The 57,671-nt window shown below is 61.8% G+C and carries 44 protein-coding genes and 3 tRNA genes (1 of these 47 cut by a window edge); 20 read left to right on the top strand and 27 right to left on the bottom strand.

All coding sequences use genetic code 11. From position 1 onward, the window contains the following. From ACZYGA_RS12450 to ACZYGA_RS12435, 4 genes are all read left to right on the top strand, one after another. Positions 1–615 carry the final stretch of a beta-ketoacyl synthase gene (locus ACZYGA_RS12450; RefSeq protein ID WP_176494288.1) on the top strand. The gene continues 1,260 nt to the left of window position 1, outside the view, so 615 of the gene's 1,875 nt are visible here — the last part of the coding sequence; its start codon lies beyond the left edge, outside the window; its stop codon occupies positions 613–615. A gap of 209 nt (positions 616–824) precedes the next feature. Next, complete coding sequence (gene coaD / locus ACZYGA_RS12445; RefSeq protein WP_077378212.1) at positions 825–1,334, top strand: pantetheine-phosphate adenylyltransferase; 510 nt, start codon at positions 825–827, stop codon at positions 1,332–1,334. A gap of 10 nt (positions 1,335–1,344) precedes the next feature. Continuing rightward, positions 1,345–1,602: a YfhL family 4Fe-4S dicluster ferredoxin gene (locus ACZYGA_RS12440; RefSeq protein WP_077378030.1), complete on the top strand. Its 258-nt coding sequence runs from the start codon at positions 1,345–1,347 to the stop codon at positions 1,600–1,602. A gap of 470 nt (positions 1,603–2,072) precedes the next feature. Continuing rightward, positions 2,073–5,003, top strand: coding sequence for a sensor domain-containing diguanylate cyclase (locus tag ACZYGA_RS12435; RefSeq protein ID WP_404626358.1), 2,931 nt, complete (start codon positions 2,073–2,075; stop codon positions 5,001–5,003). A 143-nt stretch (positions 5,004–5,146) separates the two neighbouring features. Here the strand turns inward: ACZYGA_RS12435 and ACZYGA_RS12430 are convergent, their stop codons facing one another. Beyond that, the gene (locus ACZYGA_RS12430; protein ID WP_404626356.1) at positions 5,147–5,479 is read right to left on the bottom strand and encodes a hypothetical protein; all 333 of its coding nucleotides are present in this window, start codon (positions 5,477–5,479) and stop codon (positions 5,147–5,149) included. Positions 5,480–5,749: 270 nt separating this feature from the next. On the opposite strand from ACZYGA_RS12430, the gene ACZYGA_RS12425 reads away from it, so the two are divergent. From ACZYGA_RS12425 to ACZYGA_RS12405, 5 genes are all read left to right on the top strand, one after another. Then, on the top strand, positions 5,750–6,343 hold the full coding sequence (locus ACZYGA_RS12425) for an outer membrane beta-barrel protein (protein ID WP_136939581.1): 594 nt from the start codon (positions 5,750–5,752) through the stop codon (positions 6,341–6,343). Positions 6,344–6,499: 156 nt separating this feature from the next. Further along, positions 6,500–7,846, top strand: coding sequence for an MATE family efflux transporter (locus tag ACZYGA_RS12420; protein ID WP_084207852.1), 1,347 nt, complete (start codon positions 6,500–6,502; stop codon positions 7,844–7,846). Positions 7,847–8,015: 169 nt separating this feature from the next. Continuing rightward, positions 8,016–9,326 carry a short-chain fatty acid transporter gene (locus ACZYGA_RS12415; protein ID WP_404626350.1) on the top strand — a complete coding sequence of 437 codons (1,311 nt, stop codon included), beginning with the start codon at positions 8,016–8,018 and terminating at the stop codon, positions 9,324–9,326. A gap of 262 nt (positions 9,327–9,588) precedes the next feature. Beyond that, positions 9,589–10,113, top strand: a complete 525-nt coding sequence (locus tag ACZYGA_RS12410; RefSeq protein ID WP_077378016.1) for an acyl-CoA thioesterase — start codon at positions 9,589–9,591, stop codon at positions 10,111–10,113. A 93-nt stretch (positions 10,114–10,206) separates the two neighbouring features. Next, a complete protein-coding gene (locus ACZYGA_RS12405; protein WP_284729204.1) occupies positions 10,207–11,343 on the top strand; it encodes a bifunctional transcriptional activator/DNA repair enzyme AdaA in 1,137 nt (378 codons plus the stop codon). A gap of 20 nt (positions 11,344–11,363) precedes the next feature. Here the strand turns inward: ACZYGA_RS12405 and ACZYGA_RS12400 are convergent, their stop codons facing one another. Further along, entirely contained in the window at positions 11,364–12,815 is a 1,452-nt protein-coding gene (locus tag ACZYGA_RS12400) for an aminotransferase-like domain-containing protein (protein ID WP_404626347.1), read from the bottom strand. Positions 12,816–12,972: 157 nt separating this feature from the next. Between ACZYGA_RS12400 and ACZYGA_RS12395 the strand changes: the two genes are divergently transcribed. The 6 genes from ACZYGA_RS12395 (at position 12,973) to ACZYGA_RS12370 (ending at position 17,019) form a co-directional block, all read left to right on the top strand. Further along, a complete protein-coding gene (locus ACZYGA_RS12395; RefSeq protein WP_077378007.1) occupies positions 12,973–13,575 on the top strand; it encodes a LysE family translocator in 603 nt (200 codons plus the stop codon). 131 nt (positions 13,576–13,706) lie between these two features. Further along, entirely contained in the window at positions 13,707–14,312 is a 606-nt protein-coding gene (locus ACZYGA_RS12390; RefSeq protein WP_077378004.1) for a glutathione S-transferase family protein, read from the top strand. Between the two features lie 60 nt (positions 14,313–14,372). Next, entirely contained in the window at positions 14,373–14,816 is a 444-nt protein-coding gene (locus ACZYGA_RS12385; protein ID WP_205632723.1) for a GNAT family N-acetyltransferase, read from the top strand. A 48-nt stretch (positions 14,817–14,864) separates the two neighbouring features. Further along, the gene (locus tag ACZYGA_RS12380) at positions 14,865–15,269 is read left to right on the top strand and encodes a DoxX family protein (RefSeq protein ID WP_077378001.1); all 405 of its coding nucleotides are present in this window, start codon (positions 14,865–14,867) and stop codon (positions 15,267–15,269) included. Then, on the top strand, positions 15,269–15,853 hold the full coding sequence (locus tag ACZYGA_RS12375; RefSeq protein ID WP_084207848.1) for a DNA-3-methyladenine glycosylase I: 585 nt from the start codon (positions 15,269–15,271) through the stop codon (positions 15,851–15,853). The genes ACZYGA_RS12380 and ACZYGA_RS12375 overlap by 1 nt, the downstream gene beginning before the upstream one ends. Before the next feature lie 50 nt (positions 15,854–15,903). Beyond that, positions 15,904–17,019, top strand: a complete 1,116-nt coding sequence (locus ACZYGA_RS12370) for a metal-dependent hydrolase (protein ID WP_084207847.1) — start codon at positions 15,904–15,906, stop codon at positions 17,017–17,019. Between the two features lie 85 nt (positions 17,020–17,104). On the opposite strand, the gene ACZYGA_RS12365 is transcribed toward ACZYGA_RS12370, so the two are convergent. From ACZYGA_RS12365 to ACZYGA_RS12355, 3 genes are all read right to left on the bottom strand, one after another. Further along, a complete protein-coding gene (locus tag ACZYGA_RS12365; protein WP_404626342.1) occupies positions 17,105–18,424 on the bottom strand; it encodes a sodium ion-translocating decarboxylase subunit beta in 1,320 nt (439 codons plus the stop codon). Between the two features lie 70 nt (positions 18,425–18,494). Beyond that, complete coding sequence (oadA, locus tag ACZYGA_RS12360) at positions 18,495–20,324, bottom strand: sodium-extruding oxaloacetate decarboxylase subunit alpha (protein WP_084207846.1); 1,830 nt, start codon at positions 20,322–20,324, stop codon at positions 18,495–18,497. 204 nt (positions 20,325–20,528) lie between these two features. Beyond that, positions 20,529–20,795: an OadG family protein gene (locus ACZYGA_RS12355; protein WP_084207845.1), complete on the bottom strand. Its 267-nt coding sequence runs from the start codon at positions 20,793–20,795 to the stop codon at positions 20,529–20,531. 254 nt (positions 20,796–21,049) lie between these two features. Here ACZYGA_RS12355 and ACZYGA_RS12350 point away from each other — a divergent pair, with 254 nt between their 5' ends. Beyond that, the gene (locus ACZYGA_RS12350) at positions 21,050–22,072 is read left to right on the top strand and encodes a tRNA dihydrouridine synthase (RefSeq protein ID WP_084209583.1); all 1,023 of its coding nucleotides are present in this window, start codon (positions 21,050–21,052) and stop codon (positions 22,070–22,072) included. Positions 22,073–22,279: 207 nt separating this feature from the next. Here ACZYGA_RS12350 and ACZYGA_RS12345 read toward each other — a convergent pair. From ACZYGA_RS12345 to ACZYGA_RS12305, 9 genes are all read right to left on the bottom strand, one after another. Next, positions 22,280–22,356 (bottom strand) — tRNA-Arg (locus ACZYGA_RS12345). A 93-nt stretch (positions 22,357–22,449) separates the two neighbouring features. Next, a tRNA-Arg gene (locus tag ACZYGA_RS12340) sits at positions 22,450–22,526 on the bottom strand. Between the two features lie 22 nt (positions 22,527–22,548). After that, a tRNA-Ser gene (locus ACZYGA_RS12335) sits at positions 22,549–22,641 on the bottom strand. A gap of 490 nt (positions 22,642–23,131) precedes the next feature. Continuing rightward, positions 23,132–23,323: a carbon storage regulator CsrA gene (csrA, locus tag ACZYGA_RS12330; RefSeq protein ID WP_043332937.1), complete on the bottom strand. Its 192-nt coding sequence runs from the start codon at positions 23,321–23,323 to the stop codon at positions 23,132–23,134. A 362-nt stretch (positions 23,324–23,685) separates the two neighbouring features. Continuing rightward, on the bottom strand, positions 23,686–24,933 hold the full coding sequence (locus ACZYGA_RS12325) for an aspartate kinase (protein WP_077377982.1): 1,248 nt from the start codon (positions 24,931–24,933) through the stop codon (positions 23,686–23,688). 109 nt (positions 24,934–25,042) lie between these two features. Beyond that, a complete protein-coding gene (gene alaS, locus ACZYGA_RS12320) occupies positions 25,043–27,646 on the bottom strand; it encodes an alanine--tRNA ligase (RefSeq protein WP_404626337.1) in 2,604 nt (867 codons plus the stop codon). Positions 27,647–27,894: 248 nt separating this feature from the next. Continuing rightward, the gene (locus ACZYGA_RS12315) at positions 27,895–28,533 is read right to left on the bottom strand and encodes a regulatory protein RecX (RefSeq protein WP_240499641.1); all 639 of its coding nucleotides are present in this window, start codon (positions 28,531–28,533) and stop codon (positions 27,895–27,897) included. A gap of 147 nt (positions 28,534–28,680) precedes the next feature. Continuing rightward, positions 28,681–29,742, bottom strand: a complete 1,062-nt coding sequence (gene recA, locus ACZYGA_RS12310) for a recombinase RecA (RefSeq protein WP_077377977.1) — start codon at positions 29,740–29,742, stop codon at positions 28,681–28,683. A gap of 231 nt (positions 29,743–29,973) precedes the next feature. Next, positions 29,974–30,495: a CinA family protein gene (locus tag ACZYGA_RS12305; RefSeq protein WP_084207843.1), complete on the bottom strand. Its 522-nt coding sequence runs from the start codon at positions 30,493–30,495 to the stop codon at positions 29,974–29,976. A gap of 168 nt (positions 30,496–30,663) precedes the next feature. Between ACZYGA_RS12305 and mutS the strand changes: the two genes are divergently transcribed. Both mutS and fdxA read left to right on the top strand, forming a co-directional pair. Beyond that, the gene (mutS, locus tag ACZYGA_RS12300; RefSeq protein ID WP_479399267.1) at positions 30,664–33,243 is read left to right on the top strand and encodes a DNA mismatch repair protein MutS; all 2,580 of its coding nucleotides are present in this window, start codon (positions 30,664–30,666) and stop codon (positions 33,241–33,243) included. 252 nt (positions 33,244–33,495) lie between these two features. Continuing rightward, positions 33,496–33,819, top strand: coding sequence for a ferredoxin FdxA (gene fdxA, locus ACZYGA_RS12295; RefSeq protein ID WP_077377971.1), 324 nt, complete (start codon positions 33,496–33,498; stop codon positions 33,817–33,819). A 1,213-nt stretch (positions 33,820–35,032) separates the two neighbouring features. Here fdxA and eno read toward each other — a convergent pair. The 12 genes from eno to pilM form a co-directional block, all read right to left on the bottom strand. After that, positions 35,033–36,322: a phosphopyruvate hydratase gene (gene eno, locus ACZYGA_RS12290; RefSeq protein ID WP_077377968.1), complete on the bottom strand. Its 1,290-nt coding sequence runs from the start codon at positions 36,320–36,322 to the stop codon at positions 35,033–35,035. 102 nt (positions 36,323–36,424) lie between these two features. Continuing rightward, positions 36,425–37,276, bottom strand: coding sequence for a 3-deoxy-8-phosphooctulonate synthase (gene kdsA / locus ACZYGA_RS12285; RefSeq protein WP_077377966.1), 852 nt, complete (start codon positions 37,274–37,276; stop codon positions 36,425–36,427). 135 nt (positions 37,277–37,411) lie between these two features. Beyond that, entirely contained in the window at positions 37,412–39,052 is a 1,641-nt protein-coding gene (locus ACZYGA_RS12280; protein ID WP_077377963.1) for a CTP synthase, read from the bottom strand. Between the two features lie 193 nt (positions 39,053–39,245). Beyond that, complete coding sequence (locus ACZYGA_RS12275) at positions 39,246–40,661, bottom strand: FAD-dependent oxidoreductase (RefSeq protein ID WP_084207840.1); 1,416 nt, start codon at positions 40,659–40,661, stop codon at positions 39,246–39,248. 77 nt (positions 40,662–40,738) lie between these two features. Continuing rightward, positions 40,739–45,190, bottom strand: coding sequence for a glutamate synthase large subunit (gene gltB, locus ACZYGA_RS12270; protein WP_084207839.1), 4,452 nt, complete (start codon positions 45,188–45,190; stop codon positions 40,739–40,741). A 569-nt stretch (positions 45,191–45,759) separates the two neighbouring features. Continuing rightward, positions 45,760–46,866, bottom strand: a complete 1,107-nt coding sequence (gene aroB / locus ACZYGA_RS12265) for a 3-dehydroquinate synthase (protein ID WP_084207838.1) — start codon at positions 46,864–46,866, stop codon at positions 45,760–45,762. Positions 46,867–46,937: 71 nt separating this feature from the next. Then, entirely contained in the window at positions 46,938–47,480 is a 543-nt protein-coding gene (aroK, locus tag ACZYGA_RS12260; RefSeq protein ID WP_077377951.1) for a shikimate kinase AroK, read from the bottom strand. Beyond that, complete coding sequence (locus ACZYGA_RS12255; protein ID WP_077377948.1) at positions 47,480–49,525, bottom strand: type IV pilus secretin PilQ; 2,046 nt, start codon at positions 49,523–49,525, stop codon at positions 47,480–47,482. The genes aroK and ACZYGA_RS12255 overlap by 1 nt, the downstream gene beginning before the upstream one ends. Positions 49,526–49,665: 140 nt before the next feature. Next, positions 49,666–50,220 carry a pilus assembly protein PilP gene (locus ACZYGA_RS12250; RefSeq protein ID WP_170212622.1) on the bottom strand — a complete coding sequence of 185 codons (555 nt, stop codon included), beginning with the start codon at positions 50,218–50,220 and terminating at the stop codon, positions 49,666–49,668. Further along, positions 50,220–50,852, bottom strand: a complete 633-nt coding sequence (locus ACZYGA_RS12245) for a type IV pilus inner membrane component PilO (RefSeq protein ID WP_077377942.1) — start codon at positions 50,850–50,852, stop codon at positions 50,220–50,222. The genes ACZYGA_RS12250 and ACZYGA_RS12245 overlap by 1 nt, the downstream gene beginning before the upstream one ends. Continuing rightward, a complete protein-coding gene (locus ACZYGA_RS12240) occupies positions 50,849–51,439 on the bottom strand; it encodes a PilN domain-containing protein (RefSeq protein ID WP_404626327.1) in 591 nt (196 codons plus the stop codon). The genes ACZYGA_RS12245 and ACZYGA_RS12240 overlap by 4 nt, the downstream gene beginning before the upstream one ends. After that, the gene (pilM, locus tag ACZYGA_RS12235; RefSeq protein ID WP_103751454.1) at positions 51,436–52,500 is read right to left on the bottom strand and encodes a type IV pilus assembly protein PilM; all 1,065 of its coding nucleotides are present in this window, start codon (positions 52,498–52,500) and stop codon (positions 51,436–51,438) included. The genes ACZYGA_RS12240 and pilM overlap by 4 nt, the downstream gene beginning before the upstream one ends. 247 nt (positions 52,501–52,747) lie before the next feature. Between pilM and ACZYGA_RS12230 the strand changes: the two genes are divergently transcribed. Further along, positions 52,748–55,264: a penicillin-binding protein 1A gene (locus tag ACZYGA_RS12230; RefSeq protein ID WP_077377936.1), complete on the top strand. Its 2,517-nt coding sequence runs from the start codon at positions 52,748–52,750 to the stop codon at positions 55,262–55,264. Positions 55,265–55,398: 134 nt separating this feature from the next. Next, positions 55,399–56,163, top strand: coding sequence for a DUF481 domain-containing protein (locus ACZYGA_RS12225; RefSeq protein WP_103751453.1), 765 nt, complete (start codon positions 55,399–55,401; stop codon positions 56,161–56,163). Between the two features lie 101 nt (positions 56,164–56,264). Here ACZYGA_RS12225 and ACZYGA_RS12220 read toward each other — a convergent pair whose 3' ends face one another. Further along, positions 56,265–57,533 carry a malic enzyme-like NAD(P)-binding protein gene (locus tag ACZYGA_RS12220; protein WP_077377933.1) on the bottom strand — a complete coding sequence of 423 codons (1,269 nt, stop codon included), beginning with the start codon at positions 57,531–57,533 and terminating at the stop codon, positions 56,265–56,267. Between the last annotated feature and the right edge of the window lie 138 nt (positions 57,534–57,671).

The raw sequence follows: 57,671 nt of genomic DNA, 5'->3' as shown, positions 1-57,671 counted from the left end.
CAGCGCAGTTTCGTGCATGCACACGCCACCTCCACACCGAAGAACCGCACGACCGAATCCCATGTGCTCAACGAGGTGGCGCGGGCCAACGGTATCGAAGCATGGCCTGTCGTGGCGGTGAAGACCTTCGTCGGCCACAGCCAGGGCAGCGCGGCGGGTGATCAGACGGTCTCGGCACTCGGCAGCATGACCACCGGCATTCTGCCGGGCATTCCGACGCTGGATGCCATCGCCGAAGACGTGCATCACAGCCACCTCGACATCCGACGCGAAGCTCGCGAATTCTCGGCCGATGTCGCCTTCATCAATGCCAAGGGATTCGGTGGCAACAACGCCAGCGGCGTGGTGCTGTCGGCCGATGTCACGCTGAAGCTGCTGACAGCGCGACATGGTGACGACGCCCTGGCGGCCTGGCGTGAGCGCAGCGGCCTCTGTGAGCAACGTCGGGCGGACTATCTGGACAAGGCGCAGCGCGGTGAATTCACGCCGACCTACCGCTTCGGCGAGGGTGTGCTGGAAGGGCCGGAGCTTGAGATCACTGATCGCGAGATCCGCATTCCGGGATACGCGAAAGCCGTCTCTCTCAAGGTCGACAACCCCTTCGGGTCACTCTAGCGACACCTCGTGAGTGACTGCCATGAAGAGCGCTCCCCCAGCCTGCTGGCCACAGCAAGGCTGGGGGTTCTACACTCGGACTGGCCACCAGCTTTCGCTCGTTGCCCGCAGGCGTCTTGCACCAAGACCAGAGCGCAGGCTTCTCATCCTTCGTCGTCCATTGCAGCAAGGCCGTCCGCGATGGCCCGCTGACAGAGCACGAGTTCGTCATGCCCAAGAACATTGCCGTCTACCCTGGCACCTTCGATCCGATCACCAATGGCCATACCGACCTGATCGAGCGTGGTGCTCGCCTGTTCGACAAGGTCATCGTCGCGGTCGCCTACAGCCCGAGCAAGCAACCCGCCCTTCCACTGGAACTGCGCATCGAGCTTGCCCGACAGATTCTCTCGCATCTCGACAATGTCGAGGTCATCGGTTTCAGTTGTCTGCTGACGGAGCTGCTGGAACAGCAGAATGCGCGTATCATTCTGCGCGGCCTGCGCGCGGTATCCGACTTCGAGTACGAGCTGCAGCTGGCCAACATGAACCGGGCACAGGCGCCGCACGTCGACAGCCTGTTCCTGACCCCGGAACTGCAGAACTCCTATATTTCATCGACCATCGTGCGCGAAATCTCGCGACACGGGGGTGATGTGTCGCGTCTGGTGCACCCGATAGTGGCCGAGGCTCTTGCCAGCCACTTCAATCCGCCCGGCGCCGACACCGCCACAAGCTGAGGACACCACCATGGCCCTGATCATCACTGATGAGTGCATCAACTGCGACGTCTGCGAGCCGGAATGTCCCAATGGCGCCATCTCGCCGGGTGAAGAGATCTATGTCATCGACCCGGACCTGTGCACCGAGTGCGTCGGCCACTTCGATGAGCCGCAATGCCAGCAGGTCTGCCCGGTTGACTGCATCCCGCTCGACCCGGCCAACAAGGAAAGCCAGGAAGAGTTGATGGAGAAGTACCAGATCATCACGGCTGCGCTGGGCAACTGATCTGCACCTGCCCGCCACCACGAGCGCCTGCCCCGGTCAGGCGCTCGTGGTGGACTGACACTCCTGCAACGCCTGTAGAAGCCATGCCCTGATTCCCTCCTTGGCAGCATTCCTCTCCCTCCTGTCCTGTCGCCTCTCCTTTCTCCTCCCGCTTGCTCGTCTCTCTTCTATTGTTTTCTCCCTTCACTCTTCTCTCTTCACTGGCTTTTCAACCTCTTCCATCCTGCGTGCTTCGCGATGTGCGATGACCGCACGAGTCTCAATGCCAGCGGTCAGCCGCTGACACCGTGCAGGACGGCTCGCCTTGCGCGACTTCCCGGGAGGCAGGCGCCTCGCACTTTCATCAGCGATAAAGAATATGATGGTGGATAGCGCGACTATCGGTTAATTTCTGTTAGTACACAGTAACAGAAGTATTCTATCCTGTAGGGATACAGTCACCGATCGCCCTTCACGCGCACGGAATGCACATGTCATCACGCCAACTGCCGTCAGCCCTGAAAATGCCAGCCTTCAAAGCCCATACTCCACTTCCCGCCTCGGGATTGGTCGGTCTGGCCGGAATGCTGGTCTTGATGGTGCTGCTGATCCTGCTGCCACGCCCCGATATCTTCACGTCAGTCGCGCAATACCTCATCCCTCATTCACTGCTTGAGATCGGTGCGGTACTGGTCGCCTCGATGGCGGCCATCTCCATCTTCCAGGGCCATCGCAGCACGGTCCCCGTCAGCTTCGTGGTGATGGGCTGTGCCTTTCTGCTCTCGGCCTTCTTCGACCTGATTCATATCTTCAGCTATGACGGCATGCCGAACTTCGTCAGTGAGGCGTCGGTACAGAAAGCCATCCACTTCTGGCTGGCGGGGCGGACGGCCTTCGTCGTGGCGCTGCTGGCACCCTGCCTGATCACCTCACGCCCGATGACGCGCCGCCGGCTGCCACTGGCGTTCGTCTTGACGCTTGTCATTGGCCTGCTGGTCAGCTGGGTAGGGCTCTATCATCTTGACTACCTCCCCGCGACCTTCATCCCCGGAAGCGGCCTGACGGCGTGGAAGATCGGTTACGAATGGGTACTGGCGATCGGATCCCTGATCGCCGCGATCCTGCTGCTCAGCTCCCGACGTCTGCCCGAGGGCACCAACATCAGCTGGCTGGCCGTCGCCGCGCTTGCCACTGGCCTCTCGGAGCTCTGCTTCACCCTGTATGCCACTGCCCACGACGTCTTCAATCTCCTGGGGCACCTGTACAAGGTGGCCGCCTACGGCATGCTCTACCACGCCATCTATTCCTCACGCCTGGTCTACCCCTACCAGCGACTCAAGGACATGAGCAGTGCGCTGGCAGAAGCGGAACAGCGCTGGCAGTTCGCGCTGGAAGGTTCAGGCGCCGGTGTCTGGGACTGGAAGCAGGACAGCGATCAGGTCTTCTACTCTCCGCAGTGGAAAGCGACGCTGGGCTATGAAGAAGAGGACATCGGCAGCAGCTTCGACGAATGGAAATCGCGCATACACCCTGACGACATGCAGCGGACGCTGGAAGACCTCAAGCAACACTTCGAGGGGCACAGCGTCGAGTACCGCAACGAGCATCGCATGCTGACCCGCAGCGGCGAATGGAAGTGGATTCTGGATCAGGGAAGAGTCGTCGAACGCTCACCGGACGGTCGACCATTGCGCATGATCGGCACTCACAGCGATATCGACTGGATCAAGGAACAGCAGCAACGCCTGATCACCAGTCGGGCACGGCTGCGCTCCATCTACCATTCGGCCCCCGTGGGCATCATCGTGGCAGATCGCAGCGGCACCATCGTCGATGCCAACTCCGCCATGCACAACCTGTTGGGCAGAGGTGAAGCCGAGCTCTTCCAGCAGTCCCTCTGGGGGCTGTTCTCCCTCGAGGAAGTCAGTCGCCTGAAGCGTGCCTGGGGGCAGCTCCAGCGCGAGGGCGGCAACTTCCAGGACGAATACCACATGCAGACCGCGCGCGGGCATCTGTTCTGGGCGGAAGTCACCCTTACTCCGCTTGAAGGCGAGGATCGCACCCTGGTACTGGTCAACAACATCGAGGACCGTCGCCGCGCCATCGAATTGCTGGAGGAGAACGCGACGCTCTATCAGGAAGTCTTCAGTACCGGCAACGCCATCAAGCTGCTGATCGATCCGGAACTGGCTGAAATCATCGATGCCAACCCGGTCGCCGCCGATTTCTACGGCTACAGCATCGGTGAGATGTGTGGCATGCCCCTGGGACGCATCAACGTGCTGGCAAGCCAGACGCTCTCGAAGCGCATTCGTTCGGTGGTCAACCGTACTGACAACCACTTTGAGGCCAGCCATCAGCTGGCCAACGGCGAACTGCGTGACGTCGAGATCTTCACAGGCCCGGTTGACCTCAATGGCCGCACCCTGCTGTTTTCGATCGTGCACGACATCACGGATCGCAAACGCGCGCAACGAGACCTCCAGATCGCCAATCTCAAGCTGTCGCGCCTTTCGGAGAGCCGCACCCAGATCCATCATCTTTCGGAACGCTTGCTGACCTGCTCACGACTGGACGAGATCGTCACCCAGCTCAATGTGCGCCTGCCCAGCCTGTTCGCCGGCTGCGAGGGCACGCTGCAACTGGCAGATCCGGCGGATCACCAGCAGAAGACACATATCCAGTGGGGGACGGCTCCGACGGAAGTCTGCGTACTCAATCACTCACTGAGCGTCGGGGATACGGTGATCGGCAACTTCACGCTGCAGATCCCCTCTGACAGCGAGAGTCAGGAGCACCTCCGCCCGCTGGCAGAGGACGTCTGTCAATTGATCATGCTGGCGCTGGCTGACCTGCAACTGAAACAGGGGCTGGCCCATGAGGCACGTCGGGACACCCTCACTCGACTCTACAATCGCCGGCATCTGGATGAAGTGCTGCCACAGAAACTGGCAGAAGCCAGCATCGGCAACCCCCTTTCACTGGTAGTTCTGGATCTGGACAACTTCAAACAGGTCAATGATACCTACGGTCATGAGATGGGGGACCAGGTTCTGTCTCGCCTCGCCAGCATCATCCGCGAGTCGCTGCGCAGCTCGGATGAAGCCTGCCGTTATGGTGGGGAAGAGTTCGTCATTCTGATGCCGGGGGCCAGCGCTGCCGTGACACGCGCACGCGTCGAAGCCATCCTTGAAGCCTTCCGGGAAGAAAGTTTCGAGCATGACACCCTGGGACAGCTGACAGGGCTGAGCTTCTCCGCCGGCGTCGCCAATGCTCCCCACGACAGCCAATCGACCGACACGTTGTTCAGCATGGCCGACAACGCGCTCTATCAGGCCAAGCGCTCGGGCCGTCAACGCGTTCTGTGCTTCAACAATCTGCCCCCCACCGAAGACCATCGAGTCACGACCTCTCCCAGATGAGGCCTCGTGATATTGCAGCGCTCGAGTTCAGCCTCTTTCCGCTGACCCCGCACACGACACCGCCGGCCATGATGGCCGGCGGTGTCGTGTGCGGGGTCATTGCTTCATGGCATGACTCTCCTTGCACCATGCCAAGGCAGATCTCACATTTCCTCGGCCCGCCGACTCATCTCACATCCCAGACAGCGTCGGAACGTAGCTTCGGCTGGCGTCTTGACCAACGTCTCTGCAGTGGCGTCCAGATTGCCCCCGAGAGCCGCAAAAGGCGCTGACACCAAGAAGACTGCCGTACCCGCGACTGTCGTCAACAACAACAGAGGACGCCCGATCAAGGCATCTGCCACCATGGCACCGGCTCTGGGGCCTGACTGCTCCGGCTCGCCAGGCAGGTCCAGCGCCTGAGCGGGCATGGCCATGGCAAGGGTCATCACCCCACCCGCCACGAGTCCCAACCACCCTTCTTGTCTTGTTTTCATTCCCCTAACTCCCTGTAGGCTGCATGGATGCACTCGCGTCCCCACCAGGATGGTGGCCTGTAGGCGCACGACTCCACTCAAGTGTATCAGGTGAAGACATTCCGACTGGAGAGTGTGCATTCCGGGTGGTCAACGTTGATGGTGCGTCGCATCAAGGATACTGTTGCGAGAATGCTTATAATACAATATGACGATATATTAGACCTGCGGTGATATTATATAACTCGTACGAAACCATCATAATCAATAACACGTGCAAGGATAACGATCATGTTTGCAAGGATGCTATTCACCGGTGCTCTGCTTTTCTCGGCAACACAGGCTCATGCCGCTGGCGATACCGCACCATCTGACAAGTTCTATCTGGGTGGGGGCGCCGGTCAGGCTGTCTATCACAGTGACACTCTCGATGATATCGATGACATCGAGGGCGCCAATGTTGATGAAAGGGATGCCGCTTATACGCTGTTCGGCGGTTATCGATTCAACCCGAATTTCAGCATGGAAGTCGCCTACGTCAACCTGGGGGAGGCAACGGGCAAGGTCAGCGGCGTTGGTCAGGTCGCGTCCTTTGAAGTCGATGGCGTATCGGCTTCACTGCTGGGTCGCTTGCCAATCGACGGTGGCTTGAGCGTAATCGGGCGCATCGGCGCCATCAAATGGGACTCCGAGGCCAAGCTTCTCAACGACAAGGAAAAGGACAACGGTACTGACCCCATTTTCGGTGGCGGCCTTGAGTACAGCAATCAATCCCTTTTCGCCCGTGCTGAATACACGCGTTATATGCTCGATGTGGACAGTGGCAGCTCCGACGAAGATGTCGACATTGACCTTTGGAGCTTGAGTGCTGGCATGTATTTCTAAACGGCGCTTCCTTTTCTTTAAATAGTCATTCAAGAATCATCGCCTGTTGTTGATGCCCTGCAGAGTTTTGCAGGGCATCATCATATCCAGAGCTCCTCAAAGCCATTGACGACTTCTTTCGCAAGGGTAGGCTTGTACCACCTGAATGGAGCGCCAATGACCGATTCTTCACGACAAGCCGACCCCTCTTCTCCATCGGCCGCTCGCACCGACCGCCATCTCTGGCAGCTCGCCTGGCCGATCATCCTTTCCAATATCTCGGTGCCGTTGCTCGGACTGGTGGATACCGCCGTGGTCGGGCATCTGGAAGATGCGATCTATCTGGGTGCCGTCACGCTGGGCGCGGTGCTGTTCAGCTTCCTTTACTGGGGCTTCGGCTTCCTGCGCATGGGCACGACCGGCATGACGGCCCAGGCACATGGCCGTGGCGATCACGACCGGCTGCGAACGCTGCTCGGACAGGGCATTCTGCTGGCACTGGCCATCGGCATGCTGCTGATGCTGCTCGGCTCACCGCTCATTTCGCTGGGCCTGGGCTTGATGGAGGCCAGCGAGACCACTCGCGCACTGGCCCATGACTACGCCAGCATTCGCCTGTGGTCGGCACCCGCCGTACTGATCAATTACGTGATACTGGGCTGGTTTCTGGGCCTGGGGAATTCACGGGTGACGCTGGGTATCCTGGTGCTGACCAATGTGCTCAATATCGTGCTGGATCTCGCCTTCGTCCCAGGCCTGGGGATGACCAGTGATGGCGTGGCCCTGGCCAGTGTGATCGCGGATTACTGCGGGTTGGCGGCCGGCCTGTGGCTGGTGTCACGTCAACTCTCCCGCATGCCGGGTCACAGTGATCGCGCCGCCCTGTTGTCACTGTCCGCCTGGAGCGTACTGATCCGCGTCAATCAGCACCTCTTCGTGCGCACCCTGTGTCTATTGGGCGCCACGGCCTATTTCACGTCCCAGGGAGCCAGCTTCGGGGACGAGACTCTGGCGGCCAATGCCGTGCTGCTGCAATTCGTGATGATCACGTCCTACGGGCTCGATGGTTTCGCGCAGGCTGCTGAATCAGAGGTCGGCCGCGCCGTGGGACAGGGAGACTGGCAGCGCTTCACTCGCAGCGTCAGGGCGGCTACGCGCTTCTCGTTGGTTACTGCCGCCGCCGCAAGCCTGCTGCTATGGCTCCTTGGCCCGCAGATGATCGCCCTGCTGACGGACCTGCCCGAGGTACGACAACTGGCAATCACCTATCTGCCCTGGATGGTCGCCATGCCGTTGGTGGCCGTATGGAGCTACCTGCTGGACGGGATCTTCATCGGTGCCACGGCGACACGTGAAATGCGCAATACGCTGGTGGTCTCCCTGCTGGCATTCATCGGACTGTGGCCCCTGCTCGAGAGCTTCGGAAATCATGGCCTGTGGCTGGCGTTCCTGCTGTTTACCAGCGTTCGTTCTGTCGTGCTCGGCGGCTACTATCTGCATCATCGCCGTCACCACTGGCGCTGAACCCTATCGAGCAGAGCACGCCCTGTGTTGATCCAGCGATGAAGTGCTCGCCAGGCGCATCGGAGCCCTACCCCTCGACCATCGCGCGATACTCTACTGCTATCGGATAGACTAATGTGAGCATGCCAACCCAACTCCCATACCGATAAAAAGCCACAGGGAGCATCACATGCTGCAATCGCTATCCCGGCCAGCCGTCAAGCTGGTCGAGCGCTATCTACCTGACCCCTATATCTTCGTATTGCTGTTGACCGTCGTCGCGGCCGCAGCCGCCATGCTGATCGAGCAACGCTCCCCCGCCGAGGTAATGCGCTACTGGGGCGATGGCTTCTGGAATCTGCTGACCTTCTCCATGCAGATGCTGCTGGTATTGATCTCGGGGTTCATGCTCGCCAATACGCCGCCGGTGAAGAAGGGCCTGGCCAGCATCGCCTCGCTGGCCAGAACGCCTAGCAGTGCCATCATGCTGGTCACCTTCGTCTCGCTGATCGCCAGCTGGATCAACTGGGGCTTCGGACTAGTGATCGGTGCACTGTTCGCCAAGCAGCTGGCCAAGATGATCAAGGTGGATTACCGGCTGCTGATCGCCAGCGCCTACTCAGGTTTCGTGATCTGGCATGCGGGCATCTCGGGCTCGATTCCGCTGACCATCGCCACCGCGGGCCACTTCACCGAGGAGAGCATCGGCATCGTGCCCACCTCGGACACCATCTTTGCCTTCTTCAATATCGCCATCGTCGCGGCGCTGCTGCTGATCATGCCGCTGGTCAATCGCGCCATGATGCCCTTCGAGAAGGAAAGCGTGTACGTGGATCCGGCCCTGCTGGAGGAAAAGCCCACCGAGATCAGCGACCAGCCTCGTCCCGCCGAGCGTCTCGAGAACTCACCGATCCTCGCCTGGGTCGTGGGGCTGTTCGGCCTCGCCTGGCTGGTGGATCACTTCGTGATTCGTGGCGGTGGCCTGAATCTCAACGTGATCAACTTCAGCTTCCTGTTCCTGGCCATCGTGCTGCATGGCACGCCGCGCAAGCTGCTGGACAGTCTGAACGAGGCCATCAAGGGCGGCGCCGGTATCGTCATCCAGTTCCCCTTCTATGCCGGCATCATGGCCATCATGGTGCAGTCCGGACTGGCGACTACCCTCTCCGAGGGATTCGTGTCGATCGCCAGCGCCGAGAGCCTGCCGTTCTGGTCCTTCATCAGTGCCGGTATCGTCAATCTGTTCGTACCTTCCGGTGGTGGGCAGTGGGCGGTTCAGGCACCGGTCATGATTCCTGCCGCCCAGGCATTGGGTGCCGACCTGCCACGCGTCGCGATGGCCGTCGCCTGGGGCGATGCCTGGACCAACATGCTGCAGCCTTTCTGGGCACTGCCTGTCCTGGCCATCGCGGGCCTGAAGGCCAAGGACATCATGGGGTTCTGTCTGGTGCAGCTGCTGGTGACCGGTATCATCATCTCACTGGGGCTGACCCTTCTATGAGAAGGTCGCCGTGACGAAATATCTCTGACGAGACGTTCGAACGCCACGACTCCCGGCCCCTCGCAACGTCATGCCACCTGGCCCCCGGGGAGTGATTCCTCGGGGGCCAGGTCGTTCAGAGAGTGCTGATATGCCGCTCACAGGGTGCCAAGTGACGCCGAATCCCTCAGACTGTCAGGGACAAGAATCATCCCGCTCCGATACCCGTCCCCAGGGTCACTCGAGCCTTTCTGACCCTGACTCGCTCATCAAGGATTCCTGCATGAATGACACCCAGCCTGATCAGGCCACCCTCAATGACGCCCTCCCCGGTCAGCACCAGTTGATCATGACCGAGTTGATGACACCGGACATGGCCAACTTCAGCGGCAAGGTGCACGGTGGCGCCATTCTCAAGAAGCTGGATGAAGTCGCCTACGCCTGTGCCAGCCGCTACAGCGGCAGCTACGTCGTCACTCTGTCGGTGGACCAGGTGCGCTTCAAGCAGCCGATTCACGTCGGCGAGCTGGTGACCTTCCTGGCCTCCGTCAATCATGTCGGCCGCTCCTCGATGGAAATCGGCATCAAGGTCGTCGCCGAGTCCATCCAGGGTCGCCTGATTCGTCATACCAACAGCTGCTACCTGACCATGGTCGCGGTGGATCCGGACGGCAATCCGGTTCCGGTGCCGCCACTGAACCTGGAAACCCAGGAGCAGAAACTGCGCTTCCACAAGGCCGCGATTCGCAAGAAGCTGCGCAAGCAGGCCGAGGAAGAGGAAAAGCGCCAGGAATCGATGGAATTCTGAGACACCGATCTCGAAAGCCAGTGCAAGATGCGGAGTGCGAGGTAGTCGCCACGTGGCGATACTGGGCGGAACTCCGTCACAGCGAGACGAACGATGACTCCTTCACGAGCGGCACAAGACGCCATCTGGCAACGCCTGCTGGCTCGCCAGTCGATTGCCGGTGAGTCATTGCGCTATGGCGTGATCACCACCGGCATCTTCTGCCGTATCGGCTGTCCCTCACCGCCTCCACGGCGTGACAATGTCAGGTTCTTCCCTGACACCCGCGCCGCGCATGCAGCCGGGCTGCGCGCGTGCCGTCGCTGTCACCCAGAGACGGATTCATCCTCGGACAACCGCGATATCCCCGACATGCCACACTGGCTCATCGCCGTCTGTCGGCAACTGGAAGCCGCTGTCGCCGAGAGCCGGCCGACACCGTCACTGAGCCGTCTGGCCATCCTCACGGGCCTTGGCAGCTCTCACCTTCAGCGCCGCTTCAAGGCCTGGCTCGGCCTGTCGCCCAGCGACTATGCCAGCGGACTGCGCCAGCTGCGCTTTCATGATCTGCTCGAACAAGGGCGCGGTGTCACCGACGCCATCCTCACGGCAGGCTATCGCTCCACCAGCCGTGCCCATGCACGCGCCGGCGGCATGACACCCAGCGCTCGTTCGAAAGGAGGCAGTGGCGAGACACTATTGGCGATGCACTGGCCATGCAGTTTCGGTATGCCCGAGCATCACTGCTGGCTGAGCGCCGCGCTCAGTGAACGTGGAGTGGTGGCCATCCAGCTGACGGATAGCCGTGATGCTGGGCAGAGTGCTCTGGAAGCTCGTCTGCCAGAGGCTGACTGGCAACAGGTGACACCCGACGACGAGGCAGGGCAATCACTGCATGCAATGCTCGGTGCACGCCTGCTGGCACTCTGCGAGACTCCACAGACGAGCCAGACGCTCTTCATCGAGCTGCCGCTGGATGTGCGCGGTACCGCATTTCAGCTGCGTGTCTGGCAGCAACTGAATACCACCCTGAGCGGCGAGACCCTGACCTACCGGCAACTGGCCGAAGCTCTGGGGCGACCCACTGCCAGCCGCGCCGTCGCCAATGCCTGCGGTGCCAACCCCCTCGCCCTGCTGACGCCCTGCCACCGCGTGGTGCGGGGTGATGGTGGTCTCGGTGGCTATCGCTGGGGAGTGGAACTCAAGCAGGCAAGGCTGGCTCAGGAGGCCGAATCCTCCGGCAGATCATGAGGCTCGCCAGCGCACAGCGGCTAGAGCGTCGTGCAACGCAACGGCGGCGGGGCATGCAGCACCTCACGGACGATCTCCAGGGCCCGCGTCAGGACCTCACGATTCTCGGCGGCACTCAGGCACAGCCGCAATGCCTGTGGTGGAGGTTCATTGCCGACACAGAAAGGCTCGGCACTGGTGACATGTACCCCGCGCCGAGCCAATGACTCGACCACAGCCTGGCTACGCTGCCCTTCGGGTAGCACCAGCCACAGATCGAACGATGAAGGCCGCGAAGAGAGCGTCCACTCCCCCAGCAGAGTACGTGCCAGTCGCTGGCGCGCCCGCATCTCCTCCACCTGCCAGTCCACCAGTTGTGTCGCATTGCCACTGGTCAGCCAGGCGCAGACCGTTTCCATCAACAGCGGTGCCACCATCCAGCTGTGACTGCGCAGCACCGCGCCAATCCGGGACAGCACTTCCACCGGGGCGCGCAATACGCCCAGACGCAGACCGCCAGCCAGCAATTTGGAGGTACTGAAGACATACAGGGTGCGCTCAGGTGCCATCTGATAGAGACGAGTCCCGCACTCCTCCCTCGGCAGATACTGCACGCCGTCTTCCAGAATCCAGAAATCGTGCTGGCGCGCAAGGGCAACCAGCGCCTCTCGCCGTGCGTGGGACAGCTGCGCCGCCCCCGGATTGTTCTGCTCGGCCATCACGTAGACCATCCTGGGCACCTGCTGGCGACACAGCCGCGCCAGAGCCTCGACATCCATGCCCTCCTCATCCAGCGGTACTCGCAGCAGCTTCAGGCCCCGCTCAGCACTCGCGGCGATCAGTCCGGGGTAGGTCAGCGCTCCCGTGACCACCGCCTCTCCGGGGGCCAGCAAGGCCGACAGCGCGAGAGTAATGCCATTCTGCCCTCCCTGCGTCAGCATCAGCTCCTCGGGGTCGACCGGCATGCCGAGCTCGCTCATCCAGCTCGCCAGCAATTGGCGATGACTGCCCACCCCGAATTCATTCTGGTATTCGACACTCCGCACCAATGCCTCGGGGGAGTGGCTGATCGCGGTCAGCGCCGCCGCCATCCCCTGCTGCCGCGCCGGATGCGGCGGTGGCAGGCTCATGGTGAGATCCATCACACCAGAGGATGCCGAAAGGGAGTCATCCGACTCCGCCGCGATCCCGAATGATGGCCTGGCATGCAAGGCATGTCCGAAGCGCCTGTCGGGCACAGGCCCCGCGCTGACCGGCGCATTGACGTAGGTTCCGCTCCCCACACGCGCCCTGACCAACCCATGTCGCTCGGCCTCGGCATAGCCGCGTGTCACGGTACCGATCGTCACGCCCAGCGCATCCGCAAGTCGGCGTTGCGGCGGCAGTCGCTCATCCTCCTTGAGCAGGCCTGAGGCGATATCGAGGCGGATGGCCTCCGCCAGCGCACGATAGCGCGGCAGGGTGGGATCAAGTGTCGGAGTCCATATTGTCATGGTGACAAAAAACCTGTTGACGGTAATTGTCATCAGATTATGCTCAAAACATGGCACCAACAAGCCATAAAATGCTGGAACGTGCCGACATCCATCACAATTGCACCCATACAATAATGCGGCATCACGCCAACGCCCCACACGCTGAAGGACACCCATGGAATCCCTCGCCTTTCTTGCCCCAGCCACGCTCTACATGCTGTCGATGACCCTGACACCGGGGCCCAACAACGTCATGCTGACGGCTTCCGGAGCCAATCATGGCTATTGGCGCACCCTGCCGCATATCTTCGGCATCATGATCGGCTGCCTGGTGCTGTTCATCGGCATCGCGCTGGGACTGGGACTGGTCTTCGAGCGCTACCCCATCGTGCAGACACTGCTCAAGGTGTTGGGGAGTGGCTATCTGCTCTATCTGGCCTGGAAGATTGCCATGGCCCCACCACCCGACCTGTCGAGCCGACAGGATGCACGGCCGATGAGCTTTCTGGCAGCCGCGCTGTTCCAGTTCGCCAACCCCAAGGCCTGGGTCATGGGTATCGCGCTGATGGCGGGCTTTCTCCCGGAAGACGGGCCGGTGTGGCTCAACGCGATCCTGCTGGCGAGCTTCGCGGAACTGGTGGCGCTGCCCTGCATCTCCCTGTGGGCAGGCTTCGGCACCGCCATCGGGCGTCTGCTGAATACCGATCGCGCCTGGAGGATCTTCAACCGCGTGATGGGGGCACTGACGGCCTCCTGCGTCATCTTCATCCTGGGCTGATCGTCGCTGGCCTGCGAGGGACGGCAGTACATCACGGATATCGAACACTGTTCGCATCACCACTGTTTTCCCTCGCGATGTTCGCTAGACTGTCAGGACGCTTTTTACACGCCTGCACAGGATGCTCCTCCATGCTGACGCTCTATGGTGATCGCCGCTCCGGTAACTGCTACAAGGTCGAGCTGCTGCTGCACCTTCTCGAACGCCATCACCATTACATCGAAGTCGACATTCTGGCCGGCGATACTCGCACGCCGGAATTCCTGACCCGCAACGTCAATGGCAAGATCCCGCTGCTGGAGCTGCATCGCGGTGAGACACTGTCAGAGTCCAACGCCATCCTGAACTACCTCGCCGATGGCAGCGATTATCTGCCGAGTGACCCCTTCCTGCGTGCCAAGGTGCTGCAGTGGCAGTTCTTCGAGCAATACAGCCATGAGCCCTACATCGCCACTGCCCGCTTCATCAATCGCTACCTCGGCCTGCCCGAGGAACGCCGTGACGAGTACGCCGCCAAGCAGGAGGGCGGCAAGCGTGCCCTGCGGGTGATGGAGCACCATCTCGCCGAACATGACTGGCTGGTAGGGGATCAGTTCACGATCGCCGACATTTCCCTTTATGCTTATACGCATGTCGCTGATGAAGGCGGTTTCGCGCTGGATGATTATCCTGCCATACAGGCGTGGCTGGCACGTGTCGCGGCGCGCCCGGGCCATTTCGATATCCCGCGCGACTGATATCCTCTCCAGCTGGCAGCCCCAGCGACCACCGGCTCACCTTCCATGACAGGCTCGTCGATGCTACCCGTCACCTATCGCCCCATGACACCCGCCGACCACTCGGCCTTCATGCACATGATGGAGGCCACCCCGGGGGTGGTGATCCGCAAGGCGGATGAGTATGCCGCCGTCGAGCGCTATCTGATCCGCAACCCCGGCATGAGCCACTTGGCCTTCTCCGGCGTGCGGCTGGTGGGATGTGCCATGTCCGGGCATGATGGCAAGCGCGGCTACCTGCAACATGTGATGACGGCCCCGGACATGCGAGGCCAGGGGATCGCGAGAACATTGGTCGAGCGCTGCCTGGACGCCCTGGCACAGGAAGGCATCGACAAGGTGCACCTGGATACCCTGCATGACAATCATGAGGCCCACCGCTTCTGGGAGCGTCTGGGCTGGGCGAATCGCAATGCCGAGATCGTGCGCTTCTCGCGCCTGCTGGTGGACGACCCCAACGCCTGACCTCTCTCGCTGATTTCCCGCAACCCTCGCTGAGCAAGGAGCTCTGACGTGCAATTTCTCGAAAATGATGACCTCGGCAAGTTGATCCTGCGCCTGACTCTGGGACTGCTGTTGCTGTTCCACGGCCTCTCGAAACTGCTCGGTGATGGCGGCACGTTGAGCTGGATCGCCGGCGAGCTGGAGAAGATGGGGATACCAGGCGTGGTGGCCTATGGGGTCTACATCGGCGAGATCATTGCGCCCATCATGCTCATCCTCGGCGTGCACGCCCGCATCGCCGGCCTGATCGTCGTCGCCAACATGCTGTTCGCCATTGCGGTGGCTCACATGGGGCAGCTGCTGAGCCTGTCATCGTCCGGTGGCTGGGCATTGGAACTGCAAGGCTTCTTCCTCGCCAGCGCACTGGCCGTCGTCTTTCTCGGCAGTGGCCGCTTCGCGGTGCAGGAGGACTGATGGCCGACGTCGTCACTGCCAGCACCTATTGCGAGAATGCTCCCCAGCACCCGATTCATGGTCCCTATCATGATCACGAATACGGCTTCCCGGTCAGCGATGACCGGGTACTGTTCGAGCGTTTCGTGCTGGAGATCAACCAGGCCGGCCTCTCCTGGCTGACGGTACTCAAGAAGCGCGAGGCCTTTCGCGAGGCCTACGAGAATTACGATATCGCGCGTATCGCCGCCTATGGAGATGAAGAGCGCGCGCGCCTGTTGAGCGATGCCGGCATCATCCGCAACCGCCTCAAGGTCAATGCCGTGATCCACAACGCGGGCGTGGTACTGCAGATGAAGGACTCGCACGGCAGCTTTCTCCAATGGCTGGATGCCCATCATCCGCAACCCTTGTCCGCCTGGGTCAAGCTGTTCAAGAAGACCTTCCGCTTCACTGGTCCCGAGATCGTCAACGAGCTGCTGATGAGCTGCGGCTATCTGCCGGGCTGTCATCGTGACGACTGTCCGGTACAGGCTCGCGTGCTGGACGCCGGCCCGCGCTGGGCCGAGCCGGGTGCCCTGGAGGCGATCCATGCGGATGCCTGACACCAGCTCGTCCTCTTCACTCCCCCTTCCCTCTCGCAGGTAGCCCGCCGATGGACTCCCTTACCCAGATCTGCCTCGGAGCCGCCGTGGGCGGTGCCGTCATGGCGCCCGCCATCCGACACTTGCCCGTCGAAAGACGCGGCGCTGCCATCCGTTATGCATTGCTCGGTGGAGCGGCACTCGGCACCCTGCCCGATCTCGACGTGATGATCGATTACGGCGACGCCGTCGCCAATTACACCCATCATCGCGGCTTCAGCCATTCCCTGCCGGTGCTGGGGCTGCTGGGCATTCTGCTCGGCTGGCTGCTCGCCCGTCTTCCACGCCTGGCACCATTGGGGCGTGGCCGCCTGATCGCCTACTGCCTGCTGTGCCTGATCACGCACCCGCTGCTGGATGCCTTCACCACCTATGGCACCCAGCTGCTGTGGCCATGGCCAAGCCGACCGGTGAGCCTGGCCAGCATCTTCATCATCGACCCGCTCTACGCCCTGCCGCTGCTGATCACCGGCCTGTGGGTCGCCATACGCGGCCACGCAGGACGATTGCTGGTCACTGGCCTGATGCTCTCGAGCCTCTATCTCGGCTGGGGGCTGGCCGCCAAGAGCTGGGTGGAACATCGCATGGCGCCGGTATTGGCCAGTCAGGGATTCGCGGACGCCCCACGCATGGTGCAGCCCACGCCCTTCAACAGCCTGCTATGGCGGGTCAGCGTGGTCACGCCGCTGGCGGATCACGAGTGGATGGTCGGTGTCTTCGATTCCGACGAGCAATTGATGGCACTGGCGCGACGGGATTTCCCGCGCCAGCCAGCGCTGGATGCCGAGGTCGGGAAGCTTGAGGATGGACAGCGTCTGCGCTGGTTCGCCGCGCCCTACCTGCGGGCGAGCCGCGAGCGGACATCAGAGGGTGAGACGCTGCTGGCGGTGACCGATACCCGCCTGGGCTCGCCCGGCTACCACCCCTTCCGTTTCGCGCTGGCCCGCCAGACCAGCACACGTGAATGGCATTCTCTGGACGACAGCCAGCGACTGCCCAGTCAGCGTGTCGATCGCGCTGCCTTGCTGAGCCTCTGGCAAGCCATCCATGACCCGGCATCTCGCATGCAGCCAGGCCAGCGCACCGTCTCTGCCACGCCCTCCAGCCCCTCGGCCGAGACAAGATAAAGCGCCGCTGATGAAGGCCCAAGAGACGACAACGCCCGCCATGGAAGCCATGGCGGGCGTTGTCGTCTCAGTACTGCGGACAGGATCAGCCGAGGTACTTGATCATCACCCCAGCGGCCACCGCCGAGCCGATCACACCGGCCACGTTCGGCCCCATCGCGTGCATCAGCAGGAAGTTGTGCGGGTTGTACTCGAGCCCGACCTTGTTGGAGACACGTGCCGCCATCGGTACCGCCGAGACACCGGCCGACCCGATCAGCGGATTGATCGGCGTCTTAGAGACCTTGTTCATCAGCTTGGCCATCAGTACCCCGCAGGCCGTGCCGATACCGAAGGCGACCACGCCGAGGGCCAGAATGCCCAGCGTCTCCACCGCCAGAAACTTGTCGGCCTGCAGCTTGGAGCCCACCGACAGTCCCAGGAAGATGGTAGTGATGTTGATCAGCGCGTTCTGGGCGGTATCCGACAGACGCTCCACCACACCGCACTCGCGCATCAGGTTACCGAAGCAGAACATGCCCAGCAGCGGTGCGGCGTCCGGCAGCAGCATCGCCACCATGATCAACAGCACCAGCGGGAACAGGATCTTCTCGGTCTTGGAGACCGGACGCAGCTGCGTCATCACCAGGCTGCGTTCCTTGGCGGTGGTCAGCGCGCGCATGATCGGCGGCTGGATCATCGGCACCAGTGCCATGTAGGAGTAGGACGCCACGGCGATCGCCCCCAGCAGCTCCGGTGCCAGCAGACTGGCGACGTAGATGGAGGTCGGGCCGTCCGCACCACCGATGATGCCGATGGCCGCCGATTGCTGCAGGCTGAAGTCCATCAGGCCCATCGAGGTCAACGCCACCGCGCCCAACAGCGTCGCGAAGATGCCGAACTGCGCCGCCGCCCCGAGGAACAGGGTCTTGGGGTTGGCCAGCAACGGGCCGAAATCCGTCATCGCCCCCACGCCCATGAAGATCACCAACGGCGCGATGCCGGAAGCGATCGCCACGCTGTAGAAGCTGTACAGCATGCCGTTGGAGAAGCCACCATCCAGCGCCATGTTGCTGGCCTGCTGCTTGAGCACTGCGGGAATCTCGCCATGCAGTGCCTGCTCCACCGCGTGACGCGCCTCATCCAGCGGCAGGATGGCGATGTTGACGTTGAGCAGATTGGCCATCGAAGCCAGCAGCTCCGGCTTGCCGAGATGCGCCGCCTGCTCGGCAGCAGACAGCGCCAGTCCGGCTTCCGGAATGTTGGCCAGAATGCCGCCGAAGCCGATCGGCACCAGCAGCAGGGGTTCGAAGTTCTTGCGGATCGCCAGATAAAGCAGGCCAAGGCCGATGACGATCATCGCCAGCTGGCCGAAGCTCATGTTGTAGAGCCCCGAGCCGTGCCAGAGGTTGAGTATCTTGTCCATGTCGTGTCGCCTTGCAGAGGAGCATCACCGACCGGCCCGTCGTACATGCCGACGGGCCGGACACACCGGCTCAGAGGGTGATCAGAACGTCGCCGACACTGACACTGTCGCCTTCCTTGACCTTCACCGCGGAGACGGTACCGGCCTGGTGGGCACGGATCTCGGTCTCCATCTTCATGGCCTCGAGAATGATCACGACATCTCCTTCCGCCACGCTGTCACCGACGGCGACATTGACCTTGAAGATGTTGCCCGCCAACGGCGCATTCACCGGCTCACCGGAGGCGGCCTGGGCGGCAGGTGCCGCGGCTGCCGGAGCCGATGCCGCAGGCTCGCTGGCCTGCACCTGGGTGATGTCTCCGCCTTCGGCAACCTCGACGACATACTGCTTGCCGTTGACGTTCAGGGTGTAGGTCTGCGGGCCGCTCGACGCGCCTTGAGCACTGACGGCCGGAGCACTAGAGACCGGCGCTGCGGCGGCCTTGGATGCCTTGTCATCGACAGCCTGCGGGGCGGGCTCGAAGGCATCCGGGTTGCCACGGTTGCGCAGGAACTTGAGGCCGATCTGCGGGAAGAGTGCATAGGTCAGCACGTCATCGGTCTCGCGTTCGCCGCTCTCCAGCGCGATACCTTCCTCCCTGGCCTTGCCCTTGAGCTCCTCACGCAGACGCTCCATCTCCGGCGTCAGGTTGTCTGCCGGGCGGCAGGTGATCGGCTCGGCGCCTTCCAGCACGCGGGACTGAAGTTCGCTGTCGAAGGGTGCCGGCGCCGCGCCATATTCCCCCTTGAGCAGCGCCTGCACTTCCTTGGAGATCGACTTGTAGCGCTCGCCCATCATCACGTTCATCACCGACTGGGTGCCGACGATCTGTGAGGTCGGGGTCACCAGCGGGATATAGCCCAGGTCCTTGCGTACGCGCGGAATCTCGGCGAGCACGTCATCCAGCTTGTCACCGGCGCCCTGCTCCTTGAGCTGGCCTTCCATGTTGGTGAGCATGCCACCCGGCACCTGGGCGACCAGAATGCGCGAGTCGATACCGCGCAGACTGCCCTCGAATGCCGCGTATTTCTTGCGCACTTCGCGGAAGTAGGCCGCGATATCCTCGAGCTTCTCGAGGTCCAGTCCGGTATCGCGCTCGGTGCCTGCCAGCATCGCGACGACCGATTCGGTCGGGCTGTGGCCGTAGGTCATCGACATCGAGGAGATGGAGGTGTCGACGTTGTCGATGCCCGCCTCGATGGCCTTGAGAGCCGTGGCGGTGGAAAGCCCGGTGGTGGCATGGCACTGCATGTGGATCGGGATCGACAGGCTCGCCTTGAGGCGCGAGACCAGCTCGAAGGCGGTATACGGCGTCAGCAGGCCCGCCATGTCCTTGATCGCCAGCGACTGGGCCCCCATGGACTCGATCTTCTGCGCCAGCTCCACCCACATCTCCAGCGTGTGCACGGGGCTCACGGTGTAGGAGATGGTGCCCTGGGCATGCTTGCCCTGATCCAGCACTGCCTTGAGCGGACGCTCGAGGTTGCGCGGGTCATTCATCGCGTCGAAGACACGGAAGACATCGACACCGCTGGTCGCGGCACGCTTGACGAAGGCATCCACCACGTCATCGGCGTAATGACGATAGCCGAGCAGGTTCTGGGCGCGCAGCAGCATCTGCTGCTGAGTCTTGGGCATCGCTTCCTTCAAGGCACGAATGCGCGCCCAGGGGTCTTCGCCCAGGTAGCGGATGCAGGCGTCGAAGGTCGCGCCGCCCCAGCTCTCCAGCGACCAGAAGCCGATGTCGTCCAGCTTGGCGGCGATCGGCAGCATGTCATCGAGGCGCATGCGCGTGGCCAGCAATGACTGATGCGCGTCGCGCAGTACCACATCCGTGATGCCCAGCGGTTGCTTGTCCATGAGTGATCCCTTGTTCTTTATAATGTGGATATCGGGTTCTGCCGTGGTGGCAGGCTTGCCTTTCACTGCGCCTGCCACACAGAATATTGCACTCGAGAGGTGGTCTCCCCACCGGACGGCTCATGATAGAATCGCCGCTTTCTCGCTGCGGTGTCGCTCCGGCGCTCCGAGAGTACCAGCAGCACCGACGACTTCCGCGACATCTCAGTGCTTGTGATGATCCTGGCGAAAGCGGTGAATCGCCGCCGCCATGACAGCCGTCAGTTCGCTGTCATCCTCTGCTGCAGGTGCCGCCGAGACAGGCGCGCGCGTCGTGCGCGGTGCAGCCGGTAGCGGCGCGGGCGCAAAACGGTCCACCAGCTTGGCCATCGCCATCATGGCGACTACCAGCAGACTTAGAAACACGAACACGAACCCCATCCCGAACACCATCAGGTTCAAGCCTTCACCGAGCAGATCATTCTCTTGCATGCCAGTGTCCTCGAGTCATTCTCGTCATCGCGCCAATCAGGGTGCGGCATGAGCGATGATTGCCCATGCCTTCGATGATGCTCGACACGTCCAAGCGTTCACGCCGTTGCGTCGCTGGCCACTGTCGACACCCCATGCAGCGGCATTCAGTGCTTGTTGATCGCTTTAAAGTGCCTGATTCCACGGCAATTGCAATGACACCATCGTTGACCCCACAAGCCCTCGCGCGGGCTGGCCGCATCGGCATCGCGCCGATGGAAGGCGTGATTGATGACATCACGCGCGAATGTCTCACCGGCCTTGGCGGCTATGACTGGTGTGTGACGGAATTCGTGCGCGTGACGCATGTCAAGCTACCGCCTCGCGTCTTCAAGCGTATCTGCCCGGAGCTGCTGGAAGCCTCCCCGACACGGACGGCACGCACACGACACGACACACCGGTCGCATTGCAGCTGTTGGGTGCCGACCCCGAGGCGCTGGGCATCAACGCTCGCGTCGCGGCACGCCTGGGGGCACCCAGCGTCGACATCAACTTCGGCTGCCCGGCCAAGACCGTCAACCGTCACGACGGAGGCGCAGCCCTGCTGCGCTCGCCGGACCGCGTCTTTCGTGCGGTGGAGGGCGTGCGCAATGCCCTCAAGGGCACCGGGGTACCCGTCACGGCCAAGATTCGCCTCGGCTTCAACGACCGTCGCCTGGCACTGGCATGCGCTCAGGCAGCCCAGGCCGGGGGCGCCACGCAGCTGGTCGTGCATGGGCGCACCAAACAGGAAGGCTATCGTCCGCCAGCGCACTGGGAATGGATCGGCAAGATCACGTCCGAACTCTCCATTCCGGTCGTTGCCAATGGGGACATCTGGGACATGCCCTGCTACTGGCGGGCTCGCTCACTGTCCGGCTGTCGCGATGTGATGCTGGGGCGTGCCGCCCTGGCCGACCCCTTCCTCGCGGCGCGCATCAAGCACTGGCAGATGACCGGGGAGTTGCTGCCCGAGACGGACTGGACACAGCGTGCACAGGTGCTGCTCTCCCACGCCGAACGCTGCGCCCATCTGCCTGACAAGGTGATGGTGCCGCTGCTCAAGCAGTGGATGAACATGATGCGCCAGAGCGGCAACGAGGAAGCGGAACGTCGCTTCCAGGCCATCAAGCGCCACAAGGGGCGCGCCGAATTCTTCACCGGTCTGGTTGCAGGTACCTCGCTGGCATTGGCGCCGAGTCTGTTGACATCGGTGACCCGCATGCCGGAATCCGCCGACTTGCCCGCCCTCGCCTGATCCGCCCGAAACAAAAAAAGGCGCCCCTCGCGAAAAGGGCGCCCTAGCGATCGTCCGCCCGAAGGCGTGACATCACAGTCAAGGAAAACGGGGAACTGTCAGACATGACATGAAGGCAAGGATCGAGGCCATGCCGGCTGAGACCGAAGATGCCTGACTTTTCTTCAGACGAAGAAAAACCCGCTTCAGTGAAGCGGGTTTTTCAATTGGCGCGCCCTGGAGGATTCGAACCTCCGACCGCCTGATTCGTAGTCAGGTACTCTATCCAGCTGAGCTAAGGGCGCATAAACCTTGAAATCTGTGGCCTGAGCATTTCAAATGTCTTCAGGACTTGACTTGCGAGTGTTGTGTCTTTCCAACACTGTCTTGCATTGCAGTGGCGCGCCCTGGAGGATTCGAACCTCCGACCGCCTGATTCGTAGTCAGGTACTCTATCCAGCTGAGCTAAGGGCGCATCTTACTGCATTTGTACCTAATGGCGGAGAGAGAGGGATTCGAACCCTCGATAGGGCTATAAACCCTATACTCCCTTAGCAGGGGAGCGCCTTCAGCCACTCGGCCACCTCTCCTCATCAGGTACGGCGCATATCTTACTCATTTGATTGGGCTTTGTCTAGCCCCTGTGTCGATTTTTTGGCTTCGATGCAGAACATCTCATCACCATTCGACAACAGGCTCGAGGCTGCGCGCCCCCAAGCAATCTCCCCGCATGAACCAGAACATGACGATGGCTAGCCTGTCGTCGCGTCTCGTTCGAGGGAGCGGGAATAATACCCAAGAAGAAGTCGTCTGTCTCCCCCTTTCCAGGAAAAAAGTGAATTTTTTCCTTATGGAACACTGACTTGACGCTCAGCCGCCCATTCAGCTCTGCCTGATGCCTCCGACGCATGCATCTGAGCCTGAACGGATCGAGTCACTCAGGCCGCCAGGACCGGGCAACGCCCAGACCGCACAGACCATATGCCAGAAACACGAACGCCAACCAGGTGGACAGCGTGGTTGGCGTTCGTGTGGTGCTCTCGAGAGTATCCGGAGCCATCTGGTGGGCATGACATGCCATCAGGCGATGGCATCACCATTGTCTTCCTTCTCGCGCTGGATACGCTGATAGATCTCTTCACGATGGACGGCGACGTCCTTGGGTGCGTTGACACCGATTCGCACCTGATTTCCCTTCACACCGAGCACGGTGACGGTGATGTCATCACCAATCATCAGCGTTTCACCTACTCTACGGGTCAGGATGAGCATGACTGATCTCCTTGTCAGTAATTCATACAGCCGGGACGGCAACAGGATTCGAAGTCAGCGACCGGCAGGGACGAGCCGGCCACCGAGGTGCATGAGGCCTGGAGATTATGCGTCATGCATGCTCCGACGGCCAACACCACCCCTTCATATCAACTGAATGACTCGTTGAATGAAAGCACCCGACACACCGGCTCTCCCCCAGAAGGTGCGATCGCCAATGTATCGGGTGCATGAGGCAGGGCCCCTGGCGCTCCTTGCCGGGCCTCACTTCCATGCAGTGCAGTCCCTGGCGGAAGGACGAGCCACCCACGGGTGGCAAGTCACTTCATCTGAGCACCATTGTGCTGATCATTCAATGCAAATCAGGCAGTCTCGTCGCTGACGGCTTCCGCATCCAGGCCGAAGGCGGTGTGCAGTGCACGCACGGCCAGCTCCATGAACTTCTCGTCGATCAGAACGGAGATCTTGATCTCGGACGTGGACACCATGCGGATGTTGATGCCCTCTTCCGCCAGCACGCGGAACATCTTGGAGGCGACACCGGCATGGGAACGCATGCCGACACCGACCAGCGAGACCTTGGCGATATTGTCATCGCCTCTGAGCTCACCGCCGCCGACGGACGGAATGACCGTCTCGTTGAGGATACGCTGGGTCGCCTTGAAGTCGCTCTTGGCCACCGTGAAGGAGAAGTCGGTCGTATTGCCGTCCGGGGAGACGTTCTGGACGATCATGTCGATCTCGATGTTGGAATCGGCGATCGGGCCCAGAATCTTGGAGGCGACACCCGGAATGTCCGGCGTGTTGAGCAGGGTCAGCTTGGCTTCGTTGACATTGAAGGCAATGCCGGAGATCAGCGGTTCTTCCATGTTGTCTTCTTCCTCAGCGACGATCAGGGTACCCGGGCCATCCTCGAAGGAAGACAGCACACGCAGGGGAACATTGTACTTGCCGGCGAATTCCACCGAACGGATCTGCAGGATCTTGGAGCCAAGGCTCGCCATTTCCAGCATTTCCTCGACGGTCACCGTTTCCAGACGACGTGCCTTGGAGCACACACGTGGATCAGTGGTGTAGACACCATCGACATCGGTATAGATCTGACACTCGTCCGCCTTGAGGGCTGCCGCCAGGGCGACGCCGGTGGTATCGGAGCCACCGCGCCCCAGTGTCGTGATATTGCCTTCATCATCGACCCCCTGGAAGCCAGCGACCACCACGACCTTGCCAGCATCGAGGTCTTCGCGCAGGTCATCGGTGTCGATGCGCTGGATACGCGCCTTGGTGTGCGCGCTATCGGTACGAATGCCTACCTGAGCGCCGGTATAGGAGGTCGCGTCGACACCGATCTTCTGCAGTGCCATGGCCAGCAGGGAGATGGTCACCTGCTCACCGGTAGAGACCAGCATGTCCATTTCGCGCGGCGTCGGGTCATCGTTGATCTCGCTGGCGAGACCGATCAGTCGGTTCGTCTCGCCACTCATGGCTGAGACGACCACGACAACCTGATGTCCTTCGTCGCGGAATCGCTTGACCTTCTCGGCGACGGCCTTGATCCGCTCCACCGAGCCGACCGAAGTGCCTCCGAACTTCTGAACGTATAGCGCCATGTGCGTTTCCGTTATCCGTGTCCGTTTGCGTTGTCCCCACATGAGACTCATGCGGGCCCAAAAAGAGGCCGGGTCTCCTCACGAGAAGCCCGGCCTTCATCTTGTCTTCTTACCCCAGCTGGGCGTCTACCCAGACTGGCACGCCGGCCAGTGCCCCGGGAAGCGATGCGGCATCACTGCCACCGGCCTGCGCCATGTCAGCACGACCACCGCCCTTGCCACCGACCTGCTCAGCCACGTGACGCACCAGATCACCCGCCTTGATGCGCGAGGTCAGATCATCGGTGACGCCCGCAATCAGGCTGACCTTGTCACCATCCGCGACGCCAAGCACCAGAATGCCGGAACCCAGCTTGGATTTCAGGTCATCCATCAGGCCACGCAACTCCTTGCCGGAGACGCCTTCGACCTGCTTGGCCAGCACCTTGAGCCCCTGGACATCCGCGATGTCGCTCAGCATGTCACTGGCAGAAGCGGACGCCAGCTTGGCCTTCAGACGCTCAAGCTCCTTCTCGAGACCGCGGTTGCGCTCAAGCAGACTGGTGACACGCTCCTCGACCTGCTCCGGCTTGGCCTTGAGGCGCTCGCCCAGACGAGTCAGGGTCGCTTCCTGCGCCAGCAGGAAATCACGTGCCGCACGGCCAGTGATGGCTTCGATGCGGCGCACGCCGGAGGCGATGCCAGTCTCGGCGATGATGTGCATCTGACCGATATCACCACTGCGCTTGACGTGAGTCCCACCACACAGCTCGATGGAGAAGGCATCCTGACCGATGGTCAGCACGCGGACCTGCTCACCATACTTGGCATCGAAGAGTGCCGCCGCGCCGCGCGCCTTGGCTTCATCGAGAGTCATGAACTCGATGGTGGTCTCGGCGTTGGCGAGAATCTGCGCATTGACGATGCGCTCGACCTCGGAGAGCTGTTCTGCGGTCATCGCCTCAAAGTGACTGAAGTCGAAGCGCAGGCGCTCGGCCGTCACCAGCGAGCCCTTCTGCTGGACGTGCTCACCCAGCACCTGGCGCAGCGCTTCATGCAGCAGGTGCGTGGCGGAGTGGTTGCGCACGGAGGCAGCACGCAGATCTGCATCGACCTGCGGACGCACCGCGTCGCCCACCGCGAGCGAACCTTCGATCAGCACACCGTGATGCAGATGATGTCCGGCCTGCTTCTGGGTATCACTGACCTGGAAACGGCCGCCCTCCAGATGCAGATAACCGGTATCGCCCGCCTGACCACCGGACTCGCCATAGAACGGCGTGGTATCGAGTACCACGATGCCCTTGGTATCGGCCTCGAGACGCTCGAGCGTATTGCCTTCGCTGTCGAACAGCGCGGTGACGGTCGCCTCACCCTCGAGGTGATCATAGCCGGTGAATTGCGTCTCGCCTTCCAGCGTCAGGTTGGCGGAATAGTCGCCCCCGAAATTGCTGGCAGCACGTGCACGCTCACGCTGAGCTTCCAGCGCGGCCTCGAAACCGGCCTCATCGAGGATCAGTTCGCGCTCGCGGCAGATGTCGGCGGTCAGGTCGTAGGGGAAGCCGTAGGTATCGTAGAGCTTGAAGATGGTTTCGCCGTCGAGGGTATTGCCATCCAGCTCGGCGATGGCCTCCTCGAGCAGCTTCATGCCGTGCTCCAGCGTACGCGCGAACTGCTCCTCTTCCTTGAGCAGCACACGCTCGATCTGCTCACGCGCAGAGCGCAGTTCCGGATAGGCATCGCCCATCTCGGCATCCAGCGCCGCGACCAGCTTGTAGAAGAAGCTGCCGCGCGCGCCCAGCTTGTGACCGTGACGCACGGCACGGCGGATGATGCGACGCAGCACGTAGCCACGCCCTTCGTTGGACGGCAGCACGCCATCGGCGATCAGGAAGGCACACGAACGGATGTGATCCGCCACCACGCGCAGCGAGGGAGTGGTGATGTTGTCATGACCGATGATCTCGGCCGCAGCCGCCAGCAGATTCTGGAACAGGTCGATCTCGTAGTTGGAGTGCACGCCCTGCATCACGGCCGCGACGCGCTCCAGCCCCATGCCGGTATCGATGGACGGCTTGGGCAGCGGATGCAGCGTGCCTTCGGCATCACGATCGAACTGCATGAAGACCAGGTTCCAGATCTCGATGTAGCGGTCGCCATCTTCGTCCGGGCTGCCCGGCGGGCCACCGGCGACGTCTTCACCGTGATCATAGAAGATCTCGGAAGACGGGCCACAGGGGCCGGTGTCGCCCATCTGCCAGAAGTTGTCCTCGTCGAGACGCGAGAAGCGGTTCTGATCGATGCCGACCTCGTTGAACCAGATGTCACGGGCTTCGTCATCGCTGACGTGCACGGTGACCCACAGCTTCTCCTTCGGCAGGCCCAGCTCTTCGGTCAGGAACTTCCAGGCGAACTGGATGGCTTCGCGCTTGAAGTAGTCACCGAAGCTGAAGTTGCCCAGCATCTCGAAGAAAGTGTGGTGACGTGCGGTGTAACCGACGTTGTCCAGGTCATTGTGCTTGCCGCCGGCGCGCACGCAGCGCTGTGCGGAGGTGGCACGGCTGTAGCCACGCGGATCACGGCCCAGGAAGACATCCTTGAAGGGCACCATGCCGGCGTTGGTGAACAGCAGGGTCGGGTCGTTGTTCGGCACCAGAGAACTGGTGGGAACGATGGTATGCCCCTGCTTCTCGAAATAGGTCAGGAAGGCGTTTCTGATTTCTGCGCTTTTCATAGAGGTTCCGTAGCGATGTGCGTAAAGACGCTCCGGGGGTCTTCTTCTGCATGACTTCCGCATGGTTTCTGCATATTCATCCATGTGGGAATGCATGGAGGTGCAATGAAAAGCATGAAAGAAGGCGCCTGCCCCGTGCCGTCGCAAGACGACCTAGTATAACGCCTGTTCGCGCAAGCTAAAGGGGGGGAAATGGCTTGAGTGACCGGTTTGCGCGTTCCGAGCCATTGCCCGGGCAATGGCTGGCCTCACGCCTCGTCTTCCGTCCAGGCGGACTCCATGGCGTAGCGCAACTGCTCGTAGTCGAAGCCGCGCTGGAGCAGGAAGCGCTCTCGGCGCGCACGCTCCTTGTGACCCTCGCCCGCTGAGGAAAAGCGCCTTGCCAACGTCTCGCGCGCCAGCTCGAAGAAGTCCACCGCATCAATATGTCCGAAGGCATCAGGCACCGGATCACAGGCAGCACGCATCACGGCACCTGACGTCTCGTTGTCGATGCCACGCTGGCGCAACTCCTGCTGGATACGCCTGGGGCCCTGCCCCCTCAGCACCCGTGTCCGCAGGAAGCTGGCGGCGAAGCGCTCATCGGATTGCAGGCCTTCCTCGACCAGACGCTCCAGCACTTCCTCGATCAGCAGCTCGACCTCATCACGACTCAAGCGCGTCTCGGCGCCCTCCTCGCCACTCGCGGACTGCTCCGCCAGCGCATCATCGCTGACGGTCTGCAGGTAGTCGCGCTCCTTGAGATAGTCGTGCAGCTCGCGACGGCTGTGCTCGCGGCGTGCCAGACGTGCGATGGCGTCATTGCGGGCACGCCGTTGCGGCGTCATCGCGCCGACATCGAGGGGCTGATAGTCCGGCCCGGCGGTCTCTCTTTCCTGATCGTGCATGTTGGCGCTCCTTTCTGGAGGGGCACCCGAGATGGCGAAATCCCCGGTGCAAAACGCACAGCGCCCGCCACCGAAAACGGGGCGGGCGCTGCAGATCACTGAAAGGCGCTGAAATCAGCGCTCAATGAACACGTTCTCGAGCAGGTCTCAATCGAGATCCAGATCATCTTCATTTTCGGCGACCACTTCTTCCTTGGCCTCTTCCTTGGTTTCCGGAGAAGCCAGCAGCTGGGCGCGAATCTGGCTCTCGATCTCTTCCATGATCGCGGGGTTGTCCTCCAGATACTGGGCGGAGTTGGCCTTGCCCTGACCGATCTTGCTGCCCTGGTAGCTGTACCAGGCACCTGCCTTGCCGACCAGACCACACTGCACGCCCAGATCAATGACCTCACCGGCGTGGTAGATGCCCTTGCCGTAGAGAATCTGGAACTCGGCCTGGCGGAACGGCGGCGCGACCTTGTTCTTCACGACCTTGACGCGAGTCTCGTTACCGGTGACTTCATCGCCGGACTTCACGGAGCCGGTACGACGGATGTCGAGACGGACACTCGAGTAGAACTTCAGCGCGTTACCACCGGTGGTGGTTTCCGGGCTACCGAACATCACCCCGATCTTCATGCGGATCTGGTTGATGAACACCACCATGCAGTTGGCATTCTTGATGTGACCCGTCACCTTGCGCAGCGCCTGGGACATCAGACGCGCCTGCAGGCCGACGTGGGAGTCACCCATCTCACCCTCGATCTCGGCACGCGGCGTCAGGGCTGCCACGGAATCGACGATGATGACGTCGACACCACCGGAACGCACCAGCATGTCGACGATCTCGAGTGCCTGCTCACCGGTATCCGGCTGGGAGACCAGCATCTCGTCCAGATTGACGCCGAGCTTCTCGGCGTAGGACGGATCCAGCGCGTGCTCGGCATCGATGAAGGCACACACCTTGCCCTGCTTCTGGGCCTGGGCGATGACCGAGAGCGTCAGTGTCGTCTTGCCCGAGGATTCCGGACCGTAGATCTCGACCACTCGACCGAAAGGCAGGCCACCGATGCCGAGCGCGATATCCAGGCCCAGAGACCCGGTGGATACCGACGGGATGGCCACACGCGGGGCATCGCCCATGCGCATGACGGCGCCCTTGCCGAACTGGCGCTCGATCTGGGACAGCGCCGCGTTCAGCGCCTTGGTACGATTGTCGTCCTGTGCCATGTGGCCTCCTGTCGAACGGCGGCGCCGCATGGGCAACCACCTGAAATAGGAAATTCTCAAGCTTCGGGTGATGCAGAGACTGTCAGCCTAGCGGCTGGGCTGTCATGGCAAAACCCTGTATACATGGACAGTATGATGCCGCATGTTTCATCGTTCTGCCAGTCCGGTGATGCGCTTTTTCAGGCAGCAGTCTCAACGCAGAGGGTTGCATGCGTCTCGAGCCTCACCAGTTCAGCCCTGCCAGGCTTCCACGCATTCGATCAAGCCTTGCAATGCCACCCTCACGGCGGCGTCGCGCACGGCCTGCCGGTCTCCCGGAAAGTGGAAACACCGCGCCTGCTGTCGCGCCTCACTGCCCCATGCCAGCCACACCGTCCCCACGGGCTTTTCTTCACTGCCGCCTCCCGGACCCGCCACACCACTGATTGCCACCCCCAATTCGGCACCGCTGTCACGACACGCTCCCTTGACCATCTCGCGCACGACGGCCTCGGAGACTGCCCCGAAGTCCGCGAGCGATGCTTCGCTGACGCCGAGCAGACGCCGCTTGGCAGCATTCGAGTAGGTCACATAGCCCGCCTCGAAATAGCCGGAGCTACCGGAAATCGCCGTGATCGCGGCACTCACGCCACCCCCGGTGCATGACTCTGCAGCAGTGATCTGGACTCCGCGCGCCAATGCCAGCGCCTGCAGCTGCTCGGCCAGTGCATTCGCATCCGGTGCCTCGGACGTCGTATCCGTCAATCGGGCCATGAACGAACTCCTTTCTAGAAGTGGTCTGAGGAAAAGGGAAGCGAGCAGGAGGCATCACAGGCATTGGAGCCGGCCGTGCCAGTCCGTAGAATATCGCGCATCCCGCATGCCGTGTTCTCGCATGTGCGTCTTTTTCCCATTGCAGTGCAGTCAAGGAAGTCCATGGCCATGGCCAAGAACAGCGCGCCCCAGATGACGCCGATGATGGCGCAGTACATGAAGATCAAACGCGAGCACCCCGGTGTGCTGCTGTTCTATCGCATGGGCGACTTCTATGAGCTGTTCCATGAGGACGCCAAGCGAGCCGCGCAACTGCTCGACATCACCCTGACGGCACGTGGCAGCTCCGGCGGCTCCCCCATTCCCATGGCAGGGGTGCCTTATCACAGCGCCGAGGGTTACCTGGCACGCCTGGTGAAAATGGGCGAATCCGTGGCCATCTGCGAGCAGATCGGCGATCCCGCGACCACCAAGGGCCCCGTCGAGCGCAAGGTGGTGCGCATCGTCACACCGGGCACCCTGCATGACGAGGCGCTTCTGGATGCCAGCCGTGACAATCTGCTGGTGGCGCTGCATCGAGACGGTGAGACCTGGGGCCTGGCGGCACTGGAGCTTTCCTCAGGACGCTTCAGCGTACTGGAAGTCAATGGCGATGAAGAACTGCTGGCCGAGATCCAGCGTCTGTCACCCGCCGAGCTGATGGTCGGCGAGAGTCGTGAACTGCCAAGCAGTCTTGCCTCACGCCCGGGCCTGACCCGTCAGAGTGACTGGCATTTCGACCATGAGACCGCGTTGCGCCTGCTGTGCGATCAGTTCGGCGTTCAGGACCTCAATGGTTTCGGTTGCAGTCATCTGACCTGCGCGGTCACCGCTGCTGGTGCCCTGCTCGACTACGCGCGTGACACGCAGCGCACCGGTCTGCCCCACGTGACGGCGCTGGCCGTGGAGAGTCGCGACGATTCGGTCGTGATCGATGCCGCCAGCCGTCGCAACCTCGAGATCGACACCAATCTTGGCGGCAGCAGCGACAACACGCTGGCCAGCGTATTGGACGTGACTGCTACCGCGATGGGCTCACGCCTGCTCAAGCGCTGGCTCAACCGCCCGCTGCGCGATCAGACCCAGATCGGCCAGCGCCAGGCGGCAGTGCAGCGCTTGATTGAGGGTGACTACCCCTTCGAACTGCAAGGCCTGCTCAAGCGGATCGGCGATGTGGAGCGCATCCTGGCGCGTGTTGCACTGCGCAGCGCCCGCCCGCGGGACATGGCGCGCCTGCGTGATGGCCTCAATACACTGCCAAAGCTGCGCGCCGTGCTCGCCAGCGTCGAGAAAGGCAGTGCCATCGATGACCTGCGCGATGGCATCCGCCTGTTCCCCGCCCTCTCGGCCATGCTCAGCGAAGCGCTGATCGAGAATCCGCCGGTCGTGCTGCGCGATGGCGGGGTGATCGCCGATGGCTACGACGATGAGCTGGACGAGTATCGCGGCCTCTCCGAGAACGCCGGTCAGTATCTGGTGGCCCTCGAGACCCGTGAGCGTGAGCGCACCGGCATCAGCAACCTCAAGGTCGGCTACAACCGCGTTCATGGTTACTTCATCGAGCTGCCGCGCTCCCAGTCAGCGGAAGCTCCGCCGGAATACATCCGCCGCCAGACGCTCAAGAATGCCGAGCGCTTCATCATCCCGGAACTCAAGGAATTCGAGGACAAGGCGCTGTCGGCCAAGTCCAAGTCGCTGGCCCGCGAGAAGCTGCTGTATGAGCACCTTCTGGATGACCTGAATACCGAACTGGATGGCCTGCAGCAGACGGCACGCGCCCTGGCGTCACTGGATGTGCTCACCGCCTTCGCTGATCGCGCCGCCGCACTGGACTTCGTCCGCCCACAGCTCAGCGACACGCCGGGAATCGACATCGAAGGCGGCCGCCACCCGGTGGTGGAACATGTCAGCGACCACCCCTTCGTGCCCAACGACGTGCGCTTTGACGATGCGCGCCGCATGCTGGTGATCACCGGCCCCAACATGGGCGGTAAATCCACCTACATGCGTCAGACCGCGCTGATCGCACTGCTCGCGCATACCGGCAGCTTCGTACCCGCCGCTCGCGCCTGCATCGGCCCGCTGGATCGCATCTTCACGCGTATCGGCTCCTCGGATGACCTGGCCGGTGGCCGCTCGACCTTCATGGTCGAGATGACCGAGACTGCCAGCATCCTGCACAACGCCACCGACGAGAGTCTGGTGCTGATGGATGAGATCGGTCGCGGCACCTCGACCTTCGATGGCCTGTCATTGGCCTGGGCAAGCGCCGAGCACCTGGCCCGCACGCGCGCCTTCACGCTGTTCGCGACCCATTATTTCGAGATGACGGCACTCCCCGAGCACGTCGATGGCGTGGCCAACGTTCACCTGACCGCCGCAGAGCATGGCGATGGCATCGTCTTCATGCACCGTGTCGAGGAGGGGCCGGCAAGCCAGAGTTATGGCCTGCAGGTTGCCCAGCTGGCCGGGGTCCCGCAGAACGTCATCCTGCGTGCACGTGAGAAATTGACCAGTCTCGAGCAGCAGGAGGTCGATCGTCCGCAGGTTGCCCGTGAAGATGCACTCGGCCAGCCAGTACCGCAGCAGAATGACCTCTTCGCGGCACCGCCTCACCCGATCGTCGAAGCCTTGACCCAGCTGGACCCGGATGACCTGAGCCCCAAGCGGGCACTGGAACTCATCTATGAATGGCGCAAGATCCAGTAAGCGGCGGAGTGAGTCGACTGACAAGTCGCATGACACGATGCGCCTGCCGACACTCGACAGTGCGCGATGGGCATAGCACCATTCCAAAACGATCCGCCCACGCTGATTGCGAGGGCGGCAGAGCGCCACTAGAATAACGCCTTATAACACTCGCGCCGCTTATAACCTGAAACTCAAGATGCCGCTCAGACGGCACAGAGTGGCGCTGGACCACGACCTACGAGAGACGCCGACCCGCGTCAGGAGACCCAGATGGCATTCATCGTCACCGAGAACTGCATCCGCTGCAAATACACTGACTGCGTGGAGGTCTGCCCGGTCGATTGCTTCTATGAAGGCCCCAACTTCCTGGTCATCAACCCGGACGAGTGCATCGACTGCGCTCTGTGCGAGCCGGAGTGTCCCGCGGAAGCCATCTTCTCCGAGGACGAAGTGCCGGAGAATCAGAAGGAATTCATCGAGCTGAATGCCGATCTGGCCGAAGTGTGGCCGAACATCAGCGAGAAGAAGGACGCCATGGAAGACGCCGAGAAGTGGGATGGTGTCGAAGGCAAGCTCGAATACCTGGAGCAGTAAATGCTCTGCCCGACCTGACCGGGCAAGCACCAGGTTCTCATCAAGACGGCAGCCACTCCCTCAGGGGTGGCTGCCGTCTTCGTCTTGAGCGCTCATGGTCAGCCAGCCCGGCGGGTGGGGCCGAAAAAAAGGCACAAAAAAGGGCAACCCCGAAAGGTCGCCCGCTCCAAGCGTGTCCCTGTCGATCCGTCCTGGATCGTGTTCCTGGGTGCTGTCCCTGCCCGTCATGGCATCCTGCCATTCAGAGCGCACCGTCACGCATGGGGCATTGTGGCACTGCTTGCGCAGCTGTCCCACCACAATGCCCGTTTCTGCTTATTGCCTGCCCTGCTGTCCTGCTCATGCAACTGCATCGCAGATGCATTGCCCGGCATCCTGCCCGTGCCGCTCCTGACCTGCCTCAGCTGACAGTCTCATGATGTTCCGTGATCTGACATCCTTGCCTCGGCATCCTGCCGTCGAGATTCTGCCGCTGATTGCCTCGTCTGCCTGACACGGATGATGTCCCGTCATCCGTCACTCCTGTGAAGGCGAGCTTCCTGACTGCATATCGGGTCGAGACCCATCAACCATCCCTGTCGTGATTGCGCGTCCGCTGCCAATGACGATACCGTCACTCTGGATCTTCCTGATCCGGTACTTCCTGTACCTGGCCATTCATCCGTGGTCCCTGGCCAATTCCTGCCCGCTCCTCGGGCAAGATGCCATGCAGTGCTGCTGCTTCCGTCATCCTTGACGGTTCCTGTTCGCTGAACATCCTGTTCAGACGAGTCGGGCATCCTGCCCGACGTACTCCCTGGAAGATCATCAAGAGCATCCTGCTCAAAGGTGCGGTGTCCCGCCGCATCCCGCTTCCATGACGCTATTCTGGTCAGCAAGCCGTCATCAGGCAACTAGCCAAACCGCTCAGACGCATCGGGACAAACAAGGAAGCTTTTAGATAAAACTGTTGTAAAACAGTGATCTATAGAAAAACATACGATTGAACACGTATCCGGAGTGCAGCAGTTATCCTCTATGTCCTGCATATCTTGTAGGAAAAGGCTTACATGAACTGACTGCAGAGATGGGGAAAGTCCACGTACTTGAGACGCAACCTGCGCGGACAGCACGTGTAACGCACGACGGGGCCGTACCCGAAGGTACGACCCCGTCATGTGGAAGCGTTGTGGATGCCGACGACCAAGACGGCATCCACAAGCCTGTCGCCTGCTTACTGGCCCTTGATCTCTTTCAGGCCATTGTAGGCGACATCGCCCAGCTGCTGCTCGATCACCAGCAGGCGGTTGTACTTGGCGACACGGTCAGAGCGGCACAGAGAGCCGGTCTTGATCTGCCCGGCACAGGTACCCACGGCGAGGTCGGCGATGGTGGTGTCTTCGGTCTCGCCACTGCGGTGGGAGATGACCGCAGTGAAGCCAGCGGCCTGCGCCATCTTGATCGCATCCAGGGTCTCGGACAGTGAACCGATCTGGTTGAACTTGATCAGGATGGAGTTGCCGATGCCTTCATCGATACCACGGCTCAGGATGCGCGTATTGGTGACGAACAGGTCATCACCGACCAGCTGCACCTTGTCGCCGAGCTTGTCGGTCAGCAGTTTCCAGCCTTCCCAGTCAGACTCGTCCATGCCGTCTTCGATGGACACGATGGGGTATTCGTCCGCCAGCTCGGCCAGGTAGTCGACGAAACCACGTGCATCGAAGCTCTTGCCTTCACCAGACAGATTGTACTGGCCATCCTTGTAGAACTCGGAGGAGGCACAATCCAGCGCCAGGGTCACGTCAGTGCCCAGCGTGTAGCCCGCATCGCTGACCGCCTGCTTGATGACCGCCAGCGCTTCGGCATTGGAGGCAAGGTTCGGTGCGAAACCACCTTCGTCGCCCACGGATGTGCTCAGATCGCGGCCTTGCAGGACCTTCTTGAGCGCGTGGAAGATCTCGGCGCCGGTGCGCAGCGCTTCACGGAAGGTCGGCGCGCCGACCGGCTGGACCATGAACTCCTGGATGTCGACATTGTTGTCGGCATGCTCGCCGCCATTGATGATGTTCATCATCGGCACCGGCATGGAGTACTTGCCCGGCTGACCGTAGAGCTCGGCGATGTGAGCGTAGAGCTCGATGCCCTTGGCCTGGGCAGCTGCCTTGGCAGCGGCCAGGGAGACCGCGAGGATCGCATTGGCACCCAGCGATTCCTTGTTCTCGGTGCCATCCAGCGCCAGCATGGCGTCATCCAGCGCACGCTGGTCCAGTGCATCCATGCCCACGAGACGCTCGCGGATCGGGCCATTGACGGCTTCGACTGCCTTCAGCACACCCTTGCCCAGATAACGGCTCTTGTCGCCATCACGCAATTCCAGCGCTTCGCGCGAACCGGTGGAGGCACCGGAAGGCGCGCAGGCGCTGGCACGTTGTCCACCTTCCAGCACGACCTCGGCCTGTACGGTCGGGTTACCACGGGAATCGAGCACCTCAAGGGCGCGGATTTCGACGATATTGGCCATCTTGTGTCGTCCTCTACACGGGGGATTGAAACACCACGACGGGCATCTTGCCCATAGCGCAAAAAGGCCGCTCACAGGGTAGTGAACGGCCAGTAGTCATGTTCAGCGAATATCCAGCGGCGCAAAGCCCTTCACCAGCGAATCCAGCGATTGCAACTGGCGCAGGAAGGGTTCGAGCTGATCCAGCGGCAATGCGCAGGGGCCGTCACACTTGGCGTTGTCCGGGTCCGGATGTGCCTCGAGGAACAGGCCTGCCAGCCCCAGCGCCACGCCGGAACGGGCCAGATCGAAGACCTGCTCACGACGACCACCGGCAGAATCGGCCCGCCCACCCGGGCGTTGCAGCGAGTGGGTGACATCGAACAGCACCGGCAGCCCCGTATCCTTCATCTCGGCCATGCCGAGCATGTCGACCACCAGATTGTTGTAGCCGAAGCTGGAGCCGCGCTCGCACAGCAGAATCCGGTCATTGCCCGCTTCACCGCACTTGGCGACGATATGGCGCATTTCGTGCGGGGCCAGGAACTGCGGCTTCTTGACGTTGATGACGGCACCGGTGCGCGCCATGGCCACGACCAGATCCGTCTGGCGCGCCAGGAAGGCGGGCAGCTGGATGACATCGGCCACTTCGGCCACGGCAGCTGCCTGATGAGGCTCGTGGACGTCAGTGATGATCGGCACGCCAAAGCGCGACTTGATCTCGGCGAGGATCTCGAGACCCTTCTCCATCCCCGGCCCGCGATAGGAGTGCATGGAGCTGCGATTGGCCTTGTCGAAGCTGGCCTTGAAGACGTACGGCATGCCGAGGCGCGATGTCACCTCGACGTATTGTTCGGCGACCTCCAGTGCCAGCTCACGCGATTCCAGCACGTTCATGCCACCGAAAAGCGTCATCGGCCGATCATTGGCGACTTGCAGGCCTGCAAATTCGATCACGCGTTGTTCGTTGCTCATCACTGCACCGTCCATCAAAAACGTTGCCCACCGGCGGCTCAGCCGCGATGCCCTTGCCTGCCGGACATTCTTGATGAGCCGCCGCGGAAAAGACCCACGGGCGCCACTCTGGCGTGACGCCCGGCGATCACCCTATCACTCGCCGCGAGTCCGCGCCGCCTTGTGATTGAGCGCCGCATTCACGAAGCCGGAGAACAGCGGGTGACCATCACGCGGGGTGGAAGTGAACTCCGGGTGGAACTGACACGCCACGAACCACGGGTGGTCCGGCAGCTCGACCATCTCGACCAGCGAGTTGTCGACGCTGCGGCCCGAGAAGATCAGACCGGCTTCTTCCAGCGCCGGCACGAACTGGTCGTTGACCTCATAGCGGTGGCGGTGACGCTCGACGATCTCATCGCTGCCATAGGCCTGATGCGCCTTGGAGCCGTTGAGCAGACGACAGGCCTGACCGCCCAGACGCATGGTGCCACCCAGGTCGGATGCCGCGTCACGGGTCTCGATCTTGCCTTCCGGCGTCAGCCATTCAGTGATCAGACCGACCACCGGGTGCTGGGTGTCGTGAGTGAACTCGGTGGAGTTCGCATCAGTCCAGCCGGCCACGTTGCGGGCAAACTCGATGACCGCGACCTGCATGCCCAGACAGATACCCAGATACGGCACCTTGTTCTCACGTGCGAAGCGTGCGGTGGCGATCTTGCCTTCCACACCCCGCTCGCCGAAACCGCCCGGCACTAGAACCGCGTCCTTGCCGATCAGACGATCGGTACCGTTGCGCTCGATCTCTTCGGAATCGATGAAGTCGACGTTGACCTTCACACGTCCCTGGATACCGGCATGAATCAGTGCCTCGTTCAGGGACTTGTAGGCGTCCAGCAGCTCCATGTACTTGCCGACCATCGCGATGTTGATGGTCTTGAGCGGGTTGAGCTTGGCATCCAGTACCGACACCCACTCGGACATGTCGGCCTCTTTGGCCTCCAGGCGCAGCTTGTCGCAGACAATCTCATCGAGACCGGCTTCATGCAACATCAGCGGAATACGATAGATGGTGTCGGCATCCTGCAGCGACACGACAGCACGTTCCTCGACATTGGTGAACAGCGAGATCTTGCGACGCTCGCTTTCCTCGATCTCGACTTCGCTGCGGCAGATCAGGATATCCGGCTGGATACCGATGGAGCGCAGCTCCTTGACGCTGTGCTGGGTCGGCTTGGTCTTGGTCTCACCAGCCGTCTTGATGTACGGCACCAGCGTGAGGTGCATGAAGATGGCACGCTCGCTACCCAGCTGGGCGCGCAACTGACGGATCGACTCCAGGAATGGCAGGGACTCGATGTCACCGACGGTGCCACCGATCTCGACCAGCGCGACGTCATAGCCTTCACCGCCAGCGATCACGCGACGCTTGATCTCGTCGGTGATGTGCGGGATGACCTGAACCGTTCCACCCAGGTAGTCGCCGCGGCGCTCCTTGCGCAGCACGTGCTCGTAGACACGGCCGGTGGTGAAGTTGTTGCCCTGGGTCATGCGCGAGCGGATGAAACGCTCGTAGTGACCGAGGTCCAGATCGGTTTCCGCGCCATCTTCAGTGACAAAGACTTCGCCGTGCTGGAACGGGCTCATGGTGCCCGGATCGACGTTGATGTACGGATCCAGCTTGAGAATGGTGACCTTGAGGCCACGGGCCTCGAGAATAGCCGCCAGCGAAGCGGATGCGATGCCCTTGCCAAGCGAGGAAACAACGCCGCCCGTCACGAAGATAAATCGTGTCATGGAAACCTGCCGAAAACGTGAGCTGTAGGAGAGATCCGGGGGAACGGATCAGGATGGGTCGCCAGTCTAGCGGAAAGGCTGCTCCGGCTCAATTTGATTGCCACTCCATCCATCCTTGGTGACGCCGCCACGGGCACCCGCCCAACGTATCAGGCCCGCCATGGCGGGCCTGATACGTGATACTGCGATCTCCTTACACTTCCAGGAAATCGAGAATCCCTTCTGCGGCCCGGCGACCTTCATCAATGGCGGTCACCACCAGATCGGAACCGCGCACCATGTCACCACCGGCGAACACCTTGGGATTGGTGGTCTGGAAGGCGAGTCGCTCGGCACTGGTCGCGATGCGCCCACGCTCATCGACCCCGATATCGAAATCGGTGAACCACGGTGCAGGACTGGCCTGGAAGCCGAAGGCGACGATGACGGCATCCGCCGGCAGGATCTCTTCGGAACCCGGCACCACTTCCGGGCGCTGGCGCCCGTTGGCGTCCGGTTCACCCATGCGGGTACGCACGACCTTGACGCCCTCGACCTTGCCCTCACCGACCACCGCCACCGGCTGGCGATTGAACAGGAAGTCGACGCCTTCCTCACGAGCATTGGTCACCTCACGACGCGAGCCCGGCATGTTGGCCTCGTCGCGACGGTAGGCACAGGTCACGGTATCGGCGCCCTGACGAATGGAGGTGCGGTTGCAGTCCATCGCGGTATCACCACCGCCGAGCACCACGACCTTCTTGCCTTCCATCGAGACGTAATCGGCCGGGTCCTTCTCGAAGCCCAGGCAGTGATTGACGTTGGCGATCAGGAAGTCGAGCGCCTTGTGAACTCCCGGAAGATCCTCGCCCGGGAAACCGCCGCTCATGGCGTTGTAGGTGCCCATGCCCAGGAAGACGGCATCGTATTCCTCGAGCAGGGCATCGAAGCCGATGTCACGACCGACCTCGACATTGAGACGGAACTCCATGCCCATCTCTTCGAAGATCTCGCGGCGGCGCGTCATCACGCCCTTCTCGAGCTTGAACTCCGGGATACCGAAGGTCAGCAACCCACCGATCTCCGGATGGCGATCATAGATCACCGGACGCACACCGTTGCGCACCAGGATATCGGCGGCACCCAGACCCGCCGGGCCGGCACCGATGATGGCGACGCGCTTGTCCGTCCAGCTGACCTTGGACATGTCGGGGCGCCAACCCATCGCGAAGGCGGTGTCGGTGATGTACTTCTCGACCGAACCGATGGTGACGGCACCGAAGCCATCATTCAGGGTGCAGTCGCCTTCACAGAGACGATCCTGCGGGCAGACGCGCCCACAGACTTCGGGCAGCGAGTTGGTCTGGTGCGAAAGCTCCGCAGCCTCGAGGATGTTGCCCTCGGAGACCAGCTTCAGCCAGTTGGGGATGTAGTTGTGTACCGGACACTTCCACTCGCAGTAGGGGTTGCCGCAACCCAGGCAGCGATGCGCCTGACTGGCCGCTTCCACCGGCTTGAACTCGGCGTATATCTCGTTGAACTCGCGGGCACGCACGCGAGCATCTTTCTTCTGCGGGTCCTGACGACCCACATCGATGAACTGGAAGTCGTTGGCGAGCTGATTGGCCATGATGAATCCTCTCTCAAAATCCGGGCACCGTCGCGGTGCGGGCCCTCACCCAGGGCTTGCCAGGGTGAGGGATGCGGTCACTCCGGCTGACGCCGGGACTGATCGAGCAATCCACCCAGGCTTGCCGCCTTGGGCTTGACCAACCAGAAGTGACGCACGAAGTCAGGGAAATCACGCAGGATGTTGCGACCGCGCTCGGAGCCGGTCTCGGCCACGTATTCCTCGATCACTTCGCGCAGATGGCGACGATAGGCCTCCATGGCTTCGGTATTGATACGGTGGATTTCCACCAGCTCGTGGTTGTACTTGTCGACGAAGTCTCGACTCTCGTCCAGTACATAGGCGAAGCCGCCGGTCATGCCTGCACCGAAGTTGACGCCGGTTTCGCCCAGCACGCAGACCAGCCCGCCGGTCATGTACTCACAGCAGTGATCGCCCGCCCCTTCGATGACGGCATGCGCACCGGAGTTGCGCACCGCGAAGCGCTCGCCGGCAGTTCCCGCGGCGTACAACTTGCCGCCGGTCGCCCCATACAGGCAGGTGTTGCCGATGATGGCCGTCTTGTGGCTCTCGAAGCGCGAGCCGCGCGGCGGCACGATGGTCAGCTTGCCGCCATTCATGCCCTTGCCGACGTAATCGTTGGCATCGCCTTCCAGATGCATCTCGAGGCCATGCGCATTCCAGACCCCGAAGCTCTGCCCTGCCACGCCGGTCAGGCTGACCTTGAGCGGCGAGCCCGCCAGTCCTGCCTCGCCATATCGCTTGGCGATCTCACCGGAGACGCGCGCCCCGATGGAGCGATCGCAGTTGGTGACATGGAAGCTGAACTCGCCACCGCTGCGGCTGTCGATCGCCGACTCCATCGCCGCCAGCATCTCGAGGTTCTTGGCGCCGGGGTCATGCGGCTCGTTGCGGCTGACCTGGCAGAACTGCGGCGCGTCCTCGGGCACGAAGTCATTGCCCAGCAACGGCGTGAGGTCGAGACGACGCTGCGCGTTGGTCTCGCCTTCCAGCACTTCGAGCAGATCGGTACGACCGATCAGGTCGGTGATCTGGCGCACGCCCAGCAGCGCCATCAGCTCGCGCACCTCTTCAGCGATGAAGCGGAAGTAGTGCTTGACCATCTCGACGGTGCCGCGGAAATGCTCATCACGCAGCGCCTGGTGCTGGGTCGCGACACCGGTGGCACAGTTGTTCAGGTGACAGATACGCAGGTACTTGCAGCCCAGCGCCACCATCGGTGCCGTCCCGAAGCCGAAGCTCTCGGCCCCCAGAATCGCCGCCTTGACCACATCCAGACCGGTCTTGAGACCGCCATCCGTCTGCAGACGAATCTTGTGACGCAACTGATTGATGCGCAGCGCCTGGTGCACCTCGGGCAGCCCCAGCTCCCACGGGGAACCGGCATGCTTGATCGAGGTGATCGGGCTGGCCGCGGTGCCACCGTCGTAGCCGGAGACGGTGATCAGGTCGGCATAGGCCTTGGCGACACCGGTGGCGATGGTGCCGATACCGGGCTCGGAGACCAGCTTGACCGAGACCTGCGCTGACGGATTGACCTGTTTCAGGTCAAAGATCAGCTGTGCCAGATCCTCGATGGAATAGATGTCATGGTGCGGCGGCGGCGAGATCAGTGTCACCCCCGGCACGGCGTAGCGCAGACGTGCGATCAGGTCGTTGACCTTGCCGCCCGGCAGCTGACCGCCCTCACCGGGCTTGGCGCCCTGTGCGACCTTGATCTGCAGTACCTCGGCATTGACCAGGTACGCCGGCGTGACACCGAAACGCCCGGACGCGATCTGCTTGATCTTGGAGGAGCGCACGGTACCGTAGCGTGCCGGGTCTTCACCGCCCTCACCGGAGTTGGAGCGCCCGCCGGCCTCGTTCATGGCCTGCGCCAGCGCCTCATGTGCCTCGGGAGACAGCGCGCCGAGAGACATGCCGGCGCTGTCGAAGCGCGGCAGCAGTGATTCGACGGACTCGACTTCCTCAAGCGGCAGCGGCTCGGCCACGGGCTTGAGGCTCAACAGATCGCGAATGGTCGCGACCGGACGCTCGTTGACCAGGCGCGCGAATTCCTTCCACTTGCCGTAGTCCCCCTGCTGCACGGCCTGCTGCAGCTTCATCACCACGTCAGGGTTGTAGGCGTGGTACTCACCACCGTGCACGTACTTGACCAGACCGCCCTGCTTGATGCGCTTGCGCGGCAGCCAGGCTTCACGCGCCAGCAGCTCCTGCTGGAACTGCAGCTCGGCGAAGCCGGCGCCTTCGATGCGCGAGGCCATGCCGGTGAAGCACATGTCCATGACTTCACTGTTGAGCCCTACGGCCTCGAACAGCTGCGAGCCACGGTAGGAGCCGATGTGCGAGATGCCCATCTTGGACAGGATCTTGTAGAGGCCCTTCTGCATGCCCTTGCGATAGTTCTCGCGGGCATCGGCCGGGTTGCCGGACAGCTCGCCGGTGCGATGCATGTCGGCCATCACCTGATAGGCAAGGTAGGGGTAGACCGCCGTGGCACCAACCCCGAACAGCACTGCCATCTGGTGTGCATCACGCGCATAGCCGGTCTCGATGACCAGATTGACGCGCGGACGCAGTGCCAGTGCTCCGAGGTGATGGTGAATGGCGCCAGTCGCCAGTGCGGCATGGATCGGCAGCTGTCCCTTCTTCAAGCCACAGTCGCTGAGTACCAGGATAACCTTGCCATTGCGCGCCGCTTCCTCGGCCTGCTGACAGATACCCTGAAGCGCCTGCTTCAGAGAGTCCTGACTCGGGTCATAGTGCAGCTTGAGCGTCTGGGAGGTGAACGCCGGGTCCTCATGATTGACCAGCGCATTGAACTTGCGCGGTGACAGCACCGGCGTGGTCAGGATCAGACGATGCGCGTGTTCCGGCGTCGCGTCGAAGATGTTGAGCTCGGCGCCACAGCAGGTCTCCAGCGACATCACGATCGCTTCGCGCAGCGGATCGATCGGCGGATTGGTGACCTGGGCGAACTTCTGGCGGAAATAGTCGGTCAGTACGCGGTTCTGGCGCGACAGCACGGCCATCGGGGTGTCATCCCCCATGGAGCCGACCGCCTCCTGACCGCTCTCGGCCAGCGGGCGCAGCAGCTGATCACGCTCTTCAAAGCTGACCTGGAACATCTTCTGATAGACGTCCAGCGTGTCCGCTTCCATCGGCTGGAAACGCGCCAGCTCGGTCAGCGCGGACTCGAGGTAATTGGCATTTTCACGCAACCAGCGCTTGTAGGGATGGGCCCCCTTGAGGCGCTCGCTGACCTGATCGGTGTGCAGCACTTCACCGGTCTCGGTATCGACACCCAGCACCTGCCCCGGCCCGACACGCCCCTTGGCGACGACATCTTCCGGCTTGTAATCGTAGGTACCGATCTCGGAGGCCAGCGTGATGAAGCCATTGCGGGTGATGACCCAACGCGCCGGACGCAGACCGTTGCGGTCCAGCATGCACACGGCGTGGCGACCATCGGTGAGCACGATGCCCGCCGGACCATCCCAGGCTTCCATGTGCATGGAATTGTATTCGTAGAAGGCCCGCAGGTCGGAATCCATCTGCTCGACGTTCTGCCAGGCCGGCGGCACCATCATGCGGATGGCGCGATAGATATCCATGCCACCGGTCAGCAGCACTTCCAGCATGTTGTCCATGCTGGAGGAATCGGAGCCGACCGTGTTGACGATCTCGTCCAGCTCGGCGATCTCGGGCAGCTGCTCGGAGACGAAGTTCTCCTTGCGCGCGTTTGCCCAGCCACGGTTGGCCTCGATGGTGTTGATCTCGCCGTTGTGGGCGAGGAAGCGGAACGGCTGGGCCAGCGGCCAGCGCGGCGCGGTGTTGGTCGAGAAGCGCTGGTGGAAGACACAGATCGCGGTCTCGAGGCGCGGGTCGCCCAGGTCCTTGTAGAAGCGCGGAAGGTCTTCCGGCATCACCAGACCCTTGAAGGAGATGACCTTGCCGGACAGCGAGCAGACGTAGAAGTCCTCTTCGCCCTTCAGCGCCTGCTCGGCGTATCTGCGCGCCATGAACAGGTCGACATTGAAGGCGATATCGGTACGTTCACTGGAAGCTGCAACGAAGACCTGACGAATGCGCGGCAGGCAGTCGCGGGCCATCGGGCCACACACGCTGTCATCCACCGGCATGTCACGCCAGCCGAGCACCTCGAGGTTGCGTGCCGTCAGAGCGGACTCGAAGGCATCACGCGCGGCCTGTTCACGCGCGTCATCATTCGGCAGGAAAAGCGTACCGACGGCATAGCGCTCGCCCAGCTCGAGCCCGAGCGTCTCTCGGGCGATCTGGCGCATGAAGCCATCCGGCATCTTGAGCAGCAGGCCGCAGCCATCACCGGTCTTGCCGTCGGCAGCGATACCACCGCGGTGAGTCATGCACGTCAGGGATTCAATGGCAGTCTGCAGCAGCTCATGGCTTGCCTGCCCTTCCATATGGGCGATCAAGCCGAAGCCGCAGTTGTCGCGGAACTCTCCCGGTTGGTGGAGACCTTTATTCATGGGCGTGCCTCACGGAGAAATCATGTGTCCAGATGCTTTTCAACAAGCATTTTCGAGGTTATAGTTATCGGTTATCTTTATTTTTATGCCTGCCGATAGTGGCGCCATCAGTGTCGCAACACGACGCCAGATTTCCCTCGAGCATATCCCCGCGCTTCCCCACCGCGCAATTCTCCACAGGTCGCCCATCGGGCAAAAAAACCTGACAAAACCGAAGGTTAGAGACACCTCATTCCAAAAAACCCTGTAGGCTCAAGCGCTTAGCGGGTAGACATGCCTCGCGGGTTTCGCCTTGCAACTTTAGTCTTGGATGAATAAAAAACAGCGTTTTTATTCAATTCTCCCCATACCGATTACGCATACGGCATACCAATTCAGGAATCACGCCCCGCTAATGCACTTGTCCTGCACACTCACCGGCACACCCGACCCGTACATCGGACATGCGCCCTGGGCACGTCCACCTGAAGTGCCCACTGACGCTCGACAAAAAGAAAAGCCGCCACCCTGAGGTGACGGCTTTTCTTCTGCAGCAGATTCCGTGCACCAGCCAACGGCTGGTCGAGGGATCAGTGGCTGCTGCGCGGCCAGTGCTCCAGCATGTCCGCCAGCAGGCCGGCAGGCGCCTCTTCGGTAATCACCGCACGCCCGATACGCTCGAGCAGGATCAGACGCAGACGGCCATCGACATTCTTCTTGTCCAGCTGCATGTGACGCAGGAAGTCCTCGACCCCCATGTCCTCCGGCGCTTGCAGCGGCAGACCGGCCTTGCCGATCACCTTGGCGATACGCTCGACATCGGCACTCGACAGCCACCCCATGCGCGCCGAAAGTTCAGCGGCCATCAGCATGCCGGTGCCGACGGCTTCACCGTGCAGCCAGACGCCATAGCCCTGGTCCGTCTCGATGGCATGCCCGAAGGTGTGGCCGAGGTTGAGCAGTGCGCGCACGCCCTGCTCGGTCTCGTCCTGCGCCACGACATCCGCCTTGATCGCACAACTGCGGCGGATGGCCTCTCCGAGCAAGGTTTCATCCAGCGCCATCAAGGCCTGCATGTTGTCTTCCAGCCAGCTCAGGAAGCTTTCATCCCACAGCAGGCCATACTTGATGACCTCGGCCATGCCCGCCGACAGCTCACGCTGCGGCAATGTCCTGAGGCTTGAGGTATCGATCAACACCAGTCTCGGCTGCCAGAAGGCACCCAGCATGTTCTTGCCGCGCGGATGATTGACGCCGGTCTTGCCCCCCACCGAGGAATCCACCTGCGACAGCAGCGTGGTCGGCACCTGGATGAAGGCCGCCCCCCGCTGATAACAGGCGGCGGCAAAACCGGTCATGTCGCCGATGACTCCCCCACCGAGGGCGATCAAGGTGCAACGACGATTGAAGCCGGCCTCGAGCAGGGCATCCCAGATCAGACCGATACTGGCCATGTGCTTGGTCTGTTCGCCATCCTCGAGAATCACCTCTCGAATATCCAGACCATCGCCAAGTGATGCCTTGAGCGCCTCCAGATACAGTGGCGCCACCACGGTGTTGGTGACGATCATCACCTGACGACCGGCGAGATGCTCACGAATGAGGTCTCCTCGCGCCGTCAGGCCCGGGCCGATGTGAATGGGGTAACTACGCTCGCCAAGTGCGACATCGAGACGATGAGCGGGAGCCAGGGACATGATGATTCTCCTTGCGGCGAAACGAATGACGGCGCCTGAATGTAAGCGAGAGCCAGACTCCCCAGGGGAGTCTAGCCATGCACGTGGAGCGGGTCTGACAATGCCTTGAGCCGGCGCCGGATCTCGTTGGTGACCGCACGCGGGCTGCGTCGATCGGTACGCACGATGATATCCGCGGTGTCGCGATAGAGAGGGTCTCGCAGCTCGAAGAGACGCTTGAGCACCCGCCCCGGGTCATCCTGCTGGAGCAGAGGACGATTGCGGTCACGTCCGGCACGCTTGAGCTGCTGCTCGACCGGAGCATAGAGATAGACCACCGTGCCGCGCTCTCGCAGCACGCGCCGGTTGGCTTCGGCCATGATGGCACCGCCACCGGTGGCCATCACGACATCGGACAGCGAGGTCAGCTCGTCAATCACGGCCTGCTCGCGCCCGCGAAAGCCCGCCTCGCCCTCGACATCGAAGATCCAGGGGATGCTGGCACCGCAGCGATCTTCGATCACGTGGTCGCTATCGCAAAATTCACGATGCAAGTCGGCCGCCAGCAGGCGGCCGATAGTGCTCTTGCCGGCCCCCATGGGGCCGACAAGGAATACGTTGGGAATCACATGCATCAGCGCACCGCCAGGCCGTCCTCGATGATCTTCGGGGTAATGAATACCAGCAATTCTACCTTCTCGTTGGACTCTTCGGTATAGCGGAAGAGATTCCCGATCACCGGCAGATCCCCCAGGAAAGGTGTCTTGAAGACGCTGCGTATCTGTTCAGAGGTCAGAATACCGCCCAGCACCACCGTCTCGCCATCATTGACCAGCACCTGAGTCTCGATTTCATTGGTATCGATGGCCGGCTCGCCATTGAAGCTGTCATCGGACACGTCGTCATTGTTGATCAACAGATCCATGATGATGCGGTTGTCCGGGGTGATCTGCGGCGTGACCTCCAGCGCCAGCACCGCCTCCTTGAACTCGATGTTGGTCGCGCCGCTGGAGGTCGCCTCCTCGTAGGGAATTTCCTGACCCTGCTTGATGACGGCCTTCTTCTGGTTGGCGGTGATGATCTTGGGCTGGGAGATGGTCTGGCTCTTGCCTTCGCTTTCCAGCGCCGAAAGCTCCAGATCCAGCAGGATGTCGCCGGACAGGTAACCGAAGCTGAAGGTGCTGCCCGGATCACTGTCGTCACCCAGATTGACGCTCAGGCCACCGTCACTGGTCGTGCCGGTCGACGCACCTTCCAGGCCGAACTTGCCGTTGCTGCTGTTGGAAAGCCCCCAGTTGACACCGATTTCACTCGACACGCTGCTGCGCGCGATCACGATGCGCGCCTCAATCTGGACCTGACGCACCGGAATGTCGAGATACTCGAGGGTACCGCGAATGGACTCCAGAGTGTCGCGCGTGTCCTGGATCAACATGGTGTTGGTACGCTCATCCACCATGACACGACCGCGCTCGGAGAGCAGGCCGATACCGCCTTCACCGCGCAGCAATGCCGCCAGGTCCGCCGCCTTGGCATATCGCACCTGAATGTACTCCGTCGTCAGGGGCGCCAGCTCCTTGACCTGCTGATTGGCTTCCAGCTCCTTGCGCTCAAGTGCCGCCAGCTCTTCCGCCGGCGCGACCATCAGCACGTTGCCCATGCGGCGACTGGCCAGGCCATTCGACTTGAGCACCAGGTCCAGCGCCTGATCCCAGGGCACTTCCTTGAGGTTCAGGGTCACGTTGCCGGTGACGTTGTCACTGGCCACCAGATTGAGCCCAGTGAAGTCCGCGATGATCTGCAGCACCGAGCGCACTTCGATATTCTGGAAGTTCAGCGAGATCTTCTTGCCGGTGTACGGGAACTTGTCCTTGATCCGCTCCGCCTGCTCTTCCCGTGTCAGCGGCTTGACCTCAAGCACCAGCTCGTTGCCGGCCTGGGTGGCCAACTGGGTGTAGTAGCCATTGGCATCCACCACCAGGCGCACACCATCACGAGTACGCTGCGGATCGATCCTCGATACCGGAGTCGCGAAATCACCGACATCCAGCACCTGATTCAGCTCTGGCGGCAGGGCGACACCCTTGAGATCGATATAGATCTTGCGGCCACGCTCGGTCACGCGAGACTCGACATTGGCGCGATTGAAGTTGACCACGACACGCCCTTCCCCCTCGCTGCCCCGACGGAAATCGATACCACTGACGGAAGGCTCCGCCGCGACTTCCAGTCCGCCACCCTGCTGCTGCGGCTGCGCGGACTGGCCTGACGCGGCGGCGGCCACCGGACCGCCCTGCTCACCGACGATGACATAGAGGCTATTGCCTTCGGTACGGGTCACATAGGGACGGGTCTGGCTGAGCTTCATGACCAGGCGCGTACGCGAGCCGGCCTCCAGCGCCACCAGCTCCTCGACCCCATTGAGGCCGAGCTCGAAGCGGCGCTTGTCCAGCTGACTGCTGGTATCCATGAGATCGATGGTGATACGCGGCGGTGTCTCGATCCGGTATCCCTTGACCTCAGGCACCCCGCCGGCGAAATCGAGCTTGAGCTCCATCCGATCGCCACCCAGCGAAGTGAATTCCAGATCCTGCAGCGTGGAGGCCGCCTGCGCCACACTCGCCATCAGGCTGCCGAAAGCCGCCAACCCCAGCAGACTCATTCGTTGCAATCGCGTCATGTTCCCTTGTCCCCTGTCTCGCTGCGGCTCCGCCCAGCCATTGAAGCTGATCGCGCCTTATTCTTGTCGAAGCATTATGGTGTCGGTCATCGACCGCTCATCTTCCGTGACGATTCTGCAGACAGCGCCGCCAGCACGCGCTAACCGCTGGCATCTGCCGGTTGAGTCAATGCCATGGCGCGGGTTCGTTCGATCCAACCGCCCTGACCGTTGGGCACGATTTCCACCAGGTCCAGCTGAGTATCACCGATGCGAATGATGCGGCCGAAATTGCTCCCCATGTGTCCGCCGACACTCACACGCTGCACCTCCTGCTCCGGCGTCAAGATCAACGCCGAGCGACTGCCGTCCACATCCAGGGTCCCCACCATGCTGAGCTGCTCCATCGGCCAGGCCTCAAGAGGCTCGCGGGGGCGATCCAGATCCGGCCGCACGCCATTGTCCACCATGGCGAGCTCCTCCTCCGGCTCCGGCAGTCGCGACTGGAAAGGACTGCGAGCATCTGCCATGTCGTACGTCACGGGATGATACTCGGGCTGAGGCGGCAGGTCCTTGACCTGCCCCGTCGGCCGCCCTCTGAGCGACTCGAGCTCGCTCTCCAGCGCAGGCAGCTGCGGGTCACCACAACCGGCCAGCAGTGTCAGCAACACCGCACCACCCAGCACGACATGCTTGCGACGTGTCGTCAGACTCATCATTTACCTCCCGATGGCAACGGTGCGCCTTGGCGGTAGTTGTAAGTCTTGGCCAGCAGCGACAACTCCAGGTCTTCACCCTGCGAGACCGGTGTCAGCACGAAGTCATGCAACGTCACGATACGCGAAAGCCCGGCGACCCCTGACACGAAGGCGGCAATGCGGTGGTAATCGCCGCGCACCTTGATATCGAAGGGCTGTTCGACGTAGAAATCGCGATTCTGGGCCGGCTTGAGGCGAATGTATTCCACCTCCAGCTGATTGTTGATGGCCGTCTCGCTGATGTCATCGAGTAGAGCCGGCACTTCGGCATCGGTCGGGAGCATCTCGAGCAGCTGTTCCATGCGCGTCTCCAGCTCGGCCATCTGCTCACGCATCACGGGCAGATTGGCCGCCTTGAAGGCCTTGGTCTCGAACTGGCTCAGCAGCTGACGTTCCTTGGCTTGCAGGCGCTCAAGATCCTCGGCCTTGGGCGCCGCAAGGAACCAGTGGGACGCCCAGAACAGGGCACCAAAGACGATCAGCACCAACACCACCTGCAAGGTGACGGGCCAGATACCCGCCTCCTTGAGGTCGAGATCCTGGAAGTCCGTCGACTTGAGACGACGCACTTCGGCATTGAGGAAACTCATTTCCGACCTCCCTGCCTGGCGGCCTTCGTATCGGCAGCACTGGAAGCGACGGCCGTCGGTGTCTCGGGAATCATGATATTGAAGCTGCGACGATCATCGTCGCTGCTCTGTACGTCGGACAGTGTCGGCGTACCGAAGACATCCGATGACGCAAGCGTGCGCATCAGACCGGACACCTGACGCGTATTCTCCGCGATGCCGTTGGCCTTGATCTGACGTCCGCTGCGACTGATGCTCTGGTACCAGGCACCCTCGACCAGCGTCGCAACGAGCTGATTGAAGACACGTACCGTTTCCGGGCGCGAGAACTGCAGACTGCGAATCAGCTCGATCTGCGCCAGCATCTGGTCACGCCGACTCTCGATATCCTCGACTTCCTTGATATCGCGATTCAGCCGCGCCATTTCCTTCTCGATGAAGGCATGTCGCTGCTTCTGCGCCTCGAGCTGGCTCTGGTAATACTCGCTCATGCCAAACCCGGCTCCCACCCCCACCACGGCGGCCAGCGCCAGAATGCCGAAGAAGCGCTTGCTGCGCTTCTCGCGACGCTCCTCACGCCACGACAGCAGATTGATCTCGATGGTCATGAGCGCTTCCTCATCGCAAGCCCGCAAGCCGTCAACATCGCAGGGGCATCACCGGCCAGCGCCTGGATGTCGACTCGAGGGTTGACGCTCATGTGCGTGAAGGGATTGGCCATGATCACTTCCAGTCCGGTGTGCCCTGCCAGCGACTCACGTAATCCGGGAATGGCGGCGGTCCCTCCTCCCAGCAGAATGCGCTGGACCTCACGACGCTTGCCGGCGGTGTAATAGAGCTGCAGGGAGCGCGCGATCTGCTGCACGAGCGTGTCACGGAACGGATCCAGCACTTCACTGTCATAGGTGTCCGGCAGACCACCACGCTTCTTGGCCAGGCCCGCTTCGTCATTGGAAAGATCGAAACGGTTCATGATCTCGTCGGTCAGCTGACGCCCCCCGAACACGGCATCCCGGCTGTAGACGATGCGACCATTCTGGATGACATGAAAAGCCGTCATGGTGGCACCGATATCGACGACCGCGACGCACTCTTCATTGTCGTAGGTAGGGGGGAGCTGGTGGCGCAATTCACCGAAGGCACGCTCCAGCGAAAAGGTCTCGACATCGACCGCTGACGGCTCAAGGCCGGCCTGCTCGAGCGCGGAGGTGAGCTGATCGACATCCAGGCTGCGACAGGCCACCAGCAGCAGATCCTGCTGATCAGGATTGCGGGCATTGACCCCCAGATGCTGGAAGTCGAACGCCACGTCATTGAGCGGGAAGGGAAAATGCTTCTCGGATTCGAGCGCGATGCGCTGCTCGATCTCGTCATCGGCCAGATTGGTCGGAAAACTCAATGTCTTGGTGATGGCGGCACTGGCCGGCACCGCCACGACGGCTCGTCGCGAGCGCGGCTGGGCCTGCTCGACCGCGCGCTTGATCGCCAGCACGACTTCATCCATGTCGCGGATGCGCCGCTCGACGACTGCGCCTTCCTTCAAGGGGCGCACCGCGTAGCTATCGATCTGGTATCGATTTCCGTGTCTGGACAGCTCCAGGAGCTTGACGGTCGCCGATGTGATATCGACGCCAATCAGTCCCTTGCCGGCGGATTTGAGTCCCAGCAATTGGCATTCCCCTGCTCTGATGACGACCCCGTCTGACTGGCGGGCCGCCGCTTCCCGTGCGGCACCGCCGCGGCACCCTCTTCTGCTGAGAGGTTACATTATGTTTCGCAGAATAACACAACAGACGCGCAAGACAGGGTTCAACGCTGGCCGCATCTGGACCCGCTACTTATAATGCCCCAGCAATGGAATTGCCAATCCCCCCGCAGCCACCCGCCTTTCATTACCCACGGACCCTGTCTTGCCCATGAAGCTATTGAGACGACTACTTTCGCCAGTGTTCTGGCTGCTGCTGTCACTGTGTGCTGCGGGATTGCTGGCCATCGTCGGCGCCTCCCTGTATTTCGCACCTGGCCTGCCCGATGTTCATCAATTGCAGGATACCAAGCTGCAGACGCCGCTGCGCATCTACACCCGTGACGGCAAGCTGATCGGCGAATACGGTGACCAGCGCCGCATCCCGGTCACCTTCGACGAGATCCCCGAGACGTTTGTGGACGCCCTGCTCGCGGCCGAGGACAGCAATTTCTTCTCGCACCCGGGCATCGACCCCAAGGGCCTCGCGCGTGCCGCCGTCCAGCTGGCTTCCAGCGGCAGCATCCAATCGGGCGGCAGCACCATCACCATGCAGGTCGCGCGCAACTACCTGCTGACGCTGGATCAGACGTTCACGCGCAAGATTCGCGAAATCCTGCTGTCACTGCAGATGGAGCAGATCCTCTCCAAGCAGGAGATCCTCGAGCTCTACGTCAACAAGATCTTCCTGGGCCATCGCGCCTACGGGATCGCGGCTGCGGCACGCACCTACTATGACAAGTCTCTCGATGAACTGACCCTGGCCGAGCAGGCCATGCTGGCAGGCCTGCCCAAGGCCCCCTCCAGCTTCAACCCGCTCACCAACCCTCAGCGCGCCCTGATCCGTCGCAACTGGATCCTGCTGCGCATGAAGGAACTGGGCTATATCGAGCCTCAGGCCTATGACGAGGCCGTCAAGGCACCGATCACCGCGGCACGCCATTACACGCGCCCGGAAGTCGAGGCGCCCTACGTCGCAGAGATGGCCAGAAGCTTCGCGGTCGATCGTTTCGGTGACAAGGCATATACCGACAATGTGCGCATCACCACGACGCTGGACAGCAAGCTGCAGCCGCAGGCTCGCGATGCCTTGATCAAGGGCCTGATCGACTATGACACCCGCCATGGCTGGCGTGGCGTGGAGGAATCCGGTATCGCGGCGTCACTGGCGGAAGCTCAGGACCAGACCGATCAGGCCGGCCTCGAAGAAGAGATCTCTCGCTCTCCCGAAGTGCTGGAAACGGCCAGACAGGCCGCCCAGAAGAGCGAGAAGCGCATCGAGGGCATCGACCGCGATGTCTCCAACTGGCTGAAAGTGCTGGATCGCACGCCGGACTATGGCCCGCTCGAAGCCGCCATCGTGGTGGAAAATGATGGCAAGCAGATGAAGGTCCTGCTGGCAGACGCCAGCCTGGCCACTATTGGCTGGGACGGTCTGAAATGGGCGCGCGAGTACAAGAGCTCCCGCTGGCGCGGTGGTGTACCCGGCTCTGCCGCCGAGATTGCCAAGGTCGGCGATCTGGTGCGCGTCATCAAGGAAGATGATGGCTATCGCCTGGGTCAGCTGCCGGATGCCCAGTCGGCCATCGTTTCACTGGACCCGGAAAGTGGCGCCATCCTCGCACTCCAGGGCGGCTTCAGCTATTCCGCCAGCAAGTTCAATCGAGCGATACAGGCACGTCGTCAGGCCGGCTCCATCTTCAAGCCGTTCATCTACCTCTCGGGGCTCGAGCAGGGCGGCATGTCACCGGCGACCATCATCAACAATGCTCCGGTGGTCATGCAGGATGGCAACAAGGTATGGCGCCCGGAGAACGCCGGCGGCAAGTTCACTGGTCCGACCCGGATCCGCGTTGGTCTCTATCGCTCCCTGAACCTGGTGTCCGTGCGACTGCTGCAGACCGTCGGTCTCGAGAAGACGCTCGACTTCCTCGTCAAGGTGGGCTTCAAGCGCGAAGAGCTGCCCAACGGTCTGTCACTGGCACTGGGCAGCGCCTCGCTGACACCGCTGGAAATGGCCCGTGCCTACGCCGTACTCTCGAACGGCGGCTTCCGTGTCGAACCCTGGTACATCGACACCGTCACGCGCGGTGACGACGAGACCGACTACGAAGCTCATCCGGCCGTCGCCTGCGCCAACTGCACGCCGGGCATGGTGACCGTCAATCGTGATGGCCGTCAGTATCCGCTGGCCGAGCGCATCGCCTCGCCGGAATCCATGTACCTGATCCGTGACATGATGGAAGACGTCATCAAGCGCGGCACCGGCCGTGGGGCCCTGACGCTTGGTCGCGATGACCTGGCTGGCAAGACAGGGACCACCAATGACCAGCGTGATGCCTGGTTCTCCGGCTTCAACAGCAAGCTGGTCGCGACCGTCTGGGTCGGCAAGGACTCCAATGACACCCTCGCCGAGTACGGTGCCCAGGCCGCGCTGCCCATCTGGGTCGACTACATGCGTGGCGCCCTCAAGGGCATGCCATCCGCCAGGATGGAGCGCCCCGATGACATCGTGAGCGCGACCATCGACCCGGAGTCCGGCAAGCGCCTGCACAGTGGTCAATCCGGCGGCGTCAGCGAGCTGTTCCGCAAGGACAATCTGCCGCCCTACAAGGAACGCACCATCCGCAAGGAGCTGGAGCAACAGAGCGGCTCAGAAGGCACCGGAACTTTCGAGGCCATCTTCTGATCTGAAGCAGGTCACCTGCGCCCGTCCACACCGCGCGCAGTGAGGTGAAAGAAGAGCGACCCATGGTCGCTCTTCTTTCATCCATCTGGCCTCGCTGTCCTTCAATGCCCCCTTTCACCATGCCCGGAGTCTGCATGCTTCACCCATTGCCCACACTGCGCATGACCCTGCTGCTGTGTCTGGCCCTGAGCCCGCTTCGCGAGGCCAGTGCCGATGATGACCTCTTCTACGCTCCCCCCGCCGCCAGCGAGGATTCCGAGCCATTCAGCGGTCAGGCCGAGCTGGGCTTTACCAAGCTCTCCGGCAACTCGAACAGCGAAACCTTGCTGGGCAAGGCCCGCCTGTCCTGGCACCTCAAGCCCTGGACCCACACCTTCCGCATGGAAGCCAAGCATGTGTCCAGCAGCGGCGAGACCACCACCGAGCAGTACCTGATCGGTCAGCGTGAGCGCTATGACCTGGGGCGTGATCGCTATGCCTTCGGGCTGCTGCGCTGGGAGAAGGAGCGCTTCTCCGGCTATGACGATCAAGTCACCTCCATCGGGGGGTACGGGATTCGCCTGCTGTCAGGCCCTGAGCACAACCTCTCTGTCGAGGCGGGTCCGGGCTATCGCTACGACAATATCACCGAGGGGGATCACGAGAACTACCTCCTCGGCTACACGGCCATGGACTATCGTTGGCAGCTGTCTGATACCTCGAATTTCGAGCAGCAGTTCTCGGTGGAAGGTACCCGGGACAACATCATCAGCCGCAGCTATACCGCACTGACCGTCTCCATCAATTCCAGCCTGGCCTTGAAGCTCTCCCACGAGATCAAGAACAACACCAGCCCGCCGGATGACACGGACGCCAAGACCGACACCACCACCGCCGCCTCGATTCTCTACAGCTTCTAGTACGCCACTGAAAGTTGTTGGACAGACAGCAAAAAGCCCTCGCCGGACATCTCCGACGAGGGCTTTTTCTTCAGCACCCCGCAAGCGGGGCCCGATGACGCTTAACCGTAGACCTGATCCGCATTGGTCAGCGGGTAATGCGCCGGATAGGGCTTGCGCGCAACACCGGAATCGATGGCGGCTTGCGCCACGGCAGCCGGCAGACGCTCGAGCAGACGCGCATCCATCGGCGTCGGGATGATGTACCCCGGACCGAATTCGAGGCTGTCGATCTCGTAGGCATCCAGCACGTCCTGGCTGACCGGCTCGCGAGCAAGGTCCTTCAGCGCGTGAACGGCCGCCAGCTTCATCTCTTCATTGATGCGTGTGGCTCGCACGTCCAGCGCACCGCGGAAGATGAACGGGAAGCCCAGCACGTTATTGACCTGGTTCGGGTAATCGGAGCGACCTGTCGCCATGATGACGTCCGGACGCGCTTCGCGAGCAGTATCCGGATGGATTTCCGGATCCGGGTTGGAGCACGCGAACACGATCGGCGTGTCAGCCATCTTCTTGAGCTGCTCGGCCTTCAAGAGGTTGGGGCCGGACAGGCCGACGAAGACATCCGCACCTTCGATGACATCATCCAGCGTACGCAGCTCGGTCTCGGTGGCGAACATCGCCTTGTACTGGTTCAGGTCATCACGGCCGCTGTGGATCACGCCCTTGCGATCGAGCATGAAGATGTTCTCGACCTTGGCACCACTGGAGACCAGCAGCTTCATGCAGGCAATCGCGGCAGCACCGGCGCCCAGGCAGACGATACGCGCGTCTTCCAGGGACTTGCCGGCGATATCGAGTGCGTTGAGCATGCCGGCAGCGGTGACGATGGCCGTGCCGTGCTGGTCATCATGGAAGACCGGGATGTTGCACTGTTCGATCAACGCCTGCTCGACTTCGAAGCACTCCGGTGCCTTGATGTCTTCCAGGTTGATGCCACCGTAGGTGGTGTGGATGCGACGCACGGTATCGATGAAGGCCTGCGGGCTTTCCGCATCGATCTCGACGTCGACGGAGTTGATGCCAGCGAAGCGCTTGAACAGCACGCCCTTGCCTTCCATGACCGGCTTGGAAGCCAGCGGCCCGAGATTGCCCAGCCCCAGGATGGCGGTGCCATCGGAGATGACGGCGACCAGGTTGCCCTTGCCGGTATACAGGTAGGCATTTTCCGGATCGGCAGCAATCTCGCGGCACGGCTCGGCTACACCCGGGCTGTAGGCCAGCGCGAGGTCCTTGGCAGTTTCTGTCGGCTTGGTCAGCTCGATGGACAGCTTTCCGGGAATCGGTTCGGCGTGATATTGCAGTGCTGCTTTCTTCATGGCATCAGACATGCGTGTCATCCGGTATTTTAGCGGGGGTTGGCTGTGACCAGAATATAGAAAAACCCCCTCGCGAACAACCAACGCAACTTGTTGTTATAAAAGGAATTAATACGGATGTTTAAAAACTGTTTTAGCCATTCGTCTAAC

Source organism: Cobetia sp. BL01, from assembly GCF_056493605.1.
The sequence above is the reverse complement of the archived record's forward strand: the minus strand, read 5'-3'. Positions and strand labels throughout refer to the sequence as shown.

Bases quoted from the DNA above. Each gene is read 5' to 3' on its own strand.
- ACZYGA_RS12365 (WP_404626342.1), bottom strand. From the start codon at position 18,424: ATGGACAAGATACTCAACCTCTGGCACGGCTCGGGGCTCTACAACATG.
- ACZYGA_RS12405 (WP_284729204.1), top strand. From the start codon at position 10,207: ATGACTCCTTCACGAGCGGCACAAGACGCCATCTGGCAACGCCTGCTG.
- kdsA (WP_077377966.1), bottom strand. From the start codon at position 37,276: ATGAGCAACGAACAACGCGTGATCGAATTTGCAGGCCTGCAAGTCGCC.
- csrA (WP_043332937.1), bottom strand. From the start codon at position 23,323: ATGCTCATCCTGACCCGTAGAGTAGGTGAAACGCTGATGATTGGTGAT.
- oadA (WP_084207846.1), bottom strand. From the start codon at position 20,324: ATGGACAAGCAACCGCTGGGCATCACGGATGTGGTACTGCGCGACGCG.
- ACZYGA_RS12325 (WP_077377982.1), bottom strand. From the start codon at position 24,933: ATGGCGCTATACGTTCAGAAGTTCGGAGGCACTTCGGTCGGCTCGGTG.
- ACZYGA_RS12410 (WP_077378016.1), top strand. From the start codon at position 9,589: ATGAATGACACCCAGCCTGATCAGGCCACCCTCAATGACGCCCTCCCC.
- ACZYGA_RS12350 (WP_084209583.1), top strand. From the start codon at position 21,050: ATGGAAGGCGTGATTGATGACATCACGCGCGAATGTCTCACCGGCCTT.
- ACZYGA_RS12275 (WP_084207840.1), bottom strand. From the start codon at position 40,661: ATGGCCAATCAGCTCGCCAACGACTTCCAGTTCATCGATGTGGGTCGT.
- eno (WP_077377968.1), bottom strand. From the start codon at position 36,322: ATGGCCAATATCGTCGAAATCCGCGCCCTTGAGGTGCTCGATTCCCGT.
- mutS (WP_479399267.1), top strand. From the start codon at position 30,664: ATGGCCAAGAACAGCGCGCCCCAGATGACGCCGATGATGGCGCAGTAC.
- ACZYGA_RS12230 (WP_077377936.1), top strand. From the start codon at position 52,748: ATGAAGCTATTGAGACGACTACTTTCGCCAGTGTTCTGGCTGCTGCTG.
- ACZYGA_RS12400 (WP_404626347.1), bottom strand. From the start codon at position 12,815: ATGACAATATGGACTCCGACACTTGATCCCACCCTGCCGCGCTATCGT.
- ACZYGA_RS12375 (WP_084207848.1), top strand. From the start codon at position 15,269: ATGGCCGACGTCGTCACTGCCAGCACCTATTGCGAGAATGCTCCCCAG.
- recA (WP_077377977.1), bottom strand. From the start codon at position 29,742: ATGGCACAGGACGACAATCGTACCAAGGCGCTGAACGCGGCGCTGTCC.
- ACZYGA_RS12245 (WP_077377942.1), bottom strand. From the start codon at position 50,852: ATGAGTTTCCTCAATGCCGAAGTGCGTCGTCTCAAGTCGACGGACTTC.
- ACZYGA_RS12420 (WP_084207852.1), top strand. From the start codon at position 6,500: ATGACCGATTCTTCACGACAAGCCGACCCCTCTTCTCCATCGGCCGCT.
- ACZYGA_RS12395 (WP_077378007.1), top strand. From the start codon at position 12,973: ATGGAATCCCTCGCCTTTCTTGCCCCAGCCACGCTCTACATGCTGTCG.
- ACZYGA_RS12425 (WP_136939581.1), top strand. From the start codon at position 5,750: ATGTTTGCAAGGATGCTATTCACCGGTGCTCTGCTTTTCTCGGCAACA.
- ACZYGA_RS12435 (WP_404626358.1), top strand. From the start codon at position 2,073: ATGTCATCACGCCAACTGCCGTCAGCCCTGAAAATGCCAGCCTTCAAA.
- ACZYGA_RS12240 (WP_404626327.1), bottom strand. From the start codon at position 51,439: ATGACCATCGAGATCAATCTGCTGTCGTGGCGTGAGGAGCGTCGCGAG.
- ACZYGA_RS12315 (WP_240499641.1), bottom strand. From the start codon at position 28,533: ATGCACGATCAGGAAAGAGAGACCGCCGGGCCGGACTATCAGCCCCTC.
- ACZYGA_RS12220 (WP_077377933.1), bottom strand. From the start codon at position 57,533: ATGTCTGATGCCATGAAGAAAGCAGCACTGCAATATCACGCCGAACCG.
- coaD (WP_077378212.1), top strand. From the start codon at position 825: ATGCCCAAGAACATTGCCGTCTACCCTGGCACCTTCGATCCGATCACC.
- aroB (WP_084207838.1), bottom strand. From the start codon at position 46,866: ATGTCCCTGGCTCCCGCTCATCGTCTCGATGTCGCACTTGGCGAGCGT.
- ACZYGA_RS12225 (WP_103751453.1), top strand. From the start codon at position 55,399: ATGCTTCACCCATTGCCCACACTGCGCATGACCCTGCTGCTGTGTCTG.
- ACZYGA_RS12440 (WP_077378030.1), top strand. From the start codon at position 1,345: ATGGCCCTGATCATCACTGATGAGTGCATCAACTGCGACGTCTGCGAG.
- ACZYGA_RS12280 (WP_077377963.1), bottom strand. From the start codon at position 39,052: ATGACACGATTTATCTTCGTGACGGGCGGCGTTGTTTCCTCGCTTGGC.
- fdxA (WP_077377971.1), top strand. From the start codon at position 33,496: ATGGCATTCATCGTCACCGAGAACTGCATCCGCTGCAAATACACTGAC.
- aroK (WP_077377951.1), bottom strand. From the start codon at position 47,480: ATGCATGTGATTCCCAACGTATTCCTTGTCGGCCCCATGGGGGCCGGC.
- ACZYGA_RS12255 (WP_077377948.1), bottom strand. From the start codon at position 49,525: ATGACGCGATTGCAACGAATGAGTCTGCTGGGGTTGGCGGCTTTCGGC.
- ACZYGA_RS12305 (WP_084207843.1), bottom strand. From the start codon at position 30,495: ATGGCCCGATTGACGGATACGACGTCCGAGGCACCGGATGCGAATGCA.
- alaS (WP_404626337.1), bottom strand. From the start codon at position 27,646: ATGAAAAGCGCAGAAATCAGAAACGCCTTCCTGACCTATTTCGAGAAG.
- ACZYGA_RS12415 (WP_404626350.1), top strand. From the start codon at position 8,016: ATGCTGCAATCGCTATCCCGGCCAGCCGTCAAGCTGGTCGAGCGCTAT.
- ACZYGA_RS12370 (WP_084207847.1), top strand. From the start codon at position 15,904: ATGGACTCCCTTACCCAGATCTGCCTCGGAGCCGCCGTGGGCGGTGCC.
- ACZYGA_RS12385 (WP_205632723.1), top strand. From the start codon at position 14,373: ATGCTACCCGTCACCTATCGCCCCATGACACCCGCCGACCACTCGGCC.
- ACZYGA_RS12250 (WP_170212622.1), bottom strand. From the start codon at position 50,220: ATGAGTCTGACGACACGTCGCAAGCATGTCGTGCTGGGTGGTGCGGTG.
- ACZYGA_RS12390 (WP_077378004.1), top strand. From the start codon at position 13,707: ATGCTGACGCTCTATGGTGATCGCCGCTCCGGTAACTGCTACAAGGTC.
- ACZYGA_RS12430 (WP_404626356.1), bottom strand. From the start codon at position 5,479: ATGAAAACAAGACAAGAAGGGTGGTTGGGACTCGTGGCGGGTGGGGTG.
- gltB (WP_084207839.1), bottom strand. From the start codon at position 45,190: ATGAATAAAGGTCTCCACCAACCGGGAGAGTTCCGCGACAACTGCGGC.
- ACZYGA_RS12355 (WP_084207845.1), bottom strand. From the start codon at position 20,795: ATGCAAGAGAATGATCTGCTCGGTGAAGGCTTGAACCTGATGGTGTTC.